Genomic DNA, 57,671 nt, shown 5'->3' on the forward strand with positions numbered 1-57,671 from the left:
TCTAAATCCCGATTACCAGAAGAACGCCCTCGATTATATTCGAGAAGTCTCTCGCTACGTTTCAGATATTGGAGGTACCTACATGATAGTTGTTCCAGGAGCTGTTGGTAGGCCCAAAGCAGTTGACAATTTTGAAATGGAGAGAAGCGCGGCGGCTTTGAAGAAGTGTGCGATCATCTTCGAGGAGACTGGCGTAAAACCTGCGATCGAGCCAATAAGGTCGGCCGAAGTCAGTATAGTGCACACCATTGATGAGGCACTTGAATATCTTCGATTTGTAAACGAGCCCTCCATCGGCTTTCTCAATGGGGATGTCTACCACATGTTAAATGGCGAGCGGCACGTTGGCGAAGCCATTTTGAAGTGCGGAGAAAAACTTCTAAACCTTCACATCGCCGACAGTAACAGGGACGCCCCTGGAAAGGGGCAAATCGATATTGACACGGCCATCATGGCTGCCTATCTTGTGGGAATGAACCGAGAGGGTAGATTCATAACATTTGAGCCTCTTGGTCCTTATCCCGACCCCTACGTTCTCTCAACTGGGCCATGCGATGTCGATCTTATGGACAGGTTGGTTAGGGAATCTGTAGACTATTTCAGGGAACGTGAAGAAGTAGTACGTTCTCTTTGATCAGGAGGAATAAAAATGAAGATCGGATTTCATACAGACGCATTCAATTCTGCCGTGTTTAGTTTCGAGAAGGCACTTCAGTGGGCTCAGAAGAACGACGTTCACTATATTGAGCCGGGGATAATAGACGGTGTATCGTGGATTCACGGTCTCGGATACTTTCCACATATTTCTCTTTCAGAAGATCCTCTTAAGACAAAGCTGAAACTCCAAGAGTACGGTGTCCGCTTCTCGCAGATAGATTCCGCATTTCCTCTCTCTGGAAATGAGGGCTTCTACAACGGTGTTCCGTATGTTCTAAAATCGATCCCTTGGGCTAAACTGGCTGGCTGCGAAAACATTGCAACTACTGACGGGCTGAAGAAGCCGCTGGGATTCAGTGAAGATGAGGCTCTGGAGCTAATGAAGAGGGCCTACCGCATAATAGTTGAAACAGCGGAATTGTATGAAATAAACATTAACATCGAAGTACACGGCTACTTCACTACGAATCCGGATCTCCTTGATAAAATGCTTAACTTTGTTCAAAGCGATAGGCTCGGTTTGAACCTCGATACAGGGAACAGTTTCATTGCTGGTCAAGATCCGGTAGCCTTTTGCGGCAGATTCATAGACAAGATCAAACATGTACATATTAAGGATGTCTCGAAAGACCTCGCAGATGCCATGAGAGGAAAGGATACTGGAATCGGAATTAGTCACTCTGCAATCGGCGATGGAGTCAACGCCGATAACATTAAAACTATCATCGCCATGTTAAGGGATTACGGTTACAATGGAACTCTAAGTATGGAGTGCGAGGGTATGGGTGGACCACTGATTGAAAGATCACTTCGATGGTTGAGAAAAACACTTGAAGAGCTTGGCATAGAAGAAGAGAAGTGAAGCATCCCCCCGTTACATCTTGAAGGAGGGTGAGCCCGTCTCCTTGAATTCGTCTTTTATAGACGAAGAACCTAGATAGTTTTTCATTTTATTGCAAAGATGCAACTCTCTTTTAGAGAGCATTCAGTTACCTGTTTATCTATAATTCTACAATTATAACTTCTCAAATCTTAATTGCCTCAGTTTCTTACCAGATGGGGCTTCGTTACATGAAGTCCCGTCTGTTGTGATTTGGAGCTTTAGGAGTTCTCTTTTTGGGACTTCAGACTAGTTTCAATTCAACCAGCAGCAAACATTGTCAAAAACATTTCGATAATGGCCATCCCGGAACGATGTAGATCCAATTTCTTCCCTTCAACCACAGTCTCATAAACTGTAAAATCGGATTCCAGTCACATGCAAACGCCTCAGCTAAAAGTCTTATTAGAGCGTTTCCTGGTCATCAAACCAACCCGTCAAAGCTCCTGCAACATGAGATATTCTCATTTCTTTGAGCCTCCCCCAAAATGCATTTGGTTGAGGCTCCTGCTAAGGGCTACTTTTCGGAACTCCTTTTCAGGATCCTGCACAAAACCTTGCACTAAGAAACCGTTAAACGCCTGAGAGGAAAAACCGGCTGATCGTTGGGAAGAGCCATCCTTTGTCTTGTCCAAGATCGGGGACCCGTCCTAAGAGATTAAGGGCAGAAGCGATGCCTCCGGCAGGAGGCGAGACCAACTTCGTCAGAACGCCCTTCGGCCCCCAATGGTTGGACAAGAGGTCAGAGAATCACGGTTTTACGATCTGAATGGGAGCCTCATTGTTTAGTTCTTTGGATAAGATCAAAACCAAGATCCCGAAACAAGTTCGGGATGACAGTGTGTGGGACCTCCTGAAGGCGCTACTTGGATAACTGTCTCAGCATCATACGTGAAGATACGTAGACGGTGAGTTCTTTTCTTCTCGAGAAAGAACGCATTTGAGACGTTCGCTTCGCTCACGAGAAGAAGAGAATTCTCGCATATCTTCAATCTCTCTCTTTCTCTCTTTTTTTCTCTCCCCTTCTCGCTCTTTCGTGAAAAAAGAAGTCCTTTTTTTGCGTGACAAGTATCAAGTCAGGTTGACCGCCTAAGGGTACTGCGAATACATCATTTTTCGTCTGAACTTGGTTCAGCATCTAGGTCTTGAGAGCCGCTGTTCGCTGCAAAGAGCCGTCCTTTGTTGCCCGTCAAAGATCATGGACCCGTGTTTCGTCAAGACCCAGGATCCTGAAATGAATTCAGATGACAGCATAAGGCAATTTCGAATCCGGAAAATCCCGTCATCTGAACTTGGTTCAGAATCTTTCTCCTGAAGTTCTATCGAACCCGCTAACTGCAATCCATAGGCATGGTATTTCTAGGCCCGGATCCCGAAACAAGTTCGGGATGACAGAGTGAGGAACTTCCAAAAGCCAATGTCGAGATAACTTCCTCAGTTGCATTGAAACCCTGAATTGATTGCCGGTTCTCTTCACGAGACCCGAGACTCCATACTGGATACCCTGTTTTTTGGGCTCCGTAATCTCAACTTGTTTTAGAATCTTTCTCCTGAAGTTCTATCGAACCCGCTAACTGCAATCCATACCGATGGCTTACTAAAGCTTAGATCCTGAAATAAATTCAGGATGACACGTTAGGTAATTTCGAATACATAAGATTCCGTCATGAACTCGTTTTAGCATCACGATTTAAGAGCCGCCGGACGCTCAAGAACGAAGACCCGCTAATCGCTGGGAAGAGCCGTCGTTCGTTGCGGGTCAAAGATCATGGACGCGTCCTTCTTCATGACCAAAGACCGGGATTCTGACACGAGCTTCGTCAGAATAATGACATGTGGCGCTTTTTCAATAACCTGGACAGTCATCCCTTAGTCCTTCTAAATCCACTCACTTTGTCATCCCGTAGAGCCTGCCCTGAAAATTACCCGTTCAGGGATCCTTACGGGATCTCACCCTTCAAGACCCTATCCGTATCCACTGCGGAGAACGGTGGACGGTGGACGGATAACCGCTTTTCTGAATAAGTGGCATCTTTTCAGTTGCAATCGGACTTGCCAACAAATCAAGGCCACGTTTTTGCACTCCCTCACGTAAAATGGAATAGTGCTCTTCAAGCAAGCAGGAGTTCACAAAGACGTTATTTGCAGGCGCAAGGGAAATAGTTTATACTATACCCGGGAGGGGTAATATGAATGAATTGACCGCAGTAGCAACCGGAACTCTAGGTGTGTCACCAATGATAAGTCCAATCGTTACAACAAGCGTCACTTACGGTAGTGCCTTTCTGGGAGGTTTACTTTCTTTCTTCTCGCCCTGCATACTTCCTCTGATTCCAGTTTTCTTCGGTGTACTTATGGGTGGGGCGGCCGATGCAAAAGCTCGCTTTATCAGGGGAGTGTTCTTCACTCTTGGGATGTCTATCTTTTTCTTCATACTTGGTATAGGAGCGACCGGACTCGGAACCTTCATCAGGCAGAATGAAGTGCTGATGAACATAATATCTGGAGGTCTCTTCGTCCTGTTTGCTTTCCTGTATCTCTTTGAGATAGGCATGAAGGGAGTAAACTTGAACGTATGGAAATTTGGCGGTTCTGCTGTAAGCGGCTTCATACTTGGAGCAGTTCTTGGTCTCGTTTGGGTGCCTTGCGCCGGTCCGATCCTTGGTTCCATTCTGGTTCTTGCAGCCAATCAATCGGCAGTTGCCGAGGGCGGGCTTATGCTTCTTGTCTATTCGTTGGGTTTGAGTATACCCTTCCTGACGCTAAGCGGATTGGTGGCAAAGCTAACTTCAAAGCTCTCTTTTGGAGGAGAAAGCAAATGGAGAAAAGTGATCAGAGTATCTGTCTTCGCTGTTCTCCTAGCAGCCGGATTGTTGACAATGACAGGAAACCTTAACTTACTACAGTTTGCAACGGGAGGTTGATTTATGAAGAAAGTTGTTTTTCTACTAGTTTTACTTCTACCAGGAATAATATTCTCGTATGTTGGAATGCTAGATGATTTCGACACAGCGCTTAAACTAGCCAAGATAGAAGATAAGGAAGCTATCGTAATGTTCTCGGATACCAGCTGCGTTTACTGTGTGAAGTTTGTGAAGGAAACTCTCGCAGATGAAACCGTTCAGGATCTTCTGAAAGCAGGTTTCGTTTTCTCCCAGATATACAAAAGCAATCCGGGGAAGGCCTCTTATGTTGTCGGAGAGGAATGGAGAGAGATGTCATACGGTGAGCTCTATGCTTATTTTCAGATCAGGGGCACACCTACATTTTGGTTCTTCACAAGCGAAAACGCATTATTGACTAACCTGCCAGGTTACGTTCCCGCGAAGGACTTCACGACTATACTTCGGTTCCTTGGCGAGAGAGCGTACGAGACAACAACCTTTGAAGATTATCGAAGCAAAGAATCTACTTTCATGGGAGAACCGAAGATCGTGCGTGTAAGTGAAGAGGATTATAACTATGTTCTCCAGAACGACCCGATTGCCAGGGAATACAAGGATCAAGAGGTCGACAAATTCACGGTCTGGTTGACGAAAGATGAGTCGACTGCCGAATCCCTGCTGGAAGAGGGAGTCTTCAGAGTCATTCTATTGAACTGAAAAAATCGAGGGCAATTGACAGAAACTCGTCGTAAGCCTTTCTGTCGAGAAGGCACATTTTTATAAGCCTCAGAGATGAAGACTTGTTTTGCGAAAAGTGATCCATTACTGACTTTAGGAATTGCTCTGCGCAAATAGACACCGGAACACCAAAAATACCAGTTGAGATCGCCGGAGTGGCAAGTGTAACAGCAGTCATTTCGGCGGCTTTTTTTAGGACGTTTGCAAATGAACAGTAAAGCTTGGATTCAAGATCTAGTTCTCCGTACTGAGGACCAAAAACGTGAATTATCTTCTTTGCGAGCAGATTTCCAGCGCCCGTTACCGCGACTTCAGAGGTCTTCAGAGGGCCATTCTTTCTAACGTAGGCATCGCTCTCGAGCTGAATCTCTTTTCCTCCAGCCCTGACTAATGCTCCAGCAACACCCCCTCCATGCCTCAAATAACTATTTGCGGCATTGACGATTACGTCTACCTCCTGTTCCGTTATATCGGATATTTCGAGCTGAATGACTCTACCTTCTCTAAGAATGAAACTCTTCATTCTTCCTCCGGATAGTTCTTCATGCCCTTCCATAACGATCTGAGCCTTTCAAAAAGGAATTTCTCTTTGCCACTGTTTCCTGGAACATAGAATACTTCCTCCTTTATCGGTTCCGGCAGATAATACTCACGGGAAAACCCTCCGGAGTTGTGCGGATAATTGTAGCCTTTACCATAGCCCAACTCCTTCATCATCTTAGTAACTGGATTTCTTAGTTTTAGAGGGATTTCTAGATTCGGGGTAGTCTTTACCTTTTCTTGTGCCTTCACCATCGCCAAATAGGTTCTGTTGCTTTTGGTTGCGACTGAAAGATAGATTGCCGCTTCAGATAGGTTCAGAATGCATTCAGGCAAGCCGACGTTATTCACTGCCTGAAAGGCCGCGTTTGCTATCACCAGGGCCATGGGATCGGAGAGGCCAATATCTTCTGAGGAGAAGATCACCATTCTTCTGGCGATGAACTTAGGATCCTCACCGCCCTCTAGCATCCTTAACATGTAGTACAGAGCCGCATCGGGATCGCTTCCCCTAAGGCTCTTGATGAATGCAGAGACGATGTCATAATGCTCTTCGCCCTTCTTTGTATAACGACCCGCAGGCAGGACAGACAGTTCATTCATGACTTCAAGGTCGAGAACGGGTTTGTCTAGAGCAGCGGCACTCTCGACAAGGGTATCGAGAAGATTGAGGGCAATTCTTGCATCTCCACCACTACTTTGCGCGATTACTTCAATTACCTCCCCGTCAACAGTAACTCCGGACTTCTTGAGGATAAGATCCTTTTCCAATGCCTTATTTAGAAGCGCCGAAATGTCTGAGTCCTTCAAACCCTTAAGAATCACCAGCCTACAGCGAGATAGAAGGGCGGGATTGACTTCGAAGCTGGGATTTTCTGTAGTCGCTCCAATGAGGATAATGATTCCCTTTTCAGTTACGGGAAGAAAGACATCCTGCTGGCTCTTGTTAAGTCGATGAATCTCGTCAACAAAAAGCACCAGCTGTTGCCCAACTCTCTTCAGTCTCTCCCCATGGGCAAAATGCTTCTTAAGATCTGCCGTTCCCTGTAGACTTGCGCTGAAAAACTCGAAATGATAATCGTTTCCCAGCTTCGATCTGATGATTTCGCCTATCGTTGTTTTTCCCGTGCCAGGAGGCCCATACAGGATCATTGAAAAGAGCTTGCCGCTGTCGACTGCTCCGCGGATTATTCCCTTTTTTCCCGTCAAATGCTCCTGACCTACAATGTCGTCGAACTCTTTCGGTCTCAGTCTCTCACTGAGAGGAGTCCAGTCCGTTTCTGAAATACTCAATTGTCTCCTTAAGCCCCCTTTCAAGCTGAGTAGAAGGTTCCCATCCAAGCAAGGATCTCGACCTTTCTATGTTGAGAATTGATTTCTTAACATCACCCGGTCGTGGTTCCTTGTGCACGGCTTCTCTTGAATAACCGGCGATCGGCTTCATTATGTCAAACAACTCGTTTACCGATGTGCCAATTCCGGTTCCGATGTTTATCACAGTGTTTTCGCATTTCTCGATCGCCAGAAGATTCGCCCTTGCAACGTCGCCAACGTACACATAATCTCTAACGCATTCTCCATCCCCGAAGATTACGACCTCTTGATTACGGAGCATTTTCTCTGAGAAAATTGCTATGACTCCGGCCTCTCCGTAGGGATCCTGACGGGGCCCATATACATTTGCGTATCTCAAAGCAGTGTATTTGATGCCAAACTCACTCGAAAAGAATCTGAGATAGTTCTCCGTTGCGTACTTTGCAATTCCATACGGTGATAAGGGTTTCGGCAGTTCCTCTTCATCTGTAGGGATCCTTTTCACATCGTCACCGTAAATCGCTCCACCAGTTGAAGAGAAGATCACTTTTTTCACACCGTATTTTGCCGCGATTTTCAGAAGCCTCAAAGAACCGATGATATTTACCATCGCATCTTCTTCAGGCTCTCTCACAGATCTAGAGACGCTTATTTGAGCTGCGAGATGAAAGAGAACTGTAGGCTTGTGAAGCATAAATACCCTTTCCATCATCTCCTGATCGGTGATGTCCTGCTCGTAAAAAAGCGCCCTGGGATCAAGGTTCTCTATCTTACCGCTCGAAAGATTGTCTACTACGACTGGTACTTTTCCAGATGAAATCAGGTGATCAACGATATGCGAGCCAATGAATCCCGCTCCTCCAGTAACTAGGTAATTTTCTGCCATTCTATCCTCCTAAATGTCAATATTTTTGCCAGAGAGTAATTGATCGTACATCTTTCTAACATTTTGAATGTCCTCCCAGGTAAGGCTTTTTGGTGATCCAGGAGCCCTCGATGCATTTCTGAGAAGATAACTAGGGTGAAACATAGCAAAGACCTTAATTCCGCCGATCCAGTCGAAAATGCGTCCCCTGACCTTTGTTATCTGAATTCCCTCTTCATTCACAAAATATGAAAGTGCCGTGGCTCCGAGGGCAACGATAAGCTTCGGCCTTATTATTGCTAGTTGAGAGAGCAAGTATGGCGAACAGGCTCTCTGTTCCTCCGCAGTCGGAACTCTGTTCTTAGGAGGTCTGCACTTTACGATATTTGTTATGAAAATGTCTTCTCTCGAAAGTTTCACTGACTCCAGAATCTTTGTTAGCAACTCACCGGCTCTGCCGACAAAGGGCCTGCCTGAAGCATCTTCATCGGCCCCGGGACCTTCACCCACAAAAACAACGGGAGTCTCAATTGAACCTTCACCGGGAACTGTGTTGGTTCTCGATGAGCTCAAAGGACATAGACTACAGTCACTTATCTTTGAATTGAGTTCCAGAAGAAGCTCTTTCCTCTTTACATAGTCAGTCAACAGTTTTCACCTCAGAATCTGAACCTGAAGAACGGAGCGCCCTTGTAAAGGCCAATCACGAAGTATCTATCCTTCAGTTCCTTTATGTAGTATTTTAGTGCGATACTTTCGACTGTATCCTGAATAGTTGTGACATCACTGCCAAAGCTTAATCTCAAGATAAACTCCAGTGCCATACAGTGGAGATCAAAGTACATCGGAGAGAGCTTGGCTATCGACTCGTCCCACATCGAGATGTCCCCCGTATATGTACCAATTTCGACAAAGCTTCTCTTCCCACTCCCGTCAATTCCCAGTGAGAGCCTGTTCAGGACGCCTGGGGTATCTGAAATCGAACCCATAGGAAAGTAAAGCTCATTAATGTGCATTGTGAAGTACAGATCCTCGCTCTTTCTAAGCTCCATCGACAGTCCGAATTCATCAAACTCAGCGTTGGTCCCACCCAACAGAGGCTTGTTCCCGAGCTTCACGTTTGATATTCCAAAGGAATAGGCGGTATCGCCGGTCTCCGATGCCGTTGAAGTTGCAATGAAATACTCTCCTACAGATAGTGAGGAAACTGACAGCCTGGTTGACTGCCACAACAGGAATTGTGCCTGCGTTTCAGACTTTGTGAAGTACTTCTCCGGATACTTGTATTTCGAGTCGAACTCAGAAAAACCCGTAGTGATGAAGTCAATCGAAGCATTTTTCCATGAAACCTCGCCTATCGAGAGATCGTTGACCTCTATTTTTAGTCGATCATAGATCTTTCTCGAACCGAACAGATAGGGATATCTGAACTTGACGCCGAGTTCGGCAAAGTCCTTTACTTTAATTGAGGAGCCAAAAACAAGATCTTTCAGCATCCTTTCATCGTCCGCTACGCTTGGTGAGGCGTCGAAAGTCCAGTCAAGAGTGAATTGAAAGCTGGTCTCAGTGGCGACTTTGATTGTCAACCTCTCCTTGTTGACAAAGTCGTCAAGCTTGTCGCCGGTCTGCCAGTAAACCTTGCTTTCCGTACTGTGAGAAAAGACCTCGGAATCAAATGTGACCGAGTATGATGTCTCGGATGCCTGTGAAGTGACAGGCATAAAAACAGTCTCGGCCTTTTGACCTAGAGTCACTTCCCAGAACGCGAATTCAACCTCAGTAGTAAGAATTCCCTTGCCGAGCCAGTTCATCTCTGTTGGACTTGCCACTAGTTCTTCGTAATCCAATTCCAAGGTATAGTCAGCCTTAACGATCTCCGAGTCGATACCGGTCAACAGTTTTCCTGGATGATCGAGCCTCCATTCCTTCTTTATAAAATCATAGGTAAGAACGGGGTTGTACTGAAGGCCAACATAGTACCAATCGAAAGGTCTAAAGGTAACCTCGTTCTTGAGAGTGACGGGAATTTCGTTTTTGGTTAGTTCCCAACCCTCTTCCGAGTCATATATGAAACCAACTTCATAAGCTGGCTCTAGGATTACATCCACCGAAAGCAATCCCCATTCGCCTTTATAAAGCTCAATATCCTTATACACACGAAGCTTCTTTCCTTCAATCTTAAATGACTTGTCGTATCTAGATTCAAAATAGAACTTAAGTTCTACCGAGACAAAGCCGTCATAAAGAATGTCGAAAGGATCTATCCAGAAAAGCTTATCTTTGTTCTTCTCATGGAGCGAATCGAAATCCAGTGCATATCTGCCGTTTACCTTCAGTTTCCCGTCATCGGAGGCATATGTCAAGTAGTTTCTTCCAATTCCTTTGTTGTCAGAGGGCATTGTGATATTGAGTTCAGTAGTTGAAGCATCAAATGTGCTCTTGATATCACCGCCAATCTTCAGGTTGCCAGCAGTGAAGAGGTATTTGTTCACCTCCAGCACGAAATCCTCCATGTTCGAGGGGTCGAATAGTTCCGTTACCGTTGCCGCATTTGAGGCCAAGGTGAAGTTCAGTGAATCTACCGAAGCGTCGGCACCAAAAAGGGAGCTTTTCGTCTTCAAAACCGAGGCCTTGGTCCTCAAAGAGTACAGCACCTCATTATTCACATATCTCTGACCGAAAAGGCCGTTTACATTGAACTCCGATGTGCTTAACTTGAAGAAACCTGCATCAATACCACCATCGGATGGTACGGTGAGGTTTTGAAGATTCACCATCCAAAGGTTCTCTTCATCGTATCTTGCGAAGGCTCCAATTACGTCGAGTTCAAGCTCCCAGTCCTGAGGCGAAAGAAGCTGAACATATGCTAACTGCATCTCCGTCGCATTCAGTGATTCCTTTACCGCAAACGGATCGAGCTGAGTCACTTTGTTCTCTGAGGTGGTTTCACCAAGATTGATTCCACTGAAGGGAGTTTGAAGTTCCATTAACGAAGGACCACTAAGATAGAGGGCTCCTCCCTGAATCCTCAGCCAGTCGAAAGCGGGTTTTAGCAAAACGTACGCTCCGTAACTTGTTTCCTTCTGCTGTCCAAACTGCCCGAACAGTTCCAAATCACCCAAGGGTGTGAATAAGACAGCCTTCGCCGTGAATGCATCTTCGGTGGAAATCCAGTGTCTGTACCACGTTCCCTGTAGGAGTAACCAGTCCAGTTCTAGATACCGTAAAGTTATTCTTGTTTCGGCTTCGGTAATGCCGCTAAGGTCAACGTCGAAAGGCCTTCGTTCCGGGTCGTCTAGAGGGAAGTAATAAGCTGGAAGATAGAATACAGGAACATTGCCGATATACATGAGCATGTTCTGCACTGACATTCCCTTGCCAGGTGTAATTACGGCGGAGGAGACTCTGAAGCGGTAATGAGGGTGGGTCTTGTCACATGTAGTTACATATCCTTCTCCAATATTAAAGGTAGGAGATGCTTCCATAGTCGACTGCACATAATCACCGAAGACATAAAACGGTACCTTCGAACCGGTTTTTGAAGTATCGCCTCTGGCGGCCGGAACCTCAAGTTCCGTTCTTGAGTAAACCTGCATACTTTCGACGCGCTCATTTGTCAAGTCTAGAATCAGCCTGTCCGAGAGAATAGTGGTCTCATCACTGAGCATCTTCACGTTTCCCCAGAAGGAGATCGATTCCGGAGTGGAATCCACATTTAGTATCGAAGCATTGGAGGCTTCAATCGTAGCGTTCATGGTCTCGCTGAAATACTCTACCTTGACTCCACCACCAAGCAGTATCTCCCTGCCACTCTTGGTTCCGGCAATTGTGCCTCCGACGATCTTCACATTAGATCCTTCGAGGAGACCGGGAACGAGAAGAAGAAGAACAATTGCCGATACTTTCATTATTCTTGTAAACAGCTCCGATAATCTATAACTGGCTTTAGTATCGATGAGGCAGTATATTATCACACCAAGCATAGAAAATATAATATTTGGTATCCATGGTGCCAGAGATGGGTTTATAAGGTTCTCCTTTCCCATTCCACTCAACCAGGCTCCCGATCCCTGATAGATGACGACCAGAAGAAAAGTAAGTATTACAGACCAGGATTTTGACTGAAGATTGAACATCAACGAGATCGGAACGCCAAGAAGAACAATTACGAGAGGAGCGATGGACATCGAGTACTTCTCTTGCAGAGCGACCTCGAGCGAGGAGGTATTGATCCCCGTATTCTTGAAGGCTTCGATATCATCCCTCAGTTCTTTACTTGTCTTTTCCTTTGGAGATTTGAAGCTGGCCAGATAACGTTCGATATCTTCATCTATTTCGAACTCGGCAGTGCCGAACTGCATCTCAACGTCGAGAAAGCCCGATTCGTCTGTCTGATAGATATTAGCTTTGCTCAAAATCCATTTGTTCGAAGAGATTACTGCGCTTTCCGCCGTTGTAAGCGTAACTTGACCCCTCGAAACTTCATAAATGGAGACGTTCTTGAGCTCCTTCGTCTCCTGATCGATTCTCCTCACGTAGATCATTCTTCCCTGGCTGTCCCGCATAAATACGTTTTCTTTGAGAGTAACTTCCGGTTGCTTGTAGACGAATCTCGCCATCGCCTCATTTGCCTTTGTCGAAGCTGTCGGTACGAGATAGTCGTTCAAGAGATAAGCAAAGCCACTGAAAATAATACCTATGAGAAGAAAGGGTATAACCAACCTCTTCAAGGATATGCCGTGGGTTTGAAGGGCAATCAGTTCATTGTCTGAGCGCATTCTTGAAAGTACCCAGAATATCGCTAGGAGTATTCCCACTGGAATTCCCAGGACAATAAACTCGGGAAGATTGTAATAAATAAGTAGAAAGAGTTTATCGATTCCAACCTTGTATCTTATGATCATATCTGAGAGATAGTAAAGCAGCTCCAAACTTACGAAGATTATGAACCCCGCGAGACCAACAAATATCGAACCCAATGCTTGAGCTCCTATATACTTTATAAGAGTCATCAAGAAGAATCACCCCTCATCATTCTGGGTTTCAAAATCCACAGGTTTGAAATCGTCGTTAACACATCTATAGTGTCTTCCGCTTTCTATGTAAACTGCCGCTTCCATCAATTCCGTTGAAAGATCGGCAATCTCTTCCAGTGCACAGAAAATCATCATAAGGTCAAACGCCCTACCAACAACCGAAGGCGATTGCTCACAATAACGAATCAGATCAGACTTCACCTCTTCTTGCATTCGATCAATAGCGTCATCGCTCTTACAGAGCCTCTCTGCTTCAGACAGAGATGGTTCAACGAGATTGTCTATTGCTCCCTTAGTCATAATCGAGACAGACTCAAACATAGACTTCATCTTGTCGTAGTATCCGATAGGCGGTCTCTTCGAAAGTGAAAGACTTGTCTCGCAAATGAAGACACACTTATCACCTATTCTCTCCAGGGCACTGACAATATTCATTGAGAGCGTCAAAAACCTCAGCTCTTTGCCAGTTGGAGTCAGTATACCCGTTAGACCAATTATCATTGCCTGCAGCTCCACCTGATGGTAATCTATCACAGAATCGGAATAAATCACATCTCTAGCCTGGTGTTCATTTCGCTCTAGTACTGCGACCATTGTCTTGTTGAAGATGCTCTGGACATATCTGGCCATTCTCAAGATCTCAATTCTCAAATTACCTATTCTTTCAAGGCCTACTTTAGATATCATCCTTAAGCCGACCTCCAAAAGCGAGCCTTCTCTTGAGCAAAGCAACGAAATCAAAGCTTCCTTCCCTGAGAAGAGTCACCTTTCTATCTGAGAGTGAAACTTCAATGGTATCCCCGGTCCTCAGTTCAGAGACGAGCTCCCCATCCACATAGGCTTCTAGAGGAAAACCCTTGTCTTGTTTCACTTCCATTCTCACTTTTCTAGAGGCGCCTATGACTATCGATCCAACGAAGGGATTATGGGGGCATATTGGCGTTATCTGGAAGCAATTGGCCTCGGGGTCAACAAGTGCGCCGCCCGCCGCCATCGTATAAGCAGTGGAGCCCGTATTTGTAGCAAAGATTATTCCATCGCCTACGACTTGGTAGCTGCTTTGCCCTGATATTTCTACTGATAAGGAGACCGTCCTGCTTGGTGTTGAACGCTCGACGACGCAATCGTTGAGAGCATATCTTACGGTTCCATCCAGGCTTATCTCCATTACATTTCTATCGACACCATCGAGTTTTCCCTCCTGCAAAAGGTCGAGGGCCGTATGCAGCATGCTGAGTTCAAAGGCAGCGAGGAATCCGACACTACCAACTCTGAAGCTCATGATGGGAAGATTGTTGAGAACAGCCATCTGTACTGCCTCGAGGACCGTTCCGTCTCCCCCGAATGTAAGGATGACATCCTGCTCCTGAACGGAACAGGAAGCACGATCTTCACAGAAGGAAGTATCGATCTTATGTAATTCTATCTCTCTTGAAAGCCAGTCAAGCATCTCGGCGGAGATTCTGGTTCTGTTGTAGAACACTGCAGCCTTCATAACTCTCACCCCGCGGTAAATGAAGGAAAACTTTCTCCTAAGCAAACTCTGAAAAGGCTCTTATAAAATAAAAGATTATCCAGCAAAAATGGCCTTGTCGACTTACAGGTTCCGATATTGATGGGCCTGTCCGAAGAAACAGCCATCTTATTCCTCTACCTCTTCTCTATGATCAGCGTAGTTCCAGAGCGGAGTATTTCTTCCCTCAAGGGGGAGGCCGAGGTGCCTGTATGCCTTTTCCGTAACCATCCTTCCCCGACTTGTCCTTACGAGGAATCCACTCTGAAGTAAGAATGGTTCATATACTTCGCTTATTGTTTCCGGCTCGATTCCTAGCGAAGCGGCAATGGCCTTTACACCGGCAGGTCCGCCGTTATAGCTTTCGATGAGAATCGATAAGAGTTTTTTGTCCATTGAATCGAGTCCTTCCGAATCTATTGAAAGCAGAGTCATTGCCGATTCAACGGTCTCCATGGTGATCTCGCTTTCACCTTCAACGGTGACGATGTCTCTTACTCTCCTTAACAACCTATTTGCGATTCTTGGGGTACCTCGCGACCTTCTTGCGAGCAGAAGGGCTGCATCGTCCCGAATCGAAGTCCCCAAAAGGGCAGCAGAGCGTAGAATAATCTGCTTGAGATCCCTGTCCGGATAGAACTCCATTTCGAGGATCATACCGAACCTATTTCGAAGAGGAGCCCCTATGAAGCCGCTTCTCGTAGTTGCACCAACCAGAGTGAAGGGATTCAGATCGAGACGTATAGATCTCGCGCTTGGTCCCTTACCTATCATTATGTCAAGTTGAAAATCCTCCATAGCCGAATACAGTATCTCTTCAACGCTTCTATTCAGTCTGTGAATTTCATCTATGAAAAGCACATCGTCTCGCTCCAGGCCGGTTAGAATTGCGGCCAGATCTCCTTGCTTCTCTATTACAGGTCCTGAAGTAACATATATCTCAGATCCCAGCTCGTTAGCGATTATATGAGCAAGAGTAGTCTTTCCCAGTCCCGGAGGGCCGGCCAGCAGTGTGTGGTCAAGGGCTTCACGCCGTACCTTTGCAGCCTCGATCGCTACTCGAAGCCTTTGCCTTATCTGGTTCTGACCAATATACTCCTGTAGAGTCTTAGGTCTAAGACTCTTGATCGAATTATCCTCTTGCACCTCGCCGGGCGTAAGGAAGCGTTCTTCTCCCATATAACCTCCTAAGGATGAATCCTGTAGAGCGTTCTTGCAAAGGGTATCGCTTCTCTGATGTGTTCAAGACCTGCAATCCATGCAACAATTCTTTCGATTCCCATACCGAAACCGCTATGTGGAACCGTACCGTAGTCTCGCAGGTCGAGATACCAGTCGTATGATTCGACGTCGAGACCATACTCCTGTATTCTTTCGACAAGCAAGTCGCGGTCGTGAATTCTCTCAGAAGCCCCAATTATCTCTCCATAGCCTTCTGGGGCCAGCATGTCATCACATAGGACTACTTCCGGTCTCTCGGGATCGGGCTGCATGTAGAAGGCTTTCATCATTCTTGGGTACCGTTCGACAACGACCGGTTTTTCGAACTCAGTTGCAATTGCCGTTTCTTCATCGCCTCCGATGTCGTCTCCCCATTTGATATCGAACCCCTTCTTTACCAGAAGCTTTATTGCCTCGTCATAGGTTATTCTAGGGAATGGAGTCTCGATCTTCTCTAGTCTCGACGTATCTCGTCCAACAGAGCGAAGATACTCTCCTGCTCTTTCGAGAGTTTTCTTAACGACATAGGTGACGAGATCCTCCTGAAGCCTGATATTATCGTCGTGTCCGTAATACGCGACTTCTGCTTCGTTCATCCAGAACTCTATGAGATGTCTTCTTGTCTTTGATTTTTCGGCTCTGAAGGTTGGTCCGAGATTATAAACCTTTCCAAGAGCCATAGCAGCCGCTTCAAGGTAAAGCTGTCCAGTCTGAGCTAGATATGCCTTTCCGTAATCGAAGTAGTCGATTTCGAATGTGTTCCCGGCGCTTTCTCCAATCGAGCCGGTGAATATCGGGGTGTCTACCAGGACAAAGCCTCGATCATTGTAGAACTCTCTGACGGCACGTATTATCTCATGACGAATCTTAAGAACATGGGTCTGTCGCTGAGTCCTCAGCCAAAGATGCCTGTTGTCCATAAGAAAATCGATCGAGTGGTCAGGCTTGTTAATCGGAAAGTCCTTTTCAGGGATCTGAATAATTTCTAGGTCCTCGACCAGTACTTCAACTCCGCCAGGAGCTCTTTCCTCGGCCTTTACAAGACCGGTGACTATAAGGCTTGACTCCATTTTCAAGGAGGCCGCAACCTGAAAGACGCTCTCGGGCACGCTTGACTTCTCTACGATTGCCTGAACGAATCCGGAACCATCCCTCAAGAAGAGGAACTGGATCTTCCCACTCGATCTTCTTCTTCTCAGCCAACCCCTGATCTGTACGTGTTCATTTATATGTTTACCTAGTGAAGAAATCTCTGCGACTTTCATAAGCACCTCCAGCAACAACTCGTCAGCTTCAATTATAGCAAAAACCCGGGGTTAAACCCCGGGTCAATCATTACGAAAGCTATTCTATTATATTGTTCCTGAGGCAATAAGAACCCATATGGATATTCCAAGAGCAGCAAGTGAACTTACTGTAGAGAGAATCAACCAGGGCGAAGTCTTTTTCTGAAGTGCTTCAACGTCCTGTTTTGTGGCGGCGTCAACAGTGGCCTTGTTGATCTCGGCTACTCTTTCCGAGAGATTCACAATAACAGGCTGAGTCTCAAGGTCACTAATCTTGAGGTATCTTTCAAGATTTACTACCGTTGTGTTTAGCCTAGATTCTAGTGAATCCGCTCTGGTCTTCAGTGCCTTGATCTCGCTCTCGTTCTTTCCTAACTGTGTGTTAACCGTATCCATTCCCAGAGAGATTCTGGAAAGACTCGCATCAACAGTCACGTTAAGCATATCCATATTCTCGTTAATCTTTGCCTCGAGATCACCGATGCTAGCCTGTGTTGCAGCAAAGTTCTTCGACTGTTGATCGGTTAGAGCGTTGAACTTGGAATTCAGAGCGTTAAGATCGCTCCTGAGAGAGGATACAGTGCTAACCGAGGACTTTAAGGAAGCAAGTTCGTTTTCATGGATCGTAACGATTTCGTTTATCGCGTTGATGCTTCTTTGGAGATTCCCGATATCACTCTTGATGATTCCGGTTTCAGAAGCGAAGTCGTCTCTCAGGGTTTGGAGATCCTTATACAGCACTTCGCTGGAGTTCTTAACCTGTGCAAGCTCGTCGATCCCCGCATAGAGATTCAAGTTTGCCTTAAGGTCGGTCTTGGTTACGTAGTTCTGGAGATCTCCGATTTTTGCGTAATCTGAAGAAATCGCGTTCACTCTTGCCGAAAGATAATCAAGCTTGTCAGTCGCCTCGGTAGGAAGCTTCACATTAGCAATCTGATCTTCAAGAGAAGAGATCTTGTTCTGGAGATCTCTCACGCTCAGCACATCGCCAGAAAGCGTCGTCATGGATTCCTTGATCGATGCAATCTCAATTGCATTTGCAGATGCCCTGTTGGTTATTGTGCTGAGTTTGGCATCATAGTCACTTAAAGAAGAGGACAGTGATCTTACGGTTGAATCAAGAGCCGAAATAGCCCTTTCGTTTGAAGAAATACTGCTCTGTATCATACTTACGTTGCCACTCAGTGTGTCAACTCTTCTAACGGCATCGTTAACCTTTGATTCCATAACCGTGAGATTAGACGTGCTGTTCTGTACATTCTGCACATCAAGAGCAAGCATGTCCAGCTTTTTGGTGGTCAAAGAAAGATCTTCAACGAATTTCATGATTTGCTGTCTGAGTGATTCGACAGTGCTCTGAGATACGCTTCCATTTGTAGAGATTCCCAGAGAGCTTATTCTGTTTTCGAGAGCGGTTATTCTCAGCTGGAGATCCATTGTGTCTATAAGCCTTCCGGTGGAATCCGTCAAAGCCAGTTCCAAAGCTTCAAGTCTTGACATAATCGTACCGTCTACCGCTCCGTTCTGAGGGACGGTACCCTGCCTGGCGAAGTTCAGTTCAACGTAATCGAGCGTCTTCTTTAACATGACAGCCGTCTGATACCTTGTCAGAGCATCGTTTCCATTGAAATAAGTTTTGCCGTCGGCCTGCACAATCCCGGTTAGAATACCGAGGTCAGAGAGCTTCATCACGGCATCGTAAGCCCAGTGATTTGAACTAACATCAACGTAATTGACCGCAGCGAATGCTGAAGTAAATGCCAGACCGAGAATAAGCAGTGAGGCAAGTAAAACTTTCATTTTCAATTTCTACACCTCCCCGAAGGAAATATTCTAAATGATTCTACCACAAATCTAGATTCCATCCTAGAAACTGGCGTGGTAATATTATCTCTGTGGGAGGTGTTGGAGTTGAAGAAAAGAACGCACACCTGTGGGGAATTGAGGGCTTCCGACACGGGGAAAGTAGTTACATTGAACGGCTGGGTCGATCGTATAAGAGACCTCGGCGGAATCAAGTTTGTTCAGGTGAGAGATAGATATGGTTTCACACAGGTGGTCTTTGATCCTCGAGATAATGAGCTTTACAACATGGCGTTGAAGTTGGGGAACGAGTTTTGCATTTCCGTAACTGGCTCCGTTAGGAAAAGACCCGATGATGCGATCAATCTTAGGCTTCCCACTGGGGAGATAGAGATTGTGGCCTCGGAGATGGAAATACTTTCAGATGCCGAAGTCCCGCCGATTTACATAAATATCGATGAAGAGTCGGCCGAAGAGATGCATCTTCGTCATAGATACCTTGATCTAAGACGGCCAAAGATGCAAAGAAACATTCTTACCCGACATAGATTTGTTCAAGCCGTTAGAGAGTACCTTAACAATAACGGCTTCGTAGATGTGGAAACACCGATCCTGGGAAAATCCACCCCAGAAGGGGCAAGAGATTTCCTCGTGCCCTCTCGTCTAAAGGCAGGCAAGTTCTATGCTCTTCCACAATCTCCTCAGATATTCAAACAGCTGCTCATGGTTTCCGGTTTCGATAGATACTATCAGATTGCCAAATGCTTCAGAGACGAGGACTTCAGGGCCGACAGGCAGCCGGAGTTCACGCAGATCGACTTGGAAATGTCCTTTGCAGATGAGGAAGATGTCTTTTCGATGACCGAGGGCTTGATGAAGTATGCGTTTGAGAAGGCAGCTTTCGCCGATATCAAGACACCGTTCAGGAGATTCACGTATCAGGAGGTTGTTGAGTTATACGGCAGCGACAAACCCGATACTAGATATGGAATGAAGATTCACGATATTACTTCAACCTTCGAAAAAACGGCTTTCAAAGTTATCTCTGATTCTATAGACAAGGGCGAGAAAGTCAAGGGCTTTCTCGTAGAAGGCAAGGCCGATAGATTTTCAAGAAAAAAGCTCGACGAATACACCGCATTTGCAAAAGAGAACGGTCTTGGAGGTTTGATGTGGGCGAAAGTTGAGGGCGACGGTCTGAAGTCATCTATACTTAAGCACTGTCCAGAAGAGCTCTCGTCATTGGTCTCTCTTTTCGCTGCGAATGAAAACGACCTGATTCTATTCAGCCTAGGAGAGGGGCTTCCGCTTTCGAAGGCTCTAGGACAGATAAGGAACAAGATTATTAAAGAGGAAGAGTTCTCGGTAGAGGGATTTGAGTTTCTTTGGGTAACGGATTTTCCCATGTTTTCCTACAACGAAGAAGAGCAAAGGATAGAGGCCGAGCATCATCCCTTTACTATGCCGGATCTGGAAGATCTTGAGAAATATGGAGAAAGTGATCCTTTGAAAGTTAGGTCGAAATCCTATGATCTAGTTCTCAACGGTTACGAAATAGCAAGCGGTTCAGTCAGGATTCACCGGAGAGATATTCAAAGCAGGGTATTTGACCTAATTGGGCTTTCACGGGAAGAGGCGACGGAGAAATTCGGCTATCTGCTAGAAGCCTTCAAATACGGTCCACCTCCTCACGCAGGAATTGCTCCCGGTCTAGATAGAATCATCGCAATCATCGTCGGCGCTCAGTCTATAAGGGAAGTAATAGCATTCCCGAAGGTCGCCAGCGGCGCGGATTTGATGACCTCCGCACCTTCCGAGGTTTCGCAGAAGCAGCTTGATTTGCTTAAACTACAGTTGAAAGATACGGAGAACTGAAGTTGAGGATCGCCATCGACGGGCCGGCGGCATCGGGAAAATCTACTGTTGCAAGGCTGGTTGCTGAGAAACTGGATTTTGTTTATATTGACACGGGTGCAATGTACAGAGCGCTCGCTCTGAAGGCCAAGAAAGCCGGAATTTCCTTTTCCAACGCCGATGAAATGGCTGAACTGATGAGCCATACGTATTTCTCGCTTTCGGATTCCGGTATCATCCTAGACGGAAGCCCGCTTGGTGACGAGATAAGAACCAGAGAGGTTTCGCTCCTTTCCTCAGATATCGCAAAATATTCTTATGTAAGAGATTTTTTGACTGAGCAGCAGAGAACGCTTTCAAAGCAGGGAAACGTTGTTATGGAAGGGCGAGACATCGGTACTGTTGTTATTCCCGAAGCTGAGCTTAAAATATTTCTTACTGCATCTGCCGGCGAAAGAGCAAGAAGGAGAGTGAAACAACTGAAATCAAGTGGTTTGGAAGCCACTTACGATGAGATTCTTGCTGAAATAGAAAGAAGGGATCTTAACGACTCGACGAGATCCGTTGCCCCACTAAAGGCGGCCTCGGACGCCATAATTCTGGACACTACAGATATGAGTATTGAAGAAGTTGTTTCAAGAATCGTATCACTGGCGGAGAAGCGACAGAGAGTCCACCTTGCAAGGTCAGTAGGCTTCTGCTACGGAGTCGACAGGGCTGTCAGTGAGGCTGTGAAACTGCTTAAGTCGGGAAAGAAGGTATATGCAACAGGAGAAATCGTTCATAACGAGAAAGTGATGGAGGATCTCAAGCAGCTGGGTCTAGAAGTAATAGATGACAGCATTTTATCTGGAAAACATGAAGGTGTCGCAATAATCAGGGCTCATGGAATCGACCCTGCTTCGGAAGAGAAATTACGGCGTGTTTTCGATGAAGTAATAGATCTGACCTGCCCTATAGTGTACAATGTATTTAGCCTGGCTGTAGATCTTCAGCGGCAAGGCAGTTTTATTGTGGTATATGGAAAGAAGAACCATGCCGAAGTAACTGCTCTTTCAGGTAGACTGAATAGGTATCTCATAGTTGAACCCGGAGAGAACTACGAGGAAGTTCTAGAAAAACTAGAAGGACTTGACCAAATTGCAATTGTCTCTCAAACGACAATGAGCAGTCTGGAATTCGAGAACTTCTCAGGGTTCGTGAAATCTCGTCTTGGAAAACGTGTCACTGTTTATAATACGATTTGCAAGGTTACAATACAGCGTGAATCTGAAGCCGAACGTCTGGCAAGGATTTCCGATACGGTAATTGTCATAGGTGGAAGGAACAGCTCAAACACAAAGAAACTGGTAAGAATAGTCCAAAGACTCGGTAAGAGGGCACTACATGTAACAGACCTGACTGATCTTCCTCAAGGTGATATGGGGAAGGTTGCCATAATTAGCGGCACATCAACTCCGTACGAGCAAATCCAGAAGATACTGGATTACATAGACAATAAGAGGGAGGTAACCAACAATGGAAGAGAAAATGAATCGGCAAGATGAAAACCTGAGCATGGAGGAGATATTTGAACAGATGGATGTTTCCTCAGCAAGGAAGGGAAGTAGAAAGGATGCAGAGGTTTTCTCCATTCAGCCAGACGGCTTGATGGTGATCATGGACGGAAAGCTAGACGGGTTCGTACCCGCGGATCAGCTGGTAAATGAACTGGAAGAGTACAACGTTGGAGATAAGATAGAAGTCATGGTCATTAAGACTAACGAAGAAGAGGGAAGAAGTACTGTCTCCGAGAAGAGGGTCCATGCTAGACAGGCAGTAAGCAAGGTTGAGAAGGCCTACAGAGAAGGTAAAGCGATTGATGGAAAGATTGTTTCAGAAACAAAGGCAGGATACAACGTCAGATTAGTTAAGACGGTCCCGGCCTTCCTGCCTGGATCCGAGTCGGGTATCAGAAAGGGAGATCCCGCTCCGGAGGGAACGTTGAAATTCAAGGTAATAAGGTTCAAGAGACAGAGGAACGGCATAAACGTTGTTGTTTCTCTAAGGGCATTCCAGGAAGAAGCTATCAAGGCTTACTTCGAGACGATCGAAATCGGTCAGGAGCTTGAAGGAACGGTTGAATCCATCAAGAACTTCGGCGCCTTTGTCAAGCTCAACGACAACGTGACCGCTCTTATCCCAGCCTCAGAGATGAGTTGGGATCCCAGTGTAAGAATCAGCGATCTTCTCAAGCCTGGGCAGACGGTCAGGACCAAAGTAATCGGGGTCGATGAAGCTGAGAAGAAAATCTCCCTTTCTCTCAAGCAGATGACTGAAGACCCCTGGTTTACACTGAAAGACAGGTATGAGGTTGACTCTACAGTAGTGGGAACCGTTAAGAATATCACTCCATTCGGATTCTTTGTTTCGCTCGAACCCGGAGTGGAGGGTTTGGTTCACATCTCAGAAGTCTTCTGGGGAAACATTAAGAAGGATCTCAAGAGCGTTGTGGAAGTGGGAGACGAAGTCAAAGTAACCATCAAGGAAATCAATGAGGAAAAGAGAACTCTCTCTCTTTCTTACAGAGAAGCTATGGGAGATCCCTGGCAGAACATAGGCGACAAGTACAAGGAAGGTGACATCCTCAAGGCGAAGACTGCAAAGGTACTTCCTACCGGCGTCATTCTCGAGCTTGAAGAGTACGTCTCAGGATTTGTACCGGTTTCCGAAGTCTCCTGGAACTTTGTCGACAGAATCGAAGATGTTGTAAAAGAAGGAGACGAGATAGAAGTCAAGATCCTTTCAATAGACACTGTAAACAGAAGAATGAGACTGAGTATAAAACAGGCCTATTCTGACCCCTGGGAAAAGGTTTCGGCTGAACTATCGGTCGGTGATCACGTGACTGGAACTGTCACAAGGCTCACAAAGTCCGGCGCGATAGTCTTGATTGACTCTTACGGAGTTGAAGCCTTCCTTCCTGTCTCTCAGGTTGCTCTAGAAAGGACAGAGAATATCGAAGATTCCGTACAGGTTGGTAGACATGACCAGTTCAAAATAATCAGGCTTGTCTACGATCCCGACAACGACACAAGAAACATGGTAGTTTCCATAAGACAGCTCATAAAGGACAAAGAGGCTGCCGAGACTGATAAGGCCCTCAAGGATCTGAACGGAAATGGATCGGTTAACTCCAACAGTTTGGGAGAAATGATAAAGAACCAGCTCGAGGAAGAAGGAGAAAGCCTCTAGTGGCTACCGTCCTGATAATTGGACGACCAAATGTTGGAAAGTCAACTCTCTTCAATAGGCTTGTTGGTGGTAGAAGGGCCATAGTTGATGATATCCCCGGTGTGACGCGTGATTTCACTGTGGGTAGAGTAAACTGGCAACAGCGAACATTTCAGCTTGTCGATACCTGTGGCCTTTTCGAAAATCCCGAGAATATAGTTGAAGAAAAGATGAAAGAGGTCACCCTCGAACTACTGAGCGAGGGTGACCTTATTCTGTTCGTTGTTGATGGAAAATTTGGCCTCACTAGTGCTGATCAAGTGCTGGCGGACTACTTGAGAAAGCAGAGAATCGAAGTAATCTTCGTTGCAAATAAGGTGGAGAATCCAGAGTCTTTCTATTCAAATATGGGAAACGAGATCTTTTCACTTGGTTTCGGAGATCCGATCAAGATTTCTGCCGCTCACGGACTCAATATCGACTTACTTCTCGACGAGATTTTTGAGAGGCTGGAAACATTGGGCCACTCTGTCTATCTAGAAAGCAATGACGAATCTGAGCTCAAGATTGCGATTGTTGGGAAGCCCAACGCTGGAAAATCCTCGATCTTCAACTGGATTGTCGGAAGCCCAAGGAGTCTAGTGACGGAAGTGCCCGGCACAACTCGTGATACTGTTGACGAGACTGTAGAGGTTGATGGCATTCCAATCACATTTATAGACACCGCAGGAATTAGGAAGAAATCCAAAGTAAAAGTGATGAACGTAGAGTACTACAGTGTCATGAGGGCAATCGATGCACTCGAGAGATCGGATATCATCGTGATGGTGATGGATTCGGCGGACGGGGTAGGAAATCAGGATCAGCGAATCGCTGGCCTGGCAGAAAAGAATGGCAAGGCGACAATTGCGGTTTTCAACAAGTGTGATCTTGCAGATGAAAGAAGAAGAAAGGCACTGCTAAGAACCTTCAAGCAGGATCTCTATTTCATAGATTACAGCCCGGTGATCTTTACCTCTACACTGACCGGCGAAGGAATGGACGAGCTAATCGACAGCATAAAGCTGGTAAGCAAGAAGATCGACCTTAGATTACCTACCGGACTTCTTAACACCATTCTTCAAAGATACTCTGAAGGGACCCCTGCCCCAGGTAAGGGGAAAAAACGGGGCAAGATTTATTATGGATCGCAGATCGCCAGTAGACCCCCAATAATCATGCTAAATGTGAACGATCCTTCACTTTTTACCGAGCCTTATCTTCGAGGTATAAGGAATACGATTCGTTTGAATTTCGATCCATTCGAAGGGACTCCGATCTTCTTGAAACTCAGGAGGAAGAGATGAGGTATCTTCTATTTGCCTTGGTCGGATATGTCATGGGCTCGATTCCATTCAGCTTCATTATTCCGCTTGTCAAAGGTGTGAACATCACAAAGGTTGGAAGCGGAAACGTAGGTGGAACGAATGTACTTAGGAGCATGGGCGGGTATGCCGGGGCCGTCGCAATGATTCTCGATGGAGTGAAGGCTTTTGTTCCCGTACTGATAGCTCGGGCGGTCTTTGGAGTCTCTCTACCAGAAGGAATGATGATAGGTTTCTTCGCAGCAGTTGGTCACAGCTACTCGATATTTCTGAAGTTCAGAGGCGGTAAGGCTGTGGCCTGTACCGTGGGAACGCTTTCCGGAACTCTTCCGTGGTACGTGGCAGTCTTTTTTGGCATCTGGATTCCCATTGTTCTCGTTACCCAATACGTTTCTCTTGGATCACTCTTGGCTCTGGCTACCCTCTCCGGAATACTCTTTCTCACAGAGGGGTATGCGGTTGGCCTATGGATGCTGGCCTTCTTCGGACTCTCACTCTTCAGACACAGGAAAAACGTTGTGGCTCTCTTTAGAGGTGAGGAAAGAAAAACCGATCTCATCGCTGCCTTCAAGCGGAAACGCAACGAAATGAAAAATCGTTAGGCAGTTTCCTGGATGCATCTGTGAAAAGCTGCCCGTGGTCGTCATACGCGCTAAGTGCGGCCAGTCCGTGCTTCGCTAAGGCCATTTCCGACTTCGTAGGCAAAGGATTCGCAAGGCGATTGCTGTGGATTGCAGATCGCTGCTGAAAAACCGTTTTCGTCCATCCCAGAGCATGAGCCCGTCCTTGGGAAGAGCATTAAGAGCGGTTCTTCGTTTGTCGAAGAGAGTTTGTTCTTGGTTCCAGAGCGAGGATTTGTTTTTCGTTCTTGATTAAGGGCAAAAACCATGACCTAGATGCTGAAACACGGTTTTGATCCTGCCGGAGGACGGTGGACCGTTGACGGACAACGTAGCCTTCTGCAGCGATCAGCGTTTTTTAGCAAGCGTCCAGCGGTTCTCAGATCGTGATGCTGAAACAAGTTCATGACGCGAAGGGCAGGGTGTCGATTACAGGGTATAGGGTCTCGTAAAGAGAACTGGCAATCAATTCAGGGTTTCAATGCAACTGAGGAAGTTATCCCGACATCGGCTTTTGGAAGTTCCTCACTGTGTCATCCCGAACTTGTTTCGGGATCTAGTGCTTCGAGAAACCGTGGGTATGCATAGCAGGTAACAGGCTCGAAATAGCTTTCGAAGAAAGATTCTGAACCAAGTTCAGAATGACGAGATGTGGAGTTCTCTAGCAAAAATTGGGACATTAGGAGCCGGTCAGTCCCTATTTTCGCTCTCGTCTTCTCGTGAGCGCAGCGAACGTCTCAAATGTGTTCTTTCTCGGCTTTTCCAAGCGTCCAGCGGTTCTTAGATCGAGATGCTGAAACGAGTTCAGACGGCATTTGACGTTTTTTTATTCTTTGACTTGCAACTTGGAACAAAGAACTTGCAACTGCTCTTCCGAAGGACGGGTTCACAATCTAAGACGGGCAAATTATTCCCTCGAACCAATCTTGATTCTCAGCATGTGCCTCTGAAGTTTGGCCTCGTTTCTGGCGCGTTCGCGCCTTGACTTGCTTACCTGGAGCAACTCCTCTGCCCTTTTCAGTCGCTGCTTGGCACGCTCAACACTGATTTCTTCCGGAGTTTCCGCAGCATCTGTCACAATTGTAAGTCCTTCTCGTTCCTGAAGGACATAGCCACCGTGAACGGCAAACTGAAGAGTGCTAGAGCCGGACCGTACTTTCATTACATCAACAGTCAGTTTCATCAATGCAGGGGCCCTCTCGGGCAGATAACCTATCTCACCTTCTGTCGACCGGAACGAGATAAAATCTGCATCGCCCTCCCATTCTATTCCGTAGGGAGTTATAATTCTGATTTTTAAGGCCACTTCACTCATCCTTCGTAAGATTCTTTGCCTTTTCTTTTGCCTCGTCGATCGTCCCAACCATCATGAATGCCTGTTCAGGCAGGGAATCGTGTTTGCCCTCGAGTATCTCTTCAAATCCTCTTATCGTTTCCGATATCGGCACGTACTTGCCCTCCATGTTACTGAATTTTTCAGCAACAAAGAACGGCTGGGTCAGGAATCTCTGGATCTTTCTCGCTCTTTGGACAGTAAGCTGGTCTTCCTCGGAGAGTTCTTCCATTCCGAGAATCGCTATTATGTCTTGAAGGTCCTTATATCTCTGAAGAACCTCCTGGACCCTTCTTGCAACCTGATAATGTTCTTGACCTACAACGACTGGATCGAGATTCTTCGAGGTGGAGTCCAGCGGATCTACGGCCGGATAAAGCCCCTGTTCGGCTATCGAACGAGAAAGGTTTACCGTGGCGTCGAGATGACTGAATGTAGTGGCTGGTGCGGGATCTGTGAAATCATCGGCCGGGACGTAAATTGCCTGAACCGAAGTGATAGAACCCGATCTTGTCGAGGTAATTCTCTCCTGAAGGTTTCCCATTTCTGTAGCGAGTGTCGGCTGGTAACCGACGGCAGACGGCATTCTTCCCAGAAGGGCCGAGACTTCAGAACCGGCCTGAACAAATCGGAAAATATTGTCTATGAATACAAGTACGTCCTTCTTCTGTACATCTCTGAAATACTCTGCCATCGTTATGGCGGAGAGACCTACCCTGAATCTCGCTCCGGGTGGTTCATTCATCTGCCCGAATACAAGGGCGGTGTTCTCGATGACACCGGCTTCCTGCATATCGAGCCATAGATCGTTTCCCTCTCTAGTTCTTTCACCGACCCCGGCAAAGACTGAAAGCCCCTTCTGCTCGATTGCGAAGTTTCTTATTAGTTCCATGACTAGAACGGTCTTTCCGACCCCAGCACCCCCGGAGAAGCCTATCTTTCCCCCCTTGCTGAATGGCGCGAGAAGATCGATGACCTTTATTCCCGTTTCAAGTATCTCGACTTCGGTCTGCTGATCGGTGACCGACGGAGCAGCTCTGTGTATTTCCCAGTGATCGGAAAACTTCACTTCACCGAGCTCGTCTATCGGTTCACCGAGTAGATTGAACATTCTACCAAGAATCTCCTCTCCCACAGGAACCGTCACCTGCATTCCTGTATCAATGACATCCTGCCCCCTTACCAATCCATCGGTGCTGTCCATGGCAATCGCCCTGACACTGTTGTCACCTATTAACTGGGCAACCTCGAGGACTATCCCTTTATCTAAGAATTCGTTCTTTACTGTTAGGGCGTTCAAAATGTCGGGAAGTCTCCCTCCCTCAAACGATACGTCTACGACGGGACCGGTTATCGCGACTATTTTCCCAATGTTTTCTTCCTTTTTGTCCGGCACACTCACACCTCCAAAATCAATCAACCGTTAAGAGCCTCGGCGCCGTTTACAACTTCGATTATCTCCTGAGTGATATTCGACTGGCGCAGTTTATTTCTCACCAGAGTCAACTGTTCTATCATACTTTTCGCATTTTCAGTTGCATTCTTCATTGCGGTTTGTCTGGAGAAAAGCTCCCCGACCTTCGTTTCGTATAAGCCCTGAAGAACCTTTGCAACAAGCCAAGAGTTAAGAACATCTTTATACAGAACCTCGATTTCAGGTTCAAAATCAAACAAGTCATTGTCGGGTTTTTCGAGATCTTCAACTGGAAGGAGTCTGACGGTTTTGGGCATCTGAGCGAGAGGATTCTTGAAAAGACTGTAAACCATTTTCAAGCCTGACGCATTCCTATCTTCCATGACATCGACAATGTCGTCAACGATGATCGCTGCCTCGTCAAGATCTGGAGTATCGTAGAAATGACTGAACGCGGTTATAGGCAAGCCGCTCTTCTTAAAATAGCTTTCTGCCTTGATACCGACCGTAACGATGTGTATGATATCCGACTTCTCAACTTCGCGCTCAGCGGCCTTCATTATCTCGGCATTGAAAGCGCCGGCAAGCCCCATGTCCGAGCTGACTACAAGAAGAATCTCTCCTTCGCCCTCAATCTTCGGGTGATTTGTATCACCAAAGTAAGCTCTGACTAAGGCTCTCTCCATAGCCCTTTCGTAGAGCCTCACAAATTTCAGTCCCTTATGAATCTTGTTGATCTTTGCCCGCGCGACCATCTCCATAGCGCGGGTAATCTGCATCGTCGAGTTCGTTGACTCGATGCGTTTCTTTATCGTTCGCAGTTTACCCTTGCTCACCGTCAATCATCCTCGCTCAGTAAACAGCTTCTTCGTCTCTTCTATTGCTTTCTTAAGACGAGTCTCAATTTCATGTTCGATAACCTTCTTCTCTTTTATTGAATTCAGTACATCGCTGTAAGAGCTCCTAAGAGTCTTCAGAAGAGAGGTCTCGAATGCCGAAATCTTGGAGTTTTCCATCTCATCCAAATAGCCCTTGGTCCCGGCATAAAGAACGACAACCTGTTCTTCAACGGGCATTGGGACGTACTGATCCTGCTTCAGAAGTTCTGTCAGTTTCTCTCCCCTTGTCAGTTGGTCGCGGGTGGCCTTATCAAGTTCAGTCGCGAACTGGGCAAAAGAGAGCAGGTCTCTGTACTGAGCCAGCTCGATTCGAAGACTTCCCGCAATCTTCTTCATTGCCTTTATCTGGGCAGCGCCTCCTACCCTCGAAACTGAAAGGCCGACATTGATTGCCGGTCGATTTCCAGCGTAGAAGAGGTTTGGATCCAGATATATCTGTCCGTCGGTTATGGATATCACGTTTGTCGGTATGAATGCCGATACGTCGTTTGCCTGCGTCTCAATTATGGGCAACGCGGTGAGCGATCCTCCGCCGTAGTTTTCGTTCAGTCTTGCCGCTCTCTCGAGCAACCTGGAGTGCAGATAGAAGACATCTCCGGGATATGCCTCTCTTCCCGGCGGTCTCCTGAGCAGCAATGAGAGTTCTCTGTAAGAAGCGGCGTGCTTGGAAAGGTCGTCATATATGACGAGAGAGTCCTGGCCTTCAAACATGAAGTGTTCGCCCATTGCAGCTCCCGCATAGGGAGCAAGATAGGAGAGAGACGCCGTTTCGGAAGCCGAAGCGAATACAATCGTCGTATACTCCATCGCGCCAAACTGATTAAGCTTGTCGATAATCCTCGCAAGGGCTGCCGTTTTCTGCCCTATTGCAACGTAGATGCACTTGACGCCCTGTCCCTTCTGGTTTATTATCGCGTCGATCGCTATGGCAGTCTTCCCGGTCTGCCTATCCCCAATTATCAACTCTCTCTGCCCTCTTCCAATGGGGATTGTTGCATCTATTGCCTTTATTCCGGTCTGTAGAGGAGTGTCGACCGGTTTTCTCATTACTACCCCAGTTGCCTTGACTTCAACCGGTCTATAACTCTCTGTTTTGATCGGTCCCTTTCCATCGAGGGGAATTCCGAGAGGATTCACGACTCTTCCCAGAAGCTCCGGTCCTGTGGGGACTTCCATGATCCTTCCGGTTCGTCTGACGAGATCGCCTTCCTTTATCTCCTCATATTCCCCAAGAATAACTATTCCTACATTGTCCTCTTCAAGGTTCAATGCAAGGCCGAAGACGTTATTCTCGAATTTCACCAGCTCATTTGCCATGACGCCTTTGAGGCCGTAAGCCCTTGCAATGCCGTCACCTATTTGAATGACCTTTCCCGCTTCAAAATAATCAAACTCTATATCAGTCTTTTCTAGCTGATTCTGTATAACTCGCGTAATCTCAGATGGACTGATCTTCACTCATTCACCTCCCGAGGGCCCGAGCCCAACTCCTGGCTCACTCTCTTCAAACGACCGCTGAGACTTGTATCAATTACTTCATCTCTGAACCTGATCACATATCCTGCGATTAGATTAGGGTTAAGGTTGACCTTCAAAACCCCTTCCATTCCAGTTATTTCTCTGACTTTCTTCAGAATTTCCTCTCTCTCTTCGGAACCTAGCTCTACTGGAGAATCGATTTCGACATCTATTCTATTGCTTTCAAAAAGAAGTCTCGCGCCAAACGAGATTTCGATATCTGCCAGGAGCTCAAGTCGCTTCATCGATACAAGAAGAGAAACAAGTCTCTCTATCTGATCTAGAGGCTGTTGAACGAAGCTGAGAAGAATGCTTGCCTTTCTCCCGGCCGAGAGCGTCGGATCGAAAATAAACTCTGAAAGTTCAGTATCAGAAACAATCTCAGAAAGCTCATGCAGCTGAGATCGTGCTTGCTCTCTATTTGACGGAGGAAGGCTCAAAAAGAGCGCGTTCGCATATTTGGCGGCCAGAGAAAGGACTCTCTTCACTCCTTGTCACCCATGCTCTCAAGAATCCTCTTCGCATACTGTTTCTTGGCAGTATCGTCCATCTCCTTCTGAAGGAATCTCCCCACCATTGCAACGGCTGCGGTTACAATCGCGCCCTTGACTTCGCCTGCAGCTTCTTCGCGTTCACGCTGAATCTGAAGCTCGGCAGACTTGTACATTCTCTGTATCTCCTGTTGGGCATCTTCTCTCGCGTTTCTTACGATTTCCTCCGCCTGTCTCTCGGCCTGTGAGATTATCTCATTGGAGGATGATCGCGCCTCTTGAATCTTCGCCTCGTATTCTCTCTTGAGGTCGTTGGCTTCAGTTCTCAGCTTTTCGGCTTCTGCGATTTCGCTCCGTATCTTCTCTTTGCGCTGCTTCATGATATCGAAGAACTTGTCGAAAAGCAGTTTCTTCAGCACAAAAAAGAGCAGCAGAAAATTCAGTATCGACAGTATGGCTGTCAGATTAAGTTCAATCAAGTTATCACCCCTCCTCTGCTCAGGGGAAAAGATTCAGACTACCAGAAGAATCATGAATGCAATAACAAGAGAATAAATACCGGTAGTTTCTGCAATTGCGTCTGCCAAGATCATTCTGGTTGTCAGGGTTCCTATCATCTCCGGCTGCCTTGCCATTGCTTCCATCGCACTCGCGCCGATTCTACCTTCACCGATACCGGCTCCAATTGCACCTATTCCCATGGCAAGTCCGGCACCGATAAACTTTCCCATCAACATCAAGCCTTCTCCAATATCCACAGTAAAACCTCCTTACTCTATTAATGAGCTAATATATGCTATTGCGAGTATCGTAAATATCAACGCCTGTATCGCCCCGAAGAAAAGCCCGAATATTCCCCACAGAGCTGCCGGCAAAACAAAGTATTTGACAAGGTAACCAAGAATCAGTACTAGAATTGCCCCTCCCATTATGTTCCCGAAGAGCCTGAGCGCATGAGAAATCGGTTTTGCGATTTCACCGATTATGTTAATCGGAAACATCCACCAAATGGGTTCGAAGAAACTTTTGACCCAGCTCTTCAGACCCTTGACTCTTATAGCGTACACATGACTCATGACGAACACGAATAATGCAAGCATGAGATTCATGTTGAGGTCCGATGTAGGAGCATACCACGTATCGGCGAGGATCGTGAACGTGACCCCTCCGTTTTCCGTAGGGAAGGCATTTATGCCGGGGAAGCTGCCGATGATATTCGAGACCAGAATGAAAAGGAAAAGTGAGGCCGCAATGTCGAAGATCGGCCTGATGTACTCCTTTCTAGTCACTGAATCCTTCACAAGATCGAAAACGTAATCGAGGAGAGACTCGAGAAGACTCTGTTTCTTCCCCGGGATAATCTTGAAGACCTTCACTCTTGTAGCCATGAATATTATCAGACCCATTACTACCCAGGTCATGATTATCGTTAAGGGGTTTACCCTGCTGAGAGGGCCTTCTCCAAAGGGAAGCTGATAGATCCATCGCTGACCAACGCCCTCAAGCTGGAACTTGTAGCCTGTGACAACCATATATATGAGCACGGAGATATATCCTCCAGAAATAACTCCGAGGAATATCTTGTCGGATTTAGTGAGATTAAGATTCACAGAGCCACCTCCCAAAGGCTATCGTTGCGATTTTAAGATTCATGATTCCGAGAAAACTCCCTAAGAAGAACCCGGGTGAAACTGTGGATGCAGTACCGAAACAAATGCCATAGAAGGTATATCTCACGAGAAACCCGGTCGGGGCTCTCTTCTTTTCGGTTATCATGATATGTGCATCGTAGTTTATCAGCAGTAGAGCTAGCAAGGAAAATGCAGTTCCGTAAAAGACACCCAGCTCAGAACCGGGAAGCGGTATAAAGGCAAAGATGCCGCTTTCAACCATTGCCAGGGCTGCCAGTATTGTCGCTGTTTTTATCATCATTGTCCTTGTCTCTATCATATCGTTCTGCCTCTTTCAACAGATATCTTATTCCATTATATATGCCCGAGAAGGCTCCGAAAAGTAGGAAAAAAGAAATCCATACCTTACCCATTCCGAGGAACTTATACAGTAAGTATCCTATACCCCCCGAAACCATTATGTTCGCGATCACAATAACTGCAAACTGATAAAGCGTTGACAGCGCCGTCCAGTTTATCTTGTTTTTCTCATTCAAAGGGATTACGTCTCCGTTTCAGCACCAGTAATCACCTACAGAGATTTCAATATCCAGGGGAACGCTCAGTTCTACAACTTCAGACATTCCCTCCTTAAGAATCTCTTTCAGCTTTTCAATCTCCTTCTCTGGAGCTTCATAGACCATTTCATCGTGAACCTGGAGAATAGCAAAGCTTTCCATTTCTTTTTCTTTCAGCAGGTTATAGATCTTTATCATGGCCATCTTCATTATGTCAGCAGCCGTTCCCTGAATGGGCGTATTGATTGCTATCCTCTCGCCTTCCTGGATCACGTTTCTATTCTTAGTCTTAAACTGAGGGATCTCCCGCTTTCTGCCAAACATAGTCCTCACAAAGCACTTGTCTTTGGCCTCAGAAATTGTGTCCTTAATGAAGGCTCTTACCTCAGGAAAGGCTTTGAAATAATTCGAAATCATCTCTTCGGCAACATTTGTGGGAATCCTTAGTCTGCTTGCCAGTCCGTAGGAAGAGATTCCGTATATTATCGAGAAGTTTATCATCTTCCCTATTCTTCTCTGCTCTTCACTTACTTCGTTTTCTTTAACGCCGTAGAGATTTGATGCCGTTAAACTGTGTACATCTTTGTCGTTTTTAAATGCATCAAGAAGCTGCTTGTCCTGGCTTAGGTGTGCGAGAATCCTAAGTTCGATCTGGGAGTAATCTGCGCTCACAATCTTCCAGCCCTTCTTCTGAGGAATGACGCATTTCCTGATTTCTTTTCCCTCTTCGTCCCTAATAGGTAGATTCTGCATATTTGGGTTGCTGCTAGATAACCTTCCCGTCCCCGTTCCCGTCTGGTGATAGCTAGTATGAATTCTTCCTGTCACTTTGTTGACGAGCCCGGGAAGCGAGTCCAGGTAAGTCGATTTCAGCTTCTGGTACTTCCTGTAGTCGAGGAGCTTCTGCACCGCAGGATGTTCATCTGCGATTTCTTCTAAAGCGTCGGCGCTCGTCGAGTAGGAGCCACCCTTCGTTTTTTTTGAAGGTGTAAGGCCAAGTCTTTCAAAGAGAACCTTCCCGACCTGTGACGGGGAGTTGGGATTGAACTGCTCTCCCGTAAGGTCAAACAACTCCTCGAGGATTTTATCGAGAATCTTTCCGTACTTCTCTGAAAGGTTTTTGAGCGAAGGAACGTCGAAGTAAACACCATTTAGTTCCAGATCCGCAAGCACCGGAATTAGTGCCAGTTCAACCTTTCTGAATATCTCTTCAAGTTCCTGTTCATATATCTTTTTTCTAAGAACCGAAGAAAGCCTGAGTGAAATATCCGCGTCCTCCACCGAATAGCGGGCCGCCTCTTCTAGAGGTACCTTAGTGAAATCATCACCCAGTTGATTTTTCTTCATAAGATCTTCGAATTTTATCGTTTTGTACCCGAGAAATTTCATGGCTAGCTCATCGAGATTGAACCTCTTTGCATCTGGAGAAAGGAGATATGCAGCCAGCATCGTGTCAAAGTCGGGAACAACTGGATGGATACCGTTGACTGCTAAGACAGAATAATCGAATTTCAAATTCTGCCCGATTATCTTAGTTGACCTTTCTTCAAGAAGCTTCTTAAGCTTTTTCAGGACATAGTCTCGGTCTGCCTGCCACCCGTCAGACTCGTGTGCAATCGGAATGTAGTAACCGGACCCCTCATCGATGGAAATCGAGACTCCTACGATCTTCGCGCAATGAGGATCGAGAGAGGAAGTCTCGAGATCTATTGCGAATATTGGGTTGGAAACCAGCTTCTCGAAAAGCCTCTCGAGTTCATTTTCGCTCTTGACTAGTCTGTATCCATCTATCTCTGCAAAAGAATCATCGGCCTTATCGGTTAGGTTGAATTCATTCATCATAGAAGAGAATTCAAGTTTTAGGAAGATCTTTCGCAAATCGTTCTTTCTGAAACCCTCATACTTTATGTCGTCTAGCTCTATGTTCAGATCCTCATTGTCAAGTAGCTTTACAAGCTCCATCGAAAGTTCAAGCGAGCTTCTGCCGTCTATCAATTTCTTCCTCAGTCCAGGGCTGAGTTTCCTGATGTTTGCATAGATTCCTTCGATGTCACCGTATTCTTTCAGAAGCTTCTGGGCGGTCTTTATTCCGATTCCTGGAACACCGGGTATGTTATCCGACGGATCACCTGCGAGAGAAAGAAGAGCATGAAGCCTTTCCGGTTCCAGTTCATACCTGGACAAGACCTTCTCTCTGTCGTAGAGATCGAGATCGGTAAGACCCGTAACGAAACGCAAAATGTGAACCTTATCGTCCACCAGTTGAAGAAGATCCTTGTCGCCGGTTACTATAAGCACTTCGTCTACTTTATCACGGTACTTCTTCGCAGCCGTTGCAACGATATCGTCGGCTTCGATTCCGGCTATCGAAAGAAACTTTATGCCGAAGGCCTCGACTAGTTCAGGAATGTCCTTGAGTTGTGCTACAAGGGCATCTGGCATAGCCTCACGAGTTGCCTTGTATGATTCGTACGCCTCATGACGCTTCGTAGCTTCCTTTCGGTCAAAAGCGAAGATAGCATAGTCACCATTCTTCATTCTCTCTCGAGTGAATTTCGACAACATCCTCGCCGTTCCAAAGAGAGCGTTTGTTGGTTCACCCTTGGAATTAGTGAGTGTTACATCTATCCCGTAGTAACCACGGTAGAAGATTGCAGTTCCATCAAAGAGAAACAGTTTTCCGGGCATTACTCTGCCTCCAGTTCGTCGAGTAGCTCAACAGCCCTCCTAAAGTGAGGAATAACTATCGACCCCCCAACTATCAGTGCTATGTTGAGCACCTCCATGATCTCTTCTCTACTGGATCCCGTTGCCTTGCATTGAATTATGTGATAAGCGATGCAATCGTCACACCTGAGAACTGCCGAAGCCACAAGACCCATCAACTCTTTAGTTTTCGAATCCAGCGCCCCATCCTCGTAAACAGCACCGTCCAGCGAGAAGAAACGCTTCGTATCTATGTTACCAGTTTCAAGGATTCTATTGTTCATCCTTTCTCGAAAACTTCTGAAATCTTCAAGTCTTCCCATTTTTCCTCCTAAAGTGAGATAGAGAATACTCTCATTGCGTTGTTCAAGAGGCTTTCTGAGCAACTGATCGGCGAAATCCCTTTCTGATTCGCAATTTCCTCGATGACATATCCGACGTAGTAGGGCTCGTTCCGTTTACCTCTGAATGGAACTGGCGGAAGATAAGGACAGTCGGTTTCGCAAACGAGTCTATCAAGAGAGACTTCCCTTACGACCTCCCTGAGCTCATCATTCTTCTTATATGTCAATGGCCCGCCGATTCCGAGGAAGAACCCCAGCTCCACGAACATTTTCGCATATTCTAAATCAGCGGAAAAGGCGTGAATTACTCCCTTGAAGTGCCCGAATTCTTTGAGCATCTCGTAAGCTTCGGAGTAGGCCTCCCGAACGTGCACCACGACAGGAAGATCCAGCCTGGCCGCCAGTTCAAGCTGTTCTTTGAAGGCTCTTATCTGGTCTTCAACAGGAGAAAGATTCCTGAAGAAATCAAGTCCTATCTCGCCAACAGCAACGGCTTTATCACTCAAAAGCAAAGATTCTAATTTGAGAAGACCGTATTTATCTAGCCCGCTGCTGTCATGAGGATGAACTCCGGCCGAGAAGAAAGCATTTCGCAGTCCTTTCACAGTTCTGAAGGCCCTTTCGGAGTCCTCTGCATTTGTCCCGATCTCAACAAGAAGAGATATCGTGTCATCTTCAATTTGCCTGATTATTCTCTCTCTATCTGAATCAAACTGGGGAAAGGAGATGTGTGCGTGAGTGTCGACAAGCTTCAGTGAGGAGAAATCAGGCGTTGGCTCTGACATGGAAGATGTCACCGTCCTTAACGATCTCCTCTTTACCAACGATCTTCACCATGCCTTTTGCCTTTGCTTCCTGCATGCTCCTTACCGTCATGAATTCATCGTATGGTATAACTTCTGCCCTGATGAAGCTCCTCTCCAAATCCGTGTGTATCTTCCCAGCAGCAGCCTTGGCCGGAGTATTTTTCTTTATTGTCCATGCCCTAACTTCATCTTCGCCGACGGTCAAGAAGGAAATCAGGCCCATGTGTTCATAGACCACTCTCGACAATCTCTCAATGCCACTTTCGGAGATTCCAAGCTCTTGCATGAAAATCTCCCTGTCCTCCTCGGATAGTTCCATGAGCTCGGATTCTATCTTTCCTGAAAGTTCAATGTGCGCGAAGTTTCTTTCACTTATCCTTTGAAGAACCATCTCACGTTCGGGATAATCATTAGCGGAGAACTGATCCTCATCAAGGTTGATGGCGACGATTATCGGCTTCGCCGTGAAGAGCGCGAGCGAACCGAGGAGTTTCAAATCATCCTCAGCAAGTTCAAGTTGCGATGCGAAACTGTTCTCGTCGAAGCCCTTCTCGATGAGGTGGAGAAGCTCAGTCTCCCTTTCTTCGTCGGCAGATAGCTTTCGTTTCTTCTTCGCTTCTTCAAGTCTTAAGAGTCTGCCCTCTACCACTTCCATGTCTCTTACGAGAAGCTCGGTTTCTATGGTCTCCAATTGCTTGACGGGAGTGTAGGCTCCGGTAGGCCAAGGAACTGTTGTATCTTTGAAGGCTCTAACCACCGCCATAACCGCCTCTGAATTCTGAATAAACTGGAGAATACGATTCTTCTCCTTCTGATTTGCCGCAAGATCGTAACCGGGAATATCTGTGAAAGAGACTGTTGCATATACTGTTTTTTTTGGATTGAAGATCTTCGAAAGTTCATCTACTCTTTTGTCGTGTACTTTCGCAACGGCCGTATGAGCCTCGTTCTTGTGACTGGAATGGGGTTCGACACCAGTTAGGAGGGTGAACAGCGTGCTTTTCCCGCTCAACGGTAGACCAAAGATGCCTATCTCCATAACAACGCCTCCTTTTGACAAATCTATATTATCAGAATAGGGACTGCAATGGGAAGCCAGATTAAAACAAGTGAGGGAAGGTAAGGGTCCTGTAAAGTCTCTTCACCCATGAAATAGATTCACTGCAGAACGCCGTAGTGAAATTAGAACACTGCTCAAACGTAGCTTGGAATTGAAAAAAGGGGCTACACTGTGTGACCGCTTATCCTCTTCAGGGCGGCTCTGTCCAGAATCCTTATCTGTCTTCCGTCCTGCTTGATTAGCCCCTGCGCAACAAACTCAGAGAAGACCCTTGACAGGGAGGGTCTGGCCACTCCAAGAGCATCAGCAAGCTCTTCCTTCGTAGTCTTCAGTTCGAACTCATCTCCCAGATCATCACTTTGCCTGAGAAGAAAGTTTGCCAACCTTTGATTCAGAGTGTTCAAAGAGAGCATCCACACCTTTTCTGCCAGAGTAGTCAGTCTGTCTCCCATATTCCTAAGTAGGTTTCTCAAAAATACCTCATACTCCTTACAAAGCCAGAGAATTCCATCTCTTTCGATGTAAAGAATCGCACTTTTCGCAGTTGAGACAATATCTACAGGGAGACGATTCTCTGTAGCGAAGAGAAAGCCGGAAGCTAGTATAGATGGAGCCTCCATTGTTTCAATTGTCATGACCCTGCCGGAGAAATCCTGCATTTGCGCCTTTGTCTGTCCTTGAAGAAGGACAAGCATTTCATCACAGATGGCATTCTGTTCTTCGACAAGTTCTCCGGGCAGGAAGAAACTGATCCTGTGATTTACACTTCCGAAGATCCTTTCAAGCTCGCCGACTTTTATCCCTCCAAACAAAGTGCATCTTCCAAGATTGAAAATTAAAGGATTCAAAAGCCACCCCCGTGAAAGGTCGATTCACTTTGATTATAACCAGATTAGTTGTTTTTTGTTGTTTGATTTGTTGTTTTCCAGCAGTGTAAGTCTTAAGCACTTGATTTTAGCATCCTTAAAATTGTATGATATTTTCAGTATACTTTGATATCTTCTTTTTGGAGTTGTTGCGGGTCAGCATTTTAGCTAATCTCAAGCTTTTGAGTCCGCTGCTTGTACTCTTGTAAAGACATTATGGAGGCAATCTTGAGACTTTTCATATTCGATGTGGGTGGGGTTGTTGCAGAAAATACAAGTGTGGTTCCGTCGATAAGCGGTTTTCTCGGTATCTCGAAAGAGGAGTTTGTGGAGATTGCGGAAATGGATAATCTCCTTGCTTTGCAGACGGGAAGAATCACGGTAGAGGAATTCGTTTACGTTTTCTCTCGAAAGCTCGGTAGACCGGTCCCGAGGAATATCTGGGACATGTTTTTCAAACCGACTCCAATGGAGGAGACCGTCAGAATAATCGAGAAACTTCGAAGGAAATACAGGGTGGTTGCCGGTACAAATACAATCGAGTCGCATTACGAAATACACAGGTCGCGGGGCGACTACGAAGTCTTCGACAGGGTATATGCATCACATTTGATCGGATATGCAAAACCAGACAAGGCATTTTACAGTCATATCCTTCGTGAAGAGAATTGCTGCGCAGAAGAAGCTTTCTTCACGGATGACACGAAAAAAAACGTTGAGGCCGCTGCCAAACTAGGAATTGTTTCTTATCATTTTACTGATTCAACAGCTTTAGAAAAAAGACTCAGAGAATACCTTTGAGTAACTTCACATCGAAAGGGGTGTTACTATGAAAAGGCTTGGCGTAATTCTTTTAGTATTGCTAATGCTCGCGGTACCAATTTCTGCGCTTGGAAAGACCACCATCACCTGGTGGATCAACCCTTGGAGAATCGCACCTCCAGGCTTCCCGTCCGATAAGGCCCCAACGGAGGAGGACTTCCCGAAGTGGGCCGCTGAGGAGTTCATGAGACTTCATCCAGACGTCGAAGTCAAGTATGTCGTTGTCGGAAACACCGAATACTCTCAGAAAATGGCTGCGGCCATTGCGACTGGGACCCAGCCTGACATCTTCAAGGGCCCCGTTTGGGATACCAGATGGGTCGAAGCGGGACTTCTGGAACCTATCGACGACTACCTTACCGAAGAAGACCTTGCAGACTTCTATGAACTCGCTCTTGATGCGGGTTATGTCGATGGCAAGCATTACATCTGGCCGTGGAATCTCGGAACAAACGGTATGGGAACGAGCATGCTTCTCTACACTCCAGACTTCGAAAAGGCCGGGGTCGATTGGCGGAAGATCGTTGAAGAAGGCTGGACTATGGAGGAGTTTGTGGAGATTGCGAAGAAGCTGACATGGGACTCCGATGGAGATGGAAAGATCGATCACTATGCGATCAGCTTTGGAGCACAGGATACCCACAACCTCATGAATTTCATCTACGCACATGGTGCAAAGCTTATCAACGAAGATGAAAGTAAGGTCATCTTCAACTCACCAGAGGCAGTCGCCGGACTTCAGTTTCTTCTCGATCTGGTCGAAGTTCACGGAGTTGCACCGAGCGGAGTCGAGGCTATGGGCGTCTACGACGTAATTGGAAACTTTCACTCTCACAGAACCAGTATAGGTTTTGGCGGTCCTTACGAAATTGGAAGAATCACACGTTATGTAAAATCCGGTCAGCTTGCCGAAGCCTTCTACCCGGTGATTGCTCCGTTCCCTCATCTCGAAGGACAAAAGGGCGTATCTTATGCATCGGCCAGTGGATTTGTCGTCTTCAAACAGAAGGATGAGGCAAAGAAGGAAGCCGTTATGGAGTTCGCCAGATTCCTGACGAACAAGGAAAACACTGCTCTTTTGGAAAGCCTTATATATCTCACTGCAAGAAAGTCTGTAAATGCCATGCTCTTCCAGAATGATGCTTACTTGAACGAGCAGGCTCAGACATTCGCAAGGATAATGGACGAGACTGGAATGGAGTTCTTTGGATCACAGAGCTTCCCGTGGTCTGAGATATCCAAGTTCTTCACCAGCGCAATGCAGGGGGCTTTCGGAAAGACTAAGACAGCGCAGGAGGCCCTCGATGGCTTTGTAACCGAGGCCAACCGGGCACTCTCTTACTATTGATTCTAATCAAATGAGTTGAAGGGAACAGCCTCTGCCCCAAGGGCCCGGGGCTGTTCCCATTTAATGGGGGTGGTCGATTTGGAGCAGATTCCAGTTAAACCAATAAAACGAAAGACTACGTTGAAAGACGTGTGGAAGGGCAGATCGGGATATCTCTTCATTCTTCCGCATTTTGCCCTCTTTGCAATATTCTTCCTTGTACCGGTTGGTTGGGGGATGTACCTGAGTATGTTTAAGTACAATGTCTTTTCTCAGACATTTGTCTGGTTCGACAACTACAAACGTATTCTGAGCGACTGGCTGTTTCTAAAATCCTTGAAAAACACCTTTATATACACTTTTGGAGTGGTTCCACTGTGGTTAGGAAAGGCCTTGCTTGTCACGGTTCTCATTTACCCGTTTAGAAAGGGCATCCAAACATTTTTCAAAGCGGCCTTTTATCTGCCCCACGTCACTTCTACGGTCATTGTTTCCATGATCTGGCTTTGGGTTTTCAATCCTAACTTCGGACTTCTCAACTATTTTATGTCTTTGCTCGGTCTGGAACCAGTAGTGTGGCTTGGAAGGTCCTTGACGGCAATGCCATCCCTAATAATGATGCAGGTTATCATGGGCGGGGGTTCGACAATAGTGCTCCTCTCTGCAGCCATGGCATCGATACCGGAGTATTATTTCGAAGCTGCAACGCTTGAAGGGGCCAGTTCCTGGGCGATCTTCAGAAAGATTACCCTACCTCTCTTGAAGCCGACTATACTCTACTCTCTCGTAATGGGTACAATAGCGAATTTTCAGACCTTCTCGAACATATACATTATGACGAGTGGCGGACCGGAATTCTCCACCACGACCGTTGCCTATTTGATTTACGAGACCGCCTTTAAGAACTATAATCTCGGCCTTGCTTCTGCAATGTCGATGGTTATGTTTGCGATACTGGTAGTTCTTGGAATAATCCAGTTCAAGTGGCTCGGCTCAAATGTGGAGTATTGAGGTGATTGGCTGTGAAAGCGAAGACTAAGACTAACATAAAAAAGATAATTTCGCTGGTTATTTTGGCGGTGCTTGCATCACTTGCCTTTATTCCCCTTTACTGGATGGTTGCAACGGCTTTTACGCAACCTTCATTGACTATGAAGTTTCCACCTGATATCATCCCTAAGAATCCGACTCTTCAGAATTTCAAGGATCTCTTCGAGAGAAAAGTAATTTTTAGATGGACTCTAAATAGTTTTATTGTTGCCGGAACGGTTACTCTTGCTCAGATTTTCGTCTGTGCAATGGCAGGCTACGCTCTCGCGAAGAAGAAATTCCCTGGAAGCAAGGTGATATTCTCGATATATATTGCATCGATGATGATACCGACCCAGGTAACCCTTGTACCCCTGTACATCCTGATCTCGAAAATGGGAATGGTGGACACTTATCAAGCGCTGATTCTGCCCGCCATTGCCGCGCCCTTTGGAGTCTTCCTTATGAGACAGTTCATGGTATCTGTACCCACAGAGATCATCGAAGCGGCAAGAATTGACGGTGCGAGCGAGTTCAAAACCTTTGCGAAGATCATTGTTCCGATTTCTAAACCGGCTATGGCTGTTCTAGGAATATTCACATTCATGGGACAGTGGAATAGCTTCTTGTGGCCTCTTATAGTTACGAACACCTCCGAGATGCGAACCCTTCAGGCCGGTCTTTCTCTTCTCCAGGAGCAGGTACCGATGCAGTATTCATACCTTATGGCAAGCGCTACATACTCGGCCATACCGATGATCATAGTTTTCCTTGCCTTCCAAAAGTATTTCTTGAAAGGAATAACGGTAGGAGCGATAAAGTGAAGGAGTGGGCTATGGAAAAGTATATTGCGACACCTGAAGGAGTGTTACAAGAAAAGCAAGAGTCTGATTACTGGTGTAGAAGAATGGAAAACCCGGACGCAATTTGGATGTTGAAGGACGAGATAGAATCCTTCAACAGCGCAATAATCCTACGAGCTAGAGACGCCGGGAAATTAGAATTTGCTTGCAGTTTGGAAGACTGTCCATCTTCGGTTCCTTTCGAGGAAGTGAGGAAATCGATTAACGATACGATTCCCGAAACCTTCTTCCAAAGATCTCTTCTCACGTCGGAAGGAGACAAAGTTCCGGCCGAGATTCGAAACGACATCATTGATAATGCAACCGCTATCCTAAATCAGGATATGGCGGTGAGATTTGGTTTGGTAACTCGAAGAACAGATCTCAGAGTTCTTCCTACCGATCTTATTTCATGTGATGAGTACATAGATAACGATATGCTCCAGTTAACGGCCGTGAGTATCGGTACGCCATTTGCGCTCCTTGCACGAAGCAGGGATATGTCATGGATTTTTGTCCAAACTCCCTTTTACAGGGGATGGATCAAGACAAACGATACAGCAGTAGCCAAGAAAAGAGGAGCTGTTCTGTCCTTCATGAAAGCTTCTCCATTTCTACTCGCAACGGGCAACAGGGTGGAGATCGAACCAGATCCCTTTGTTATGAACTCTCTCGGGCTCATCCTGCAGATGGGCGACAGGCTGCCTCTTGAGAAGCCTGCGGAGAACGAAAACCTTCATGCTCAGGGTCCATTCTCCTGTTTTACTGTTTCAGTTCCGTACAGAGATAGGCTCGGTTTGCTCGGCTTCAGGAAAGCACTCGTTAGAATGAGCGAAGACGTCCGAATTGGCGATCTCGATTTAACAGGAAGAGCTATCCTGGATCAGGCCTTCAAAATGCTCGGAGAGAGATATGGCTGGGGTGACCTCTATAACAGGAGGGATTGTTCGAGATTCGTTCGGGACATCTATGCAAGCTTCGGAATCTTTTTACCGCGAGATACCTGGGCGCAGGAACGGTTTGGATCAAGCAACAGGATAATTTTCGAAGGTGATGTTGAACACAGAAGGTCTCAGCTGTCCTCCTTGAAACCAGGTAATCCTTTGTACATGCCTGGACATACTTTAATTTACCTCGGGGAGGAGAATGGACGCTTCTTTGCGATTCATGATGGGGCGGGTTATCGGGATTCGAAAGGTAAGAAGGTTTCCGTGCATGGTGTCTTTGTGGTCGATCTATCGGTACGTACTATGAACAGCGATAAGAGCTATCTGGAGCAGCTTACGACGGCGCTAAGAATCGATTCCGCCTGAATCTCCATAAATTGGCTGAAGAAGTCTACGGAACTCGCTGATCTGGTGATCGGAGATCGATTCTATTCTCTCCGGGATAATTCCCGCTATGCTGTTGATTGATACAGAGATTGATCTCGCAGTATATGACCGATTTTCGGTAACTTCTTCAAAAGAGTCACGGGGAAGCGGCCAGTAGTTCCAGGGATCGGGCAGTACTGCTTCCGGATCAGAGGTCTCAACTTCGAGAACGTAACCGATACGCGGTAGAAGGTACCAGTCGACGACACCTTCAATTCCATTTCTCATGTAAACATGCCTCGACTTCATAACGGCCTTTGAGACCCTCAGTTCCTTTCTCATTTTGATTATCAGTGAAAGATCGACTCTTTTCTCGATCTCTTCCCTGATGAGGCCCGCTCCCGATTTCAAGGTCTGAACCACATAAAAATCTGATTCATCGACAATGATCCTTATCCGACGCCTATCAGGAGGGTTGAGGTACCACTGAACAATCAGCAGATGCCTTGTAGCCTCTTCTATCACCTCTTCCGGAATCTTCGTATTGAAAAGAAACTTCCTTTCGATTTCGAGCAATGCCCTCACACTCCAGAAACAGTGTATATCAATACATTCACATCGGCAAGTTGCGTCTTCTTCGGTCCTGTGTTAGTATGTACCGAATAGTGACAAACGGAGGTTTATGATGGAAGAGAAAAAGGAACTTGAATTTCACGTTTCTGAAGAATGCAACGATCCAAACTGCGATCACGACCACGATCTAGTTAGTGATGTAGACAGATTTACAGTCACGGACGAAGACGGAAGCGAACACCACTTCACTGTAATAGCCGAATTCGAGAACAACGACAATACTTACTGGGTAGTTGAGGAGTTTTTCGAGGAGGACGACGAGGAAGCCGATGAAGAGGAAGATGACGCTTCCGAAGATGAAGAAGAGGAAGGTTATATAGTTTTCAGGGTCGAGTACGACGAGAACGAAAACCCTTACCTTTACTCCGTCGAAGACGAGGAGTTTGAAGAGGTTTCCAAAGCCTGGAACAAACTCGTCGAAGAGATGATAGCAGAGGATGACGAAGAAGAAGAATAGGGGACCTGAGGTCCCCTTTTTGTTATAATCCTCTATGGAGGTGTTGACATGATTCTTGCTCTCGGCGTCTTTCTTCCAGAAGTGAAACCTTTAATGGATAGCATGCTCGTGCTTGAGTCAGGAGAGATACTTGGCAGACACTTTTGCAGAGGAGTTATTGGCAACAATGAAGTCGTTGCCTGTGGTGGTTTCGTTGGAAAGGTCGAGTCTTCGATGCTCACTCAGAGATTGATTGATCGCTTCAATCCGAGATTGGCCGTTCTCTCTTCATGCGCCGCCGGAATCGATGAATCAGTGCAGATAGGCGATGTGGTTGTCGGTACCGAGTTCGAGGAATATGACACAATCTTCCCTCTTAGCGAAGGTAAGATGGTAATGAAAGCGCCCGACACGCTTCTTATGAGGTTCCTCAAGATCTACTTCAAGGCAGGAAAATTCGGGAAAATCCTTTCGGGTGACGGAGTAGTCGCCAATGCCTCGGCGAGAGATGAAATACACTCTTCGTACGGAGGAGTAGCCCTCGATATGGATTCTGCGCCCTTCGCAAAGACCGCTTACGAGAATAAATGTAGTTATCTTGTAATAAAAACAATTCTAGACATGGCAGATGAGAATTCGAAGAGGGATTTCGACATGCATTTCCCGGAACTTGCGGGAAGGTCATCTGAACTACTCGTCGAGATAATGAAGAATCACTATATAGACAGGGAGTGAGAAAGGTGGACTGCATATTTTGCAAGATTGCCAGTGGAGAAATCAAGAGTAGTTTCGTGGGGGAAAATGACTGGTTTGTTGCCTTTGACGACATAAATCCCGTTGCTCCCACTCATGTTCTGGTAGTGCCTCGCAAACATATGAAGAGTCTTGAAGAGCTGGCAAAGTATGACACAGAATGCATGAGAAGCTTTTTTGAGCTCGTAGAACAGATAGTCGAATTGAAGGGCATAAAGACGAGTGGTTACAGGCTAATCGTCAACCAGGGCAGTGATTCCGGACAGGAAGTAGAACATCTTCACTTTCACGTACTCGGAGGAAGAAAGCTGGGAAGACTTGGATGAAGGAAGACTTTCAACACTACTATACAGATCAGACCGAACCGCCGAAAAGCATCCGGTCAGTTTATCTTCGCCTTAGAAACGGCCATTCTTACACATTCAGGAGTCCCGAGGGAGTGTTTGCCTTTGGGAAGGCAGATAGAGCCTCACTCTTGCTAATAGAGAACTGCATTCTTGAAGGTCAGGAGAGTATTCTCGATCTGGGTTGTGGTTACGGCGTAGTAGGCATTACACTCAAACTGGAACACCCAGATCTGAAGCTTTACATGAGCGATGTCAATACCAGAGCCTTGACCTTTTCAAAGATCAATGCGAGAGATCACAATATTCTAGCGGACATTCGCAAAGGCGACCTCTTCTCTCCTTGGGAAGGGACAAGCTTTGATTCCATTCTTTCAAATCCCCCGATAGCTGCCGGTAAGGCAGTATGGCAAAGGATGATAAGTGAGGCTCCTGAGTTTCTAAATGAAGGGGGCTTACTTCAGATAGTGGCGTACCACAACAAGGGTGGTTCAAGACTTGAAGGGATTATGAGAGAGACATTTGGAAACGTTATAACCACGACAAAATCTGGCGGTGTTAGGGTCTATGTCTCCAGAAAGTTCTGATGCCATTCTCCTTCTGGAAAACTTAACTGTAAAAGCGGGCGATGAAGAGATACTCTGTGACCTCAGCCTCGAGGTTGGGCCGGGCGAACGCATAGCTCTGCTAGGCAAGAACGGCTCCGGAAAGACTACTTTGCTAAGAGTTGTAGCCGGTTTGAAAAAACTTGAATCGGGAAGAAGAATGATAAACGGAAGAATTGGAATGGTCTTTCAGAATCCCGACACCGTGCTTTTCGGTACTACTGTTCGGGAAAATCTCTTCTTTCCTCTTCGCTCGCTTTCAATTTCTATGGAAGAGTCGCGTAGAAGGATAGAGCTCTTCGTCAATGAATTTGGCTTCTCAAATATCGTAGATAGGGACATACTGACGCTCTCCGGAGGACAGCGTCAACTGGTTTCGCTTGCGGCCGCTCTCATATCTGAGCCCTCTCTTCTCCTGCTGGATGAACCGTTGTCGATGCTGGACAGGCATGATAGAGACATGATTTTACGGACTCTTGAAAAGGTTATTCCGCAGAGGACGTCGATGCTCTTTGCGACTAACAGGTTTTCCGAAGTCCTGAACTGTGAAAGATTCGTAATTCTGGGAAGAAAGGGAAAACTCTTCGATGGGGGTTATAGAGAGCTCAGGAATTCCTTTACCGTGTTCGAGGAGTCGGGGATGTCGATCCCCTTCGAGATTGCTGTCTCATGCTGACTGTTAGAGAAGTTTCCTTCACCTACAAAGGTCATGGAAAGGGGACTCACGTTTCCGCCTTGAAGAGGGTCACTTTTGATATTACAGATAGTTCCTTTGTCATATTGACGGGAAGGACCGGGTCCGGTAAATCTACCCTCCTTCAGCTTCTTTGCGGATTGATTGAACCCGATGGTGGCGAGATTCACTGCGAAGACGGAGATCTCTTTTCGAAGAGCTCAATGATCTTCCAATACCCCGAGGATTGTTTCTTCAATCCCACGGTAATGGAAGAGTTGGAGTTCGGCCTTAAGACTGCCGGAAAGAACGGTACTGAGAAACTGAAGGCGATTACCGAAGTGATTGGCTTCGACCTTGAGAAATTCAGTTCTAGAACTCCCTTTTCACTTTCCGGGGGCGAGCAGCGGCTTCTTGCCATTGCATCGATGGTCGTGCTTGATAATGCGATTCTTCTCCTCGATGAACCGACATCGGGGCTGGATGATAGAGCCGTTCAAAGAGTAAGAAACCTCCTTTTGTCCGAGTACCGGTTAGGAAAGACAATAGTTGTCTCTACACACTGGCCGGCAGAGTTCCTGGATATGGCGACTCATGTAATGAATCTGAGAGACGGCAGCCTTGAATATTTCGTTACAGTAGAAGACTATGTCGACAGTAATCTTCATAATAGGCAGCTTGAAGAGAAGGAGAAGTATCTGATAGACTACTACAAACGCTTCAAGGCTTTTCCCGAGAATGATGAAGAGCTGATCGAATTCGTCAGGAGAGAAAAGAAATGCTGAATATATCTGTCATTGTAAACACAGTTGCCGTAATCATAGGTTCTATACTTGGATTGCTCGGAGGAAGACTTCTGAAGGACCGTTATAGAAAGGTCTTCTTCAACGTCATTGGAATTCTTACGATGGGTCTAGGAATAGAGATGTTTCTAGACACTAACAGTGTTCTCGTTGTTCTAGGAAGTCTGATCATCGGCGGGGCATTGGGAGAAGCTCTGGATATAGAGGAAAAGATCGGCAGGCTTGCCGGAAACAAGCACGATGACGAGAATTTCGTAAAGGGCTTCATCACGGCATCCGTCCTCTTCGTAGCGGGTCCCATGACTGTAATAGGATCTTTGAAAGCCGGCCTCTCCGGCGAAAATGAACTGATATTCATCAAGTCGTTGATGGACGGAATCTCTTCTATGATGCTATCGGCAGCTCTTGGTAAGGGCGTACTTCTTTCGGCGGCAGCCGTGTATCTCGTGCAGGGAGGTCTAGTCTCTCTTGCGGGAGTACTTTCCTTCCTCCAGGATCCGTTATATCTAGGAGACTTCTCCGGAGTCGGTGGTCTCATGCTTCTAGCACTGGGAATCAGACTACTTGAGATAAAAGAAATCAGGGTCGGCAACTTTCTCCCGGCCCTGATCCTCTCACCTGTTCTAACCTGGGTCTCTCTTCTCTTTACCTGAAGGCCTCTAGCTCAGTAGGAACATCGATTGACGATCTCTCTTTTGAAAGGATAACTCCCTTCTTCAAAACGGGATGAAGCTCATGATATGTTGGCTTCTCGTTAATGTACAGGATCCCCATGGGGATCTTGTCGTCCCATTCAAGCGCCTTTTCGAAGGCCTTGACTTTGTTCGTAGGATCATAGCTGGTGTCCTTTTCATGGACATCGTAGAGCCTGTCTTTGTAGTACTTGAAAGTGTTCACCTTGTTGAATGTAACGCATGGCTGCATTATATCGACGACTGAGAAGCCTTTGTGTTTTATCGCAGCCGAAACAACCTTTCGAAAGTGCTCCTTGTCTCCAATGAAGGTCCTTCCAACGAAGGCAGCATCCATAGCAATAGCCAGCGCAAGGGGATTCAGCGGTTCGTTTATCACTCCCTGCAGCTGAGAACTCGTCTTCTGGCCTTTTCTCGTTGTAGGAGATCCCTGGCCTTTAGTAAGCCCGTAAATCTGATTGTCATGAATCAGAACAGTGACATCGAAGTTTCTTCTAATACCGTGGATAAAATGATTCCCGCCCTCTCCGTACATGTCACCATCACCGGATTCCGCAATAACAGTGAGTTCGGGATTGACAGCCTTTATCGCGAAAGCGACCGGAAGACTTCTACCATGGAGACCGTTGAAAAAGTTGATCTCCAGATAGTGAGGCATCTTAGCCGCCTGTCCGATGCCGGTTACCATAATGAAGTGAGATTTTTCGACTCCCATCTCCTCCAGGGTACTGGCGAGATTCATTCTGAGGGGAAAGTTACCGCATCCAGGACACCATGCAGGTTCAACTTCTCTTAGATAACTCATATCATCCCCTCCTTCTTCAAAGTTTTCTCAATCCAGTTTGCGCTTATAGGACGTCCGTCGTATCGACCTACATGCTCGATCTGCAGACCGGTCACCGATCTGAGTAGAGTCGCAAACTGGCCTGTAAAATTTCCTTCGATCGAGCAGAGTTTTTTGCCTGCCAGTTCTTCCTTTATAGAGGAATCGATAGGAAAGACCTCGGAGTAATGTACGTATCCGATATCCTTTCTGGACATGGCGAACTCGTCTATTGCGCCCCAGCTGTCTCCCCAGCCAACTAGAATCAGAGGAGCATCCAGGTTGAACTTCGCGGGTGCGGACAACTCGCCGAGCAATCCCTCCATCTTTTTCATCCTCTTATCGACCATTTTCCTTCTGATCTCTAGATCTTCAGTTATGTATCCCGCCTCATCGTGTTCGTCGGAATCGACTCTTACAGTTGCCTTCCCTCCGGGTATCGCTCTTGGGGAAACGCCGTTCTCCGTAATTTCGTATCTGCGGTACTCCTCATTTCCTTCTGTGATAAATCTCTGGAGGAACTCCTCTTTGTGAATGGGAGCCTCTATTGTGGCCGAGGAATCTACTAGCGATTCAGTAAGAAGAATAATCGAAGGAATCTGATATTTATCGGCAATATAGAAAGCCTTTTCCGTAAGCTCGAATGCCTCTTTAGGTGTCCGCGGCGAGACCACATATTTTGGAAACTCTCCATGACCTGCATTTACTACAAAAAGAAGATCTTCCTGCGCCGTTCTCGTGGGAAGGCCGGTCGCCGGTGCGGGACGCTGAGCGTCTACCACGACCAGGGGAGTCTCGGTCATTGCGGCGAGAGATACACCCTCCTGCATCAATGCGAAACCTCCTCCAGATGTTGTTACAAGAGAACGTACACCTGCAAAAGCTCCTCCTATAACCATATTCACTGCGGCGATCTCGTCTTCTGCCTGTTCAACTACTATTCCATGTTTTTCGGAGTTAGACGCAAGGAAGGTCATAACACCGGTTCCGGGGGTCATCGGATAGGCTGCCAGAAATTTACATCCCGCGGCGATTGCGCCGAGGCCGGTTCCCTCTGTTCCATTCATTAGGTAGTAATTATGTTCCTGTGCATCGAGCCGGGGAATCTCGATTGGCAATGAAAGATCGTAACCTCTCTTCAGCGCTTCGAGATTGGCTTTGATTATCTCTTCTTTTCCAGAAAAGGTCTCTTCTATAAGTTTCGAGGGTATCTCCCTCTTGACATTGAAAAGACCGAGAATCCCACCCAGGGCTACGACGTTCTGGGCTCTCGGCTCTCCCGCTTCTTTGGCTATCGACTTGAAAGGAAATCCCATTGCTTTGACTTCGAAATCAAAGTCCTTAGAATTCACGTGGTCGGAATCGGAATCGTATATCAATGTCGTCCCATCGTGAAAGTACTGAAGCTGTGAGATAGTAGTACTTTTACTTAGAGAGACGATAAGATCGAACTCTTGTCTCATCGAATACAGAGGAGAGTCAGAAATTCGAATTCGGTACACATACTCGCCGCCTCTGATCCTTGAATGATAACTCTTGTCGGTGAAGATACAATACCCATTTCTGAAGAGACTTAGCGCAAGCATATCCCCAATAGTATTCAGGCCTTGACCGGCTTCACCGGAAAGGGCTATTACATAATCTCCCACATTAACACCTCCGTCGAGGTAAAGAAAGGCGGGAGTGATTCTCCCGCCTCATTTCAGTCGATTGGTTCGAAATCGTCTTTACTAGCTCCACATAGGGGACAAACCCAATCCTCTGGGACATCCTCAAAGGTGGTCCCGGGATCTACACCGTTGTCAGGGTCTCCAACTTCCGGATCATAAATATAGCCACATATAGTGCATCTGTACTTCATCTTGCCGCCCCTCCTTAATCAGAACTCAACTCTCTTACTGCTCTCCCAGAGACCGTGAATGTTGCAGTAAGAGGTAGCGATCAACGAACCTGACTTCTCCAGTTTCACATTGAATACTGCCGTGGGCTGTGTTGTAACTGGAGTGAACTCGATGTGGCCAAGATGAGTCAAGAACTGGCCATCATCGTACATTACGTACAGATCAAACCACTTGATGTGATGCTCGATAGTATTTGGGTGTGAAATCTCCTTACCAACCGTTATCTGTACATTAAATGCCTCTCCAGGCTTGACCAAATCGGGAATCTCAATTACCGGCACATGTTTCTCGCTTTTCCAGTCAGCACTCTTCACATACTCGCCAATTGCCATTAAATCCCCTCCTTTATCTAAAGCTGAACACAAAAAGAACAATCACTGCAGAGCTGCTCTGAACAACACGTACAGAAATTACAGTAATTATACCATATCGCTAATAATTGAAGTCTTTCGTAATCTTTCCAAAACCTCTAGGAGTAATGTTTATCCTTACCTCAAAAATGCCTGCGAAATTTGACTTCTTCTATAGATTTCCCATTACCTCTGATAGAATAGGTTTAGAGAACGCTGGAGGGGTTTGTTTGGCGAGACATGACATAGTCAAAGCATATATCGATGAAGCCTCTGCTGAAGCAGTATTGTTCACGAGAAATTCCAATATACAGTGGTTCTTCGAAGGTGAGGTAGACCCAAGAGTTGACATCTCCACTGAACTCGCTGCTTTCTGGCTTTTGGTGACAAACTCAATGGTAATTGCTCTGTGCCCAAGATATGATATAGATAGAATCAGAGACGAAGTCCTTCCCAAAGACGTGGAGATTATGGGCTTTGATGGATTTTCTAATTCCGTAGAATCTGTTGGGAGTATCTGCAGTAAGTTCTCGAAAGTTGCCGTCGATAGTGATCTCTTCTTCTCCTCTTCGAACTATGTTCCAATTGGCAGGAGCTTCTATGAGAAAACCCAACTTCTTAGTGAAAGAGAGATCCTGCGCCTGCGAGTCACAGGGAAACTTACTGAAAACATCATCTGCGAATTTGCTCCTGAACTCCAGCCGGGAATGACCGAACTGGAAGTCGAGAAAGTCCTTAGAGCGATATTTATCGAGTCGGGACTTGAAGTACCGACTCTTTGCATAGCATCGGACGAAAGAATCTCCAAATCGCCTTATCCAGTCTCCACTGCAAAGAAGATCAGTAGATATCTCATGCTGAGAGCAACGATCAGGAAGCAGGGGCTTTCAGTTTCTTTGAGCAGATATTTCCACTTCGGAGCAGTCCCACAAGAGCTTGAACAAGGACACGAGAGGGCTTCTGGAATTGCGGCAAAAGGAGCTGTAGCGATAATGAGAGCAAGAACTATGGGTGAGGTCTTTGAGGAGATAAAAAACGCTTATGCTTCTCTCAATGCTGCCGATGAGGTAGCGTATTACAGTCCGGGAGGCACAAACGGTTACACAAAGAACACCTTTCTTTTCGCTCCCGATTCACAGATCACGATGAAACATCCCGCCACTTATGTACTGAACCCACTTATTGGGGGCCTTTTAAGCGAAGATACCGTTTTGCTCAATTCAGACGGAACGGCGGAATTTCTAACGCTTGGAGAAGACTTCCCGAAAGTAAAAGTCAGACTCGAAAGCTTCAGGGTCCACAGACCATGGATCATGATCATATAGCACGCCCCATGAAAAACGTTCCTAGTCCTTCAAAAGCAAGACCGTGAGAAAAGAACGGTTATTCGTTCCGACGCTTTGCGTCCAGACTCTTGGTTAGTTAAGGAGCGGAAGAGCCGTCCTTGGTCCTTCGTCCAAGACCATGAACCCGTCCTTCGGAAGAGCAAGAAGAGGAGAGGGGCAGACGCATAACACGCGAAACCGGGCAAGACGTAAAGAGGATCGTCAGTCCCTATTTTTGCTCAGTCACGGCCAGTAATGGCTCTTCCTAGCGTTCAGCGACCAGCGAAGAGCGGTTCTTAGAGATGCGAGATCCCGTGCATTTTGCCTGAACAGAGTCTTTTCAGGGCAGGCTCAACGGGATGACCTAAGAGATGCTCATAAGCGCAGGCTGCAAAGGATAATTGCAGAGTCGATCGTTCTTTTCACCACCCCAGACCCCATACCCTGTAATCGATACCCTACCCTTCGCGTCATGCCGAACTTGGTTCAGAATCTCGATCTAGGAAGAACCGCTGGACGCTGACAAGACCCGTCCTTCGTCGCCCGTCCAAGATCATGGACCCGTCCTTGGATAAGATCAACACCTAGATCCCGAAACGAGTTCGGGATGACAGTGTGTGGTCATTTCGGAAACGCCGCATTCAGTATCTGAACTTGTTTCAGCATCCCGATCTAAGAACCGCTGGACGCTTGCTAAAATACGCTGATCACTGCTGAAGGTTACGTTCTCCGTCAACGGTCCACCGTTCTCGACGAGAGGATCAAAACAAAGATCCCGAAACAAGTTCGGGATGACAAAGTGAGGGACTTCCCAAACCCGCTGCACGGATAACTTCATCAGGTGCATAGAAAACCCGAATGTTCACCAGACCCCATACCCCTTAATCGATACCTCGCTCTTCACGTCATCTGAACTTGGTTCAGCATCTCGATTTAAGAACCGCTGGACGCTGACAAGATCCGTCCTTCGTCGCCCGTCCAAGATCATGGACCCGTCCTTGGATAAGATCAACACCTAGATCCCGAAACAAGTTCGGGATGACAATGTGTGGGACCTCCTGAAGGCGCTAAGGGATAACTTCCTCAGGTGCATAGAAAACCAGAATTGTTGCCGTTCTCTTCACGAGACCACATACCCTGTAATCGATACCCTACCCTTCGCGTCATTCTGAACTTGGTTCAGAATCTTTCTCCCAAAGTTCTATAGAACCAGCTACCCGCAATTCATAACCACAGTATTTCTAAGCCTAGATCCCGAAACAAGTTCGGGATGACAATGTGTGGTCATTTCGGAAACGCCGCATTCAGTCATGCTCGTGCTCTGAAACCCTAGTGGGCTTCGTGAAACCGACACATTGCGTCATTCTGAACTTGGTTCAGAATCTCGATCTAAGAACCGCTGGACGCTGACAAGACCCGTCCTTCGCCCCGTCCAAGATCATGGACCCGTCCTTGGATAAGATCAACACCTAGATCCCGAAACAAGTTCGGGATGACAGAGTGAGAGTGTTTCAAAAGCCTATACAGGATGATAGCCTTTGCATACTGCTCCATAGCACTTCTTGTAGAGCAAACCGTTTCTTTTCACAACCTAGAGACCCAAGGCTCGAGACCAGAGACCCCATACCCTGTTATCGATACCCCGCTCTTCACGTCATTCTGAACTTGGTTCAGAATCTCGCTCTTCGTATTTCTGACCTCTTGGTACTAACCTCGCTTTCCTCTGCTTAGCAGATCATCATCTCACCGAACCCGAGACCCTACAATCGTTACCCTGTTCTTCCTTTCGTAATAGCTTCATTTCTTGAACGCAGTTGCTTCGAGGTTTATTGGACACTTCTAAAAAATGAAACGCAACAGTTTCGATAAAGCGACACGGACGATTCTTTCGGTGTTAAACTCTCAAATGAATCTACTTCATTTTGTTTTCGACGGGAGCAATAATGGACGACTACCTGGGCTACAACAAACACGAATACAGAAGAACAAGAAAACTCGCGATTATTGAAGGCTCCTTCTTCAATCTCGCATTTCTTGTAACTCAGGGCTTCATCGTTACCGGACTTGCTCTCGAATACGGCGCGTCGGAGATGCTAATAGCGATAATCGGCGTTCTACCAACGCTGGCACAGCTTGTTCAGCTGGCCGCGCCTCTTGTCTTGAAGCTGTTTAAAGACAGAAAGAAGGCTTTGCTTTTCAGTGCGCTCCTCGGTAGAATCCCTATTGCATTTATTCCAGTTACCCTTGCTTTAGGGATAAGAGCTCAGTCACTACTCCTTGTTCTTCTTGGCTTAGTTGCCTTTGGTAACTCACTCGTGGGGACGTTCTGGGCATCTATAATGGGCGACGTGATTGATCCGGAAACGACGGGAAAGTATTACGGTAGGAGGAACCTGATTCTCTCACTCAGCACAATGCTGATCACACCTGTGTATTCATTGATCCTCGACCGTTACGAAGGCTCTCTCGGATTCATTATTGTGACGTCTATGGCTACTGCCTTTGCGATAACAACAATATTCCTTTTGAAAATGCACTACGCACCGCCCGTAAAGACCTTTGGCCGTGGACGAATGTTCAAGGAGGTATTTTCAAATCTCAAGTTCAGGCAGTACCTCAAATTTGCCTTTGTCTGGAATTTTGCGATAACTATTTCGGGCCCATTTTACGCATACCATCAGTTGGTCAATCTTAAAGTCAGTTACTCGTATCTGAGCATTTTGAGCATAGTCGCCTCTCTCACTTCCATGCTGATGTATGTATTGTGGGGAAAGATATCCGATCAAATAGGTCATCAGTCGGTGGCGGAATTTGGGATTCTCGGGGCGACTTGTCTAGCACTGATGTGGGTGTTTGTCACTCCACAAACAGCGGTCTTTCTCTTACCGGTAGATGCCATCGTAACTGGAGTTGTCTGGAGCGCAATAAACCTCTGTCTCTTCACGATGATGATGGGAATGATTAGAGGTTACTCCGTTGAGTCGTACGTTGCAGTACAGGCTTTTCTCAACGGCATAGGTGCTCTCGGTGGTTCACTGCTGGGAGGATTCATAGCCTCTTATCTTAAGGGCAAGAGCATTACGATTTTTGGAATGGAATTCTTTGGTATCCAGGTTATCTTTTTGGTCGGTGCATCGTTTAGGTTCTTGTCTTTCCTTCTTCTTAGGCGTGTACAGACACCTAAGATCAAGACCGTTACTCAGGTCTTCTTCAACACGATGTCTACGGTAGGCAGAAGAATGGCCACCAGGCCCTACGAGTTCCCGGTCCTTCAACTGAGATCGAGGAAGAAGAGAGAAGAAGCCGAGCCTTTGAAACTCGACCTGCCCAGCTCAATGATTGACCTCAGCGATATTGAAGGGGTAGAACCTGAAGAGACAACAGATGACAGCGATCACGAAGAACGCTCTGACTCCTAGGCGATATCACCCAGTTCATACTGAAGCCTGTAAAGATCCGAGTATATTCCGCCCTTTGAAAGCAGCTCCTCGTGTGTTCCCGACTCTACAAGCATGCCCTTGTGAATCACCATGATTCTGTCCGCATTTCTGATCGTCGAAAGTCTGTGGGCAATCGTGATCATTGT

General features: G+C 46.5%; 54 protein-coding genes (2 of these 54 only partly in view). 23 read left to right on the forward strand and 31 right to left on the reverse strand.

What is annotated here, in order from left to right; genetic code table 11:
- The 4 genes from Y696_RS05320 to Y696_RS05340 form a co-directional block, all read left to right on the forward strand.
- Positions 1-634: the 3' portion of a sugar phosphate isomerase/epimerase gene (locus Y696_RS05320; RefSeq protein WP_121509845.1), read on the forward strand. The gene continues 299 nt to the left of window position 1, outside the view; 634 of the gene's 933 nt are visible here — the last part of the coding sequence; the start codon falls outside the window, past its left edge; it ends in the stop codon at positions 632-634.
- Between the two features lie 15 nt (positions 635-649).
- Positions 650-1,519, forward strand: a complete 870-nt coding sequence (locus Y696_RS05325) for a sugar phosphate isomerase/epimerase (protein WP_121509846.1) — start codon at positions 650-652, stop codon at positions 1,517-1,519.
- A 2,207-nt stretch (positions 1,520-3,726) separates the two neighbouring features.
- The gene (locus Y696_RS05335; RefSeq protein WP_099772214.1) at positions 3,727-4,461 is read left to right on the forward strand and encodes a cytochrome c biogenesis CcdA family protein; all 735 of its coding nucleotides are present in this window, start codon (positions 3,727-3,729) and stop codon (positions 4,459-4,461) included.
- Positions 4,462-4,464: 3 nt separating this feature from the next.
- Positions 4,465-5,139 carry a thioredoxin fold domain-containing protein gene (locus Y696_RS05340; protein ID WP_099772215.1) on the forward strand — a complete coding sequence of 225 codons (675 nt, stop codon included), beginning with the start codon at positions 4,465-4,467 and terminating at the stop codon, positions 5,137-5,139.
- Here the strand turns inward: Y696_RS05340 and Y696_RS05345 are convergent.
- From Y696_RS05345 to Y696_RS05390, 10 genes are all read right to left on the reverse strand, one after another.
- Positions 5,123-5,683 carry a macro domain-containing protein gene (locus Y696_RS05345; protein ID WP_014730744.1) on the reverse strand — a complete coding sequence of 187 codons (561 nt, stop codon included), beginning with the start codon at positions 5,681-5,683 and terminating at the stop codon, positions 5,123-5,125. The two genes, Y696_RS05340 and Y696_RS05345, sit on opposite strands and share 17 nt — an antisense overlap.
- A complete protein-coding gene (locus Y696_RS05350; RefSeq protein WP_099772216.1) occupies positions 5,680-6,993 on the reverse strand; it encodes a replication-associated recombination protein A in 1,314 nt (437 codons plus the stop codon). Before Y696_RS05350 ends, Y696_RS05345 begins: the two co-directional genes overlap by 4 nt.
- Positions 6,956-7,900, reverse strand: a complete 945-nt coding sequence (locus tag Y696_RS05355; RefSeq protein ID WP_121509848.1) for an SDR family oxidoreductase — start codon at positions 7,898-7,900, stop codon at positions 6,956-6,958. Before Y696_RS05355 ends, Y696_RS05350 begins: the two co-directional genes overlap by 38 nt.
- Positions 7,901-7,909: 9 nt before the next feature.
- Complete coding sequence (locus tag Y696_RS05360; RefSeq protein WP_099772218.1) at positions 7,910-8,527, reverse strand: uracil-DNA glycosylase family protein; 618 nt, start codon at positions 8,525-8,527, stop codon at positions 7,910-7,912.
- An 11-nt stretch (positions 8,528-8,538) separates the two neighbouring features.
- Positions 8,539-12,891: an LptF/LptG family permease gene (locus Y696_RS05365; protein WP_259459854.1), complete on the reverse strand. Its 4,353-nt coding sequence runs from the start codon at positions 12,889-12,891 to the stop codon at positions 8,539-8,541.
- 9 nt (positions 12,892-12,900) lie between these two features.
- Positions 12,901-13,602 (reverse strand): phosphate uptake regulator PhoU, encoded by a 702-nt coding sequence (locus Y696_RS05370; RefSeq protein WP_099772220.1) that lies wholly within the window; start codon positions 13,600-13,602, stop codon positions 12,901-12,903.
- Positions 13,592-14,410 (reverse strand): NAD(+)/NADH kinase, encoded by an 819-nt coding sequence (locus tag Y696_RS05375; RefSeq protein WP_257211995.1) that lies wholly within the window; start codon positions 14,408-14,410, stop codon positions 13,592-13,594. Before Y696_RS05375 ends, Y696_RS05370 begins: the two co-directional genes overlap by 11 nt.
- 147 nt (positions 14,411-14,557) lie before the next feature.
- A complete protein-coding gene (ruvB, locus tag Y696_RS05380; RefSeq protein ID WP_099772222.1) occupies positions 14,558-15,607 on the reverse strand; it encodes a Holliday junction branch migration DNA helicase RuvB in 1,050 nt (349 codons plus the stop codon).
- Positions 15,608-15,615: 8 nt separating this feature from the next.
- On the reverse strand, positions 15,616-16,914 hold the full coding sequence (gene asnS / locus Y696_RS05385) for an asparagine--tRNA ligase (RefSeq protein WP_121509850.1): 1,299 nt from the start codon (positions 16,912-16,914) through the stop codon (positions 15,616-15,618).
- 87 nt (positions 16,915-17,001) lie between these two features.
- Positions 17,002-18,735, reverse strand: a complete 1,734-nt coding sequence (locus tag Y696_RS05390; RefSeq protein WP_259459862.1) for an S-layer homology domain-containing protein — start codon at positions 18,733-18,735, stop codon at positions 17,002-17,004.
- Between the two features lie 111 nt (positions 18,736-18,846).
- On the opposite strand from Y696_RS05390, the gene aspS reads away from it, so the two are divergent.
- From aspS to plsY, 5 genes are read left to right on the forward strand one after another with little or no spacing between them, the layout of a single operon-like run.
- Positions 18,847-20,613: an aspartate--tRNA ligase gene (gene aspS, locus Y696_RS05395; RefSeq protein WP_121509852.1), complete on the forward strand. Its 1,767-nt coding sequence runs from the start codon at positions 18,847-18,849 to the stop codon at positions 20,611-20,613.
- 2 nt (positions 20,614-20,615) lie between these two features.
- Positions 20,616-22,139: a (d)CMP kinase gene (gene cmk / locus Y696_RS05400; protein ID WP_121509853.1), complete on the forward strand. Its 1,524-nt coding sequence runs from the start codon at positions 20,616-20,618 to the stop codon at positions 22,137-22,139.
- Positions 22,111-23,826 carry a S1 RNA-binding domain-containing protein gene (locus tag Y696_RS05405; protein ID WP_121509854.1) on the forward strand — a complete coding sequence of 572 codons (1,716 nt, stop codon included), beginning with the start codon at positions 22,111-22,113 and terminating at the stop codon, positions 23,824-23,826. Before cmk ends, Y696_RS05405 begins: the two co-directional genes overlap by 29 nt.
- Complete coding sequence (gene der / locus Y696_RS05410; RefSeq protein ID WP_121509855.1) at positions 23,826-25,151, forward strand: ribosome biogenesis GTPase Der; 1,326 nt, start codon at positions 23,826-23,828, stop codon at positions 25,149-25,151. Before Y696_RS05405 ends, der begins: the two co-directional genes overlap by 1 nt.
- Entirely contained in the window at positions 25,148-25,771 is a 624-nt protein-coding gene (plsY, locus tag Y696_RS05415) for a glycerol-3-phosphate 1-O-acyltransferase PlsY (RefSeq protein WP_121509856.1), read from the forward strand. The genes der and plsY overlap by 4 nt, the downstream gene beginning before the upstream one ends.
- 925 nt (positions 25,772-26,696) lie before the next feature.
- Here plsY and Y696_RS05425 read toward each other — a convergent pair.
- The 15 genes from Y696_RS05425 to Y696_RS05495 form a co-directional block, all read right to left on the reverse strand.
- On the reverse strand, positions 26,697-27,104 hold the full coding sequence (locus tag Y696_RS05425; protein ID WP_099772231.1) for a F0F1 ATP synthase subunit epsilon: 408 nt from the start codon (positions 27,102-27,104) through the stop codon (positions 26,697-26,699).
- Positions 27,097-28,518: a F0F1 ATP synthase subunit beta gene (gene atpD / locus Y696_RS05430; protein WP_121509858.1), complete on the reverse strand. Its 1,422-nt coding sequence runs from the start codon at positions 28,516-28,518 to the stop codon at positions 27,097-27,099. Before atpD ends, Y696_RS05425 begins: the two co-directional genes overlap by 8 nt.
- Positions 28,519-28,538: 20 nt before the next feature.
- A complete protein-coding gene (atpG, locus tag Y696_RS05435) occupies positions 28,539-29,372 on the reverse strand; it encodes an ATP synthase F1 subunit gamma (RefSeq protein ID WP_121509944.1) in 834 nt (277 codons plus the stop codon).
- Between the two features lie 6 nt (positions 29,373-29,378).
- Positions 29,379-30,893 carry a F0F1 ATP synthase subunit alpha gene (gene atpA, locus Y696_RS05440; protein ID WP_121509859.1) on the reverse strand — a complete coding sequence of 505 codons (1,515 nt, stop codon included), beginning with the start codon at positions 30,891-30,893 and terminating at the stop codon, positions 29,379-29,381.
- A complete protein-coding gene (gene atpH / locus Y696_RS05445; RefSeq protein ID WP_121509860.1) occupies positions 30,890-31,441 on the reverse strand; it encodes an ATP synthase F1 subunit delta in 552 nt (183 codons plus the stop codon). The genes atpA and atpH overlap by 4 nt, the downstream gene beginning before the upstream one ends.
- The gene (atpF, locus tag Y696_RS05450; protein ID WP_121509861.1) at positions 31,438-31,923 is read right to left on the reverse strand and encodes a F0F1 ATP synthase subunit B; all 486 of its coding nucleotides are present in this window, start codon (positions 31,921-31,923) and stop codon (positions 31,438-31,440) included. The genes atpH and atpF overlap by 4 nt, the downstream gene beginning before the upstream one ends.
- A gap of 33 nt (positions 31,924-31,956) precedes the next feature.
- Positions 31,957-32,202 (reverse strand): F0F1 ATP synthase subunit C, encoded by a 246-nt coding sequence (locus tag Y696_RS05455; RefSeq protein WP_099772236.1) that lies wholly within the window; start codon positions 32,200-32,202, stop codon positions 31,957-31,959.
- A 12-nt stretch (positions 32,203-32,214) separates the two neighbouring features.
- Positions 32,215-33,054 (reverse strand): F0F1 ATP synthase subunit A, encoded by an 840-nt coding sequence (gene atpB / locus Y696_RS05460; protein WP_121509862.1) that lies wholly within the window; start codon positions 33,052-33,054, stop codon positions 32,215-32,217.
- Positions 33,044-33,376 (reverse strand): hypothetical protein, encoded by a 333-nt coding sequence (locus tag Y696_RS05465; RefSeq protein WP_257211996.1) that lies wholly within the window; start codon positions 33,374-33,376, stop codon positions 33,044-33,046. The genes atpB and Y696_RS05465 overlap by 11 nt, the downstream gene beginning before the upstream one ends.
- Positions 33,330-33,611, reverse strand: a complete 282-nt coding sequence (locus tag Y696_RS05470; RefSeq protein ID WP_099772239.1) for an AtpZ/AtpI family protein — start codon at positions 33,609-33,611, stop codon at positions 33,330-33,332. The genes Y696_RS05465 and Y696_RS05470 overlap by 47 nt, the downstream gene beginning before the upstream one ends.
- Positions 33,612-33,629: 18 nt before the next feature.
- Positions 33,630-36,320, reverse strand: a complete 2,691-nt coding sequence (gene polA, locus Y696_RS05475) for a DNA polymerase I (RefSeq protein WP_121509863.1) — start codon at positions 36,318-36,320, stop codon at positions 33,630-33,632.
- Entirely contained in the window at positions 36,320-36,661 is a 342-nt protein-coding gene (locus Y696_RS05480; protein WP_121509864.1) for a carboxymuconolactone decarboxylase family protein, read from the reverse strand. Before Y696_RS05480 ends, polA begins: the two co-directional genes overlap by 1 nt.
- A gap of 8 nt (positions 36,662-36,669) precedes the next feature.
- Entirely contained in the window at positions 36,670-37,467 is a 798-nt protein-coding gene (locus Y696_RS05485) for a TatD family hydrolase (RefSeq protein ID WP_121509865.1), read from the reverse strand.
- Positions 37,448-38,527 (reverse strand): redox-regulated ATPase YchF, encoded by a 1,080-nt coding sequence (gene ychF / locus Y696_RS05490; protein ID WP_121509866.1) that lies wholly within the window; start codon positions 38,525-38,527, stop codon positions 37,448-37,450. Before ychF ends, Y696_RS05485 begins: the two co-directional genes overlap by 20 nt.
- Before the next feature lie 185 nt (positions 38,528-38,712).
- The gene (locus tag Y696_RS05495) at positions 38,713-39,396 is read right to left on the reverse strand and encodes a Crp/Fnr family transcriptional regulator (RefSeq protein ID WP_121509867.1); all 684 of its coding nucleotides are present in this window, start codon (positions 39,394-39,396) and stop codon (positions 38,713-38,715) included.
- Positions 39,397-39,642: 246 nt separating this feature from the next.
- Between Y696_RS05495 and Y696_RS05500 the strand changes: the two genes are divergently transcribed.
- The 5 genes from Y696_RS05500 to Y696_RS05520 all read left to right on the forward strand — a co-directional run bounded on the left by Y696_RS05500 (position 39,643) and on the right by Y696_RS05520 (position 44,747).
- The gene (locus Y696_RS05500) at positions 39,643-40,215 is read left to right on the forward strand and encodes an HAD family phosphatase (RefSeq protein ID WP_259459856.1); all 573 of its coding nucleotides are present in this window, start codon (positions 39,643-39,645) and stop codon (positions 40,213-40,215) included.
- Between the two features lie 28 nt (positions 40,216-40,243).
- A complete protein-coding gene (locus Y696_RS05505; protein WP_121509868.1) occupies positions 40,244-41,584 on the forward strand; it encodes a sugar ABC transporter substrate-binding protein in 1,341 nt (446 codons plus the stop codon).
- A gap of 69 nt (positions 41,585-41,653) precedes the next feature.
- Positions 41,654-42,574: a carbohydrate ABC transporter permease gene (locus Y696_RS05510; RefSeq protein ID WP_257212012.1), complete on the forward strand. Its 921-nt coding sequence runs from the start codon at positions 41,654-41,656 to the stop codon at positions 42,572-42,574.
- Positions 42,575-42,585: 11 nt separating this feature from the next.
- Positions 42,586-43,416 carry a carbohydrate ABC transporter permease gene (locus tag Y696_RS05515; RefSeq protein ID WP_183084178.1) on the forward strand — a complete coding sequence of 277 codons (831 nt, stop codon included), beginning with the start codon at positions 42,586-42,588 and terminating at the stop codon, positions 43,414-43,416.
- A gap of 11 nt (positions 43,417-43,427) precedes the next feature.
- Positions 43,428-44,747: an SH3 domain-containing protein gene (locus Y696_RS05520; protein ID WP_121509870.1), complete on the forward strand. Its 1,320-nt coding sequence runs from the start codon at positions 43,428-43,430 to the stop codon at positions 44,745-44,747.
- Here the strand turns inward: Y696_RS05520 and Y696_RS05525 are convergent.
- Positions 44,727-45,323: a hypothetical protein gene (locus tag Y696_RS05525; protein ID WP_121509871.1), complete on the reverse strand. Its 597-nt coding sequence runs from the start codon at positions 45,321-45,323 to the stop codon at positions 44,727-44,729. The genes Y696_RS05520 and Y696_RS05525 overlap by 21 nt on opposite strands.
- Before the next feature lie 109 nt (positions 45,324-45,432).
- Between Y696_RS05525 and Y696_RS05530 the strand changes: the two genes are divergently transcribed.
- Genes Y696_RS05530 through Y696_RS05560 form a run of 7 tightly spaced genes read left to right on the forward strand, consistent with a single transcriptional unit; the run spans position 45,433 to position 49,647 of the window.
- Positions 45,433-45,837, forward strand: a complete 405-nt coding sequence (locus Y696_RS05530; protein ID WP_014730771.1) for a DUF1292 domain-containing protein — start codon at positions 45,433-45,435, stop codon at positions 45,835-45,837.
- A 48-nt stretch (positions 45,838-45,885) separates the two neighbouring features.
- Positions 45,886-46,551, forward strand: a complete 666-nt coding sequence (locus Y696_RS05535; RefSeq protein ID WP_121509872.1) for a 5'-methylthioadenosine/S-adenosylhomocysteine nucleosidase — start codon at positions 45,886-45,888, stop codon at positions 46,549-46,551.
- 5 nt (positions 46,552-46,556) lie between these two features.
- On the forward strand, positions 46,557-46,895 hold the full coding sequence (locus Y696_RS05540; RefSeq protein WP_121509873.1) for a histidine triad nucleotide-binding protein: 339 nt from the start codon (positions 46,557-46,559) through the stop codon (positions 46,893-46,895).
- Positions 46,892-47,500 carry a class I SAM-dependent methyltransferase gene (locus tag Y696_RS05545; protein WP_121509874.1) on the forward strand — a complete coding sequence of 203 codons (609 nt, stop codon included), beginning with the start codon at positions 46,892-46,894 and terminating at the stop codon, positions 47,498-47,500. The genes Y696_RS05540 and Y696_RS05545 overlap by 4 nt, the downstream gene beginning before the upstream one ends.
- Positions 47,481-48,194, forward strand: coding sequence for an ABC transporter ATP-binding protein (locus Y696_RS05550; protein WP_121509875.1), 714 nt, complete (start codon positions 47,481-47,483; stop codon positions 48,192-48,194). The genes Y696_RS05545 and Y696_RS05550 overlap by 20 nt, the downstream gene beginning before the upstream one ends.
- Positions 48,188-48,976, forward strand: a complete 789-nt coding sequence (locus Y696_RS05555; RefSeq protein WP_121509876.1) for an energy-coupling factor ABC transporter ATP-binding protein — start codon at positions 48,188-48,190, stop codon at positions 48,974-48,976. Before Y696_RS05550 ends, Y696_RS05555 begins: the two co-directional genes overlap by 7 nt.
- Positions 48,970-49,647 carry a DUF554 domain-containing protein gene (locus tag Y696_RS05560; RefSeq protein WP_099772253.1) on the forward strand — a complete coding sequence of 226 codons (678 nt, stop codon included), beginning with the start codon at positions 48,970-48,972 and terminating at the stop codon, positions 49,645-49,647. Before Y696_RS05555 ends, Y696_RS05560 begins: the two co-directional genes overlap by 7 nt.
- Here Y696_RS05560 and Y696_RS05565 read toward each other — a convergent pair.
- The 4 genes from Y696_RS05565 to Y696_RS05580 are packed head-to-tail and all read right to left on the reverse strand — an operon-like array spanning position 49,640 to position 52,742.
- Positions 49,640-50,491, reverse strand: a complete 852-nt coding sequence (locus tag Y696_RS05565) for a thiamine pyrophosphate-dependent enzyme (protein WP_121509877.1) — start codon at positions 50,489-50,491, stop codon at positions 49,640-49,642. The two genes, Y696_RS05560 and Y696_RS05565, sit on opposite strands and share 8 nt — an antisense overlap.
- Positions 50,488-52,158: a 2-oxoacid:acceptor oxidoreductase subunit alpha gene (locus Y696_RS05570; protein WP_121509878.1), complete on the reverse strand. Its 1,671-nt coding sequence runs from the start codon at positions 52,156-52,158 to the stop codon at positions 50,488-50,490. Before Y696_RS05570 ends, Y696_RS05565 begins: the two co-directional genes overlap by 4 nt.
- A 53-nt stretch (positions 52,159-52,211) precedes the next feature.
- Positions 52,212-52,370: a rubredoxin gene (gene rd, locus Y696_RS05575; RefSeq protein WP_006492825.1), complete on the reverse strand. Its 159-nt coding sequence runs from the start codon at positions 52,368-52,370 to the stop codon at positions 52,212-52,214.
- Between the two features lie 18 nt (positions 52,371-52,388).
- Positions 52,389-52,742 (reverse strand): class II SORL domain-containing protein, encoded by a 354-nt coding sequence (locus Y696_RS05580; RefSeq protein ID WP_121509879.1) that lies wholly within the window; start codon positions 52,740-52,742, stop codon positions 52,389-52,391.
- Positions 52,743-52,990: 248 nt separating this feature from the next.
- Between Y696_RS05580 and Y696_RS05585 the strand changes: the two genes are divergently transcribed.
- Both Y696_RS05585 and Y696_RS05590 read left to right on the forward strand, forming a co-directional pair.
- Positions 52,991-54,085 carry a M24 family metallopeptidase gene (locus tag Y696_RS05585; protein WP_099772257.1) on the forward strand — a complete coding sequence of 365 codons (1,095 nt, stop codon included), beginning with the start codon at positions 52,991-52,993 and terminating at the stop codon, positions 54,083-54,085.
- Positions 54,086-56,028: 1,943 nt separating this feature from the next.
- Positions 56,029-57,504, forward strand: a complete 1,476-nt coding sequence (locus Y696_RS05590) for an MFS transporter (protein ID WP_121509880.1) — start codon at positions 56,029-56,031, stop codon at positions 57,502-57,504.
- Here Y696_RS05590 and Y696_RS05595 read toward each other — a convergent pair.
- On the reverse strand, positions 57,501-57,671 hold the end of the coding sequence (locus Y696_RS05595; protein ID WP_121509881.1) for an ABC transporter ATP-binding protein. It continues 1,773 nt past the right edge of the window; only the last 171 of its 1,944 coding nucleotides appear in the window; the start codon falls outside the window, past its right edge; the stop codon is at positions 57,501-57,503. The genes Y696_RS05590 and Y696_RS05595 overlap by 4 nt on opposite strands.

This window comes from Mesotoga sp. H07pep.5.4 (genome assembly GCF_003664935.1).
In the GTDB taxonomy this organism is placed as follows: domain Bacteria; phylum Thermotogota; class Thermotogae; order Petrotogales; family Kosmotogaceae; genus Mesotoga; species Mesotoga prima.

Excerpts from the sequence above, each read along its gene's own strand:
- Y696_RS05325 (WP_121509846.1), top strand. The coding sequence starts at position 650 with ATGAAGATCGGATTTCATACAGACGCATTCAATTCTGCCGTGTTTAGT.
- Y696_RS05335 (WP_099772214.1), top strand. The coding sequence starts at position 3,727 with ATGAATGAATTGACCGCAGTAGCAACCGGAACTCTAGGTGTGTCACCA.
- Y696_RS05340 (WP_099772215.1), top strand. The coding sequence starts at position 4,465 with ATGAAGAAAGTTGTTTTTCTACTAGTTTTACTTCTACCAGGAATAATA.
- Y696_RS05345 (WP_014730744.1), bottom strand. The coding sequence starts at position 5,683 with ATGAAGAGTTTCATTCTTAGAGAAGGTAGAGTCATTCAGCTCGAAATA.
- Y696_RS05355 (WP_121509848.1), bottom strand. The coding sequence starts at position 7,900 with ATGGCAGAAAATTACCTAGTTACTGGAGGAGCGGGATTCATTGGCTCG.
- Y696_RS05365 (WP_259459854.1), bottom strand. The coding sequence starts at position 12,891 with ATGACTCTTATAAAGTATATAGGAGCTCAAGCATTGGGTTCGATATTT.
- Y696_RS05370 (WP_099772220.1), bottom strand. The coding sequence starts at position 13,602 with ATGATATCTAAAGTAGGCCTTGAAAGAATAGGTAATTTGAGAATTGAG.
- Y696_RS05375 (WP_257211995.1), bottom strand. The coding sequence starts at position 14,410 with ATGAAGGCTGCAGTGTTCTACAACAGAACCAGAATCTCCGCCGAGATG.
- ruvB (WP_099772222.1), bottom strand. The coding sequence starts at position 15,607 with ATGGGAGAAGAACGCTTCCTTACGCCCGGCGAGGTGCAAGAGGATAAT.
- asnS (WP_121509850.1), bottom strand. The coding sequence starts at position 16,914 with ATGAAAGTCGCAGAGATTTCTTCACTAGGTAAACATATAAATGAACAC.
- Y696_RS05390 (WP_259459862.1), bottom strand. The coding sequence starts at position 18,735 with ATGAAAGTTTTACTTGCCTCACTGCTTATTCTCGGTCTGGCATTTACT.
- Y696_RS05405 (WP_121509854.1), top strand. The coding sequence starts at position 22,111 with ATGGAAGAGAAAATGAATCGGCAAGATGAAAACCTGAGCATGGAGGAG.
- plsY (WP_121509856.1), top strand. The coding sequence starts at position 25,148 with ATGAGGTATCTTCTATTTGCCTTGGTCGGATATGTCATGGGCTCGATT.
- Y696_RS05425 (WP_099772231.1), bottom strand. The coding sequence starts at position 27,104 with ATGAGTGAAGTGGCCTTAAAAATCAGAATTATAACTCCCTACGGAATA.
- Y696_RS05465 (WP_257211996.1), bottom strand. The coding sequence starts at position 33,376 with ATGATGATAAAAACAGCGACAATACTGGCAGCCCTGGCAATGGTTGAA.
- polA (WP_121509863.1), bottom strand. The coding sequence starts at position 36,320 with ATGCCCGGAAAACTGTTTCTCTTTGATGGAACTGCAATCTTCTACCGT.
- Y696_RS05480 (WP_121509864.1), bottom strand. The coding sequence starts at position 36,661 with ATGGGAAGACTTGAAGATTTCAGAAGTTTTCGAGAAAGGATGAACAAT.
- Y696_RS05485 (WP_121509865.1), bottom strand. The coding sequence starts at position 37,467 with ATGTCAGAGCCAACGCCTGATTTCTCCTCACTGAAGCTTGTCGACACT.
- ychF (WP_121509866.1), bottom strand. The coding sequence starts at position 38,527 with ATGGAGATAGGCATCTTTGGTCTACCGTTGAGCGGGAAAAGCACGCTG.
- Y696_RS05505 (WP_121509868.1), top strand. The coding sequence starts at position 40,244 with ATGAAAAGGCTTGGCGTAATTCTTTTAGTATTGCTAATGCTCGCGGTA.
- Y696_RS05520 (WP_121509870.1), top strand. The coding sequence starts at position 43,428 with ATGGAAAAGTATATTGCGACACCTGAAGGAGTGTTACAAGAAAAGCAA.
- Y696_RS05530 (WP_014730771.1), top strand. The coding sequence starts at position 45,433 with ATGGAAGAGAAAAAGGAACTTGAATTTCACGTTTCTGAAGAATGCAAC.
- Y696_RS05535 (WP_121509872.1), top strand. The coding sequence starts at position 45,886 with ATGATTCTTGCTCTCGGCGTCTTTCTTCCAGAAGTGAAACCTTTAATG.
- Y696_RS05545 (WP_121509874.1), top strand. The coding sequence starts at position 46,892 with ATGAAGGAAGACTTTCAACACTACTATACAGATCAGACCGAACCGCCG.
- Y696_RS05550 (WP_121509875.1), top strand. The coding sequence starts at position 47,481 with ATGTCTCCAGAAAGTTCTGATGCCATTCTCCTTCTGGAAAACTTAACT.
- Y696_RS05555 (WP_121509876.1), top strand. The coding sequence starts at position 48,188 with ATGCTGACTGTTAGAGAAGTTTCCTTCACCTACAAAGGTCATGGAAAG.
- Y696_RS05560 (WP_099772253.1), top strand. The coding sequence starts at position 48,970 with ATGCTGAATATATCTGTCATTGTAAACACAGTTGCCGTAATCATAGGT.
- Y696_RS05565 (WP_121509877.1), bottom strand. The coding sequence starts at position 50,491 with ATGAGTTATCTAAGAGAAGTTGAACCTGCATGGTGTCCTGGATGCGGT.
- rd (WP_006492825.1), bottom strand. The coding sequence starts at position 52,370 with ATGAAGTACAGATGCACTATATGTGGCTATATTTATGATCCGGAAGTT.
- Y696_RS05580 (WP_121509879.1), bottom strand. The coding sequence starts at position 52,742 with ATGGCAATTGGCGAGTATGTGAAGAGTGCTGACTGGAAAAGCGAGAAA.
- Y696_RS05590 (WP_121509880.1), top strand. The coding sequence starts at position 56,029 with ATGGACGACTACCTGGGCTACAACAAACACGAATACAGAAGAACAAGA.